Origin of the sequence: Nostoc sp. (assembly GCF_036919595.1) — a bacterium.
Lineage (GTDB): Bacteria > Cyanobacteriota > Cyanobacteriia > Cyanobacteriales > Nostocaceae > Nostoc.
In genome coordinates this window covers 1-57,671 of record NZ_JBALCO010000099.1, presented here as the reverse complement: position 1 = coordinate 57,671, position 57,671 = coordinate 1, and the positions used below count along the sequence as shown (strand labels likewise).

Below are 57,671 nucleotides of genomic sequence, written 5' to 3'. Positions count from 1 at the left end.
TCAACGCTATCAAAGTAAAAGTATTCTCCTGTGTAGCCAATTCCAATGGTGGATTGACAAATCCAATCGCCCATCTTTTGTATCTCCCTGGATATTCGTAGCTGCTCCTTAGCAAGCCTCCACGCTGAGAATTTAAGTGGAACAGAACATCTTCGAGGGCAGTGTCCATCTTTACTTCTGTCATGGAGCGATAAACACTTACACCACCAAAGGTTTTGTAGCAATAGGAATCAAAAATCATGAGTAATTTCTCTGGAGTAGTTATTAATTAGTCATTATTTGAGATAAATTATTATTTATTTATAGATAAATAACAAAGTTAGATGATTTTATTTGCATGTATTTCAATTTTTTTAATCCGCCGATTATTCGTAAAAAATATAAGTAAAGTTTTGTGTCTTATTTAAGATTACTAGATATCAAGCAGATAATACATTGAATAATTTTTCGATTGGGTGTCAATTTATTCGCTTTTTATACTGCTTTTCTAGTACTTTTTCTAAAAACGCTATTTAAAACTCTCCGCCTCTCTCAAAAGTAGTAGATGCTCTCGCAAATTTATAGCGAAAAAATTGCCTTGCATCAAACCTGTGTATTACTCAGCGTTCCTACCCTGCGGAAAGGCGAAGTGCCTATACGTTTAAAATTCACCCCTCAATTCACCACGAAAAAGAACCCTAAAACTTCCGCAACAGCAATATTGCTTGCCTGTACAAAAACAAATCCGCCTCGTGAACTTCAATTCCTTTCCCAATGCGTTGTAATAGCGTTAAAGTCAATTCTCCACCCAAGTGTTCGCGGAACTCGCTTAAACCCCGGAACAGACAATGAGGATGTTCCAGTTGTGATAACTCCTCATCCATTTCTGGCACATACAACGTGAAACCCAACGCCAACAAAGTATTTAATATCCGTTGCCATTCTGAACAATCCAGCAGTCCTAAAAGATGAGAATAGGTGCTATCCAAAGCAATACCGATCGCAACTGCTTCGCCATGACGCAAACTATAATTTGTCAAATGCTCCAGTTTATGAGCCGCCCAATGTCCAAAATCCAGGGGACGAGACGAACCCATTTCAAAAGGATCGCCGCTATTAGCAATATGTTCTAGATGTAACTGAGCGCAACGATAGATGATCTCTTGCATAGTGTCCATATCTCGCTGCACAAGGGCTGCGGTGTGGAAATGGATAAAATGAAAAAAGTTAGCATCCTTAATCAGCGCTACTTTGATTGCTTCTGCAATCCCAGAACGCCAATCGCGATCATCTAGAGTTGTCAAAAAGGCAGAATCATTTATAACTGCATAAGGTGGCGCAAATGTGCCCAGAAAGTTCTTTTTACCAAAGGCATTGATGCCGTTTTTTACTCCAACCCCGGAATCATTTTGCGCTAACACCGTTGTCGGAATGCGAATGACGCGAATTCCCCGGTGAGCAGTTGCAGCAGCATATCCTACTAAATCCAACACAGCCCCACCCCCGATCGCTAATATGTAGGAGTGGCGACACAATCCGGCTGCTTCTATCTGTTGGTGGATTTGCTCTAGCAAAGTGGGATCATTTTTGGCAGCTTCTCCTCCCGTAATTATCATCGGTTGGGCTGCGATCGCTAGCACCTCTGCATAAAACTTGGTATACGCTACTAATTGCTTAACCAATTCAGGTTGATACTGCAATATTCCTGCGTCTACCACTGCAACTACTTTCTTGGGCTTTGTCTCCCCATCCGCTGTAATCACTTGCGCTAGCGTCGGGTTTTTCAACTCAAATAAATTTTGGGTGAAGTAAACCTCATAGTTGAAAGTAACCGAAACACGTTGATGAATTGGTTGCAGATTAAATCTACCTTTTTGCTTGATCTCAACTACCATATTTTTGCTGATCTATCTATAAGTGCGGCACGATTCAAAGCTTGAAGGAACATTTCTACCGAGTGAGAACCATTTATCTTGACTTTGTTATTGATGATGAAGAACGGCACACTGTTGATGCCATTCGGCCGAGCAAATGTTGATTCAGCTACAAAGGCTTTAACCGCAGCATCATCATTTAATTGTAGCCATAATTCCCTATAACCCATTTTGTAAGCTGTACCTATGGTAATTAGAACGTCAATATCTCCGATATTCAAACCCTTTTCAAAGTAAGCTTTATAAATGGCTTCTACGACATCGTTTTTTACATTTACTGGTGCGAGTGCAATCAGTTTGTGAGAAAGCTTAGTATTGACAGCCAAACGGATTTTGTCAAAATGTAGCTTGACTCCAGCTGCTTCACCTGCGCGTCGTGTAGAATCAAACAGAAGTTGCAGTTCTTCCGCTTTGATACCTTTTCTATTTCGCATAAAGCTGTAAAATTCGTACCCGTCAGCAGGAACAGCATTGTCGAGAATAAAGGGATGCCAGCGGATATCTACTTCTTTTTCTTGCCATTGTGCCAGTGCATCAAACAGATTTTTTATTCCAATTCTGCACCAGGGACAAACAGGATCGTGAAAGATGTCTATCAGCATATTTTTTGTTCCTTAAATGCTAATATTTGTGTGCATCTGTGGTTTAAAATCTGGTTGTAGAGACGTTTTAGCCGTTGTTTTTAAAGGCTGTAGCAAAGGATTAATTTTATCTTCAAAAAAGCTTTGAGTATTTTCAAATTCTTTAATTAATGCGTCTCTATCTTTATTCAACACCAGTTTCGCTAATCGGCTGTAAGTATTAGCTAAAGACCTAATTGCATCACACCTCTCTTCTGTAGCTAACATAATATCAACACATAAGTGAGGATTTTGAGAAAACAAACGTTTAACAATGTCAATTTCTTGACGGTAGTTATGAGTTGACATTGTTATACTTTGCTCTATGTCAACTCTTGTTTGTGCTAAGAAAACACCAAGACTAAATCTACAGAAATGCTGCGTTGCTTGAATAATCACCATCATTTGATCATGTTCTTCAGGCGTGCAAACAATCAACTCCCCACCTTGACTTTTAAGAAAATCTAATAACCATTGAAATGAATCATCGTTTCGAGCTGGACACACTACCACTTTTTGTCCTAAAAACGATTTTATATTTGGCCCAAACATTGGATGTAAACCCATAACTGGGCCTGAATGGTGTTCGAGCATTGCCTGAGTTGGCTGAGTTTTTACACTCGTGATGTCACATAAAGCTGTATTTGGGGCAAGGTATTTAGCTGCACGCTTGATAACATCAACTGTAAATTCAATAGGAACGCTTACTAATACTAATTCTGCATGACTTAACAGTTGATCTGCATACTCCCAATCTTCATGTTCGAGAACACTAACATTGTGACCTACTTGTTGAAGCTGCTCTTTAAATAATCTTCCCATCCTGCCACATCCACCGATGATGGTAATTTGTCGGGCGCTGAGATGATTTATTGCAGATTTAGGAATTAGAGTGGCATGACAACTATTTACTACACTTGCCCAAACAGACTCAGGAATACCAGCTTCAGCAAGTAGGAGAGCCACACTAGCCAGTTGTTCATCTAAAGAAGGAAATTCTGATGCTGCTAATAATGATAGGCGATCGCTCAGTAAGGCGATCAAGCTTTGGTCAGTTTTTTTAAGCTGATCTGAATAAGAGGATTTCAAAGGCATTTTTGCTGTCCCCAATTTTCAAATATCAACAAGTGATTCTTTAGAACTCATTTCGGGCAAGATATCCAAAGTTGTTGCTCCTTTGGCAATCACATCAGAAAATAACTCTTCATACCGATCTAATGCTTGCTCAAAGGAATAGTTTTCTACCGCAAACTTTCTTCCTCTACGCCCTAATTGCGCTGCTAATTCCGGCTGATTATATAAATCCAATACCGCCGCAGCCAAATCATCTGCTGACTCTGGCTCAACAATAATGCCACCGTCACTTTCTCGGATAGCTTTGGCAGCAGTCCCAGTGGCGGGAACTGAAGCCACAATTGGGCGACCACTGGCTAACAGCAGTGGTATTTTAGAAGGCATATTGAAGGAAATCACATTGCGCTTTTGCACAATCAACCCGACATCTGTGGCTGCTAACATTTGTGGTAGTTTTTCTCGCGGTTGCAATGGTAAAAGCAAAACGTTATCTGCTCCACAAGCAAGACAATGTTTTTGCAACCTTTCGAGAGCTTGCGATTCGCCAGCTATGACAAAGACAATTTCTTTTAGATGACGCAAGTGAGCTGCTGCTTCTATTACTGTTTCCAAACCTTGCGTCAGAGCAATATTACCTGAGTAAAGTACTACAAATTTACCATTGAGTTGATGGGTAGCTCTCCAAGAATTTTTCTCCTTCGGTAAAGGGCGGATAAAATTTAGATTCACCCAATTGGGAATGCAGGCAATTTTATTAGCAGGTACACCTTTATTTCTTAAATTATCTACAAAGCCATCAGCAATCACGCTAACGGTATGTGCAGTTCGGTAGGCAAATTTTTCTAGCGCTTCCAGAGCTAGAATCATCAACTTATTTTTAATTAACCCAACACGCACGGCAGCTTCTGGGAGAATATCTTGCACATTCAACACTACTGGGCAGTTGTATAACCAACCTATTAAGGTTGCAGGTAAGCAAACTAATAGTGGCGGTACTGTTAAGAGAATTACATCAGGTCGTTCGCCCTTGAGCGCTTGTGGCAAACTCGTAAAGACAAAGCTCAACTCTAAGAGTAGCCGATCTATGAGGTTGGGTTTAGACTTAATCCGCAGGTAACTACGCTGAATATTGACACCATTTTTCTGTTCAGTAACGTATAACTTACCCTGATACCCATCGTAAATCTGGCGCTGAGGATAGTTAGGCATACCTGTGATTACCCGTACTTGGTGTCCTCGCTTCACCAGCCCTTCTGCTAGTTCAGTCATCAAAGGTGCAATACCAATTGGTTCTGGATGATAGTTATATGAATAAATCAGAATGTGCATGAGCTGTTAATGTCCTGGAAGCACCTTGATAATGTTGGCTTTGTTGTGTTACCCGGTTTTTATCTCCCTTGTTTTGAAAATTTATTAGGGGAGCCAATAGGGTGTGTTACCGCGAAGCGTAACGCACCAAAATTCTTGAGATGGTGCGTTATACCCTTGGCTAACCCACCCTACGAAACTGTTACTCAAGCATCAAAACTCAGCACTGTTTTTGCAGTTCCTTCTCTAAACTGAAGACTGGCTTTTGTTGCCCACGTTTCTTCAATGTAACGGTAGCAGCCCCAAATCCAAGCAATGCTAAACCCAATATTGAACTAGGTTCAGGTACTTGAGTTGTGCCTTCTACATTTAACACTTGGACGCGACCTTGGAAGAAATCGCCCACATAAAGCTTGCCATCTTTAAGGGCTGTCCCACCCGTCCAGTTAAATCTGCCTGGAGTAAGGTCGAGGGGATTGCCAAATGGGGGGTCAGTTAATCCTGGAGGCGGGACTGGTTTGCCTGATGCATCTAGGGCTGGTTGACCGTAAGAAGTCAAGAATTTACCGTTTTTATCGAATACCTGAACGCGGCTGTTGATAGCATCAGCTACATAGACATTCTCTTGGTCGTCCACTTCGATACCAATTGGGTTAAGAAGCTGTCCAGGTCCGCTACCTGCTGAACCAAATGTGTACAGAGGTTTACCATTTGGATCGAGTACTTGAACGCGGTTGTTATACTGGTCAGCTAGAAAGATATTTCCACTGACTGGGGAAATTCTTACACCTGCTACACCTTGAGTTTCTCCAAGTGCAGTGCCCACCTTGCCACCAATGACACCAATTTGCTTTCCGTCTGGTGTGAATTTAAGGATTCTTTCGCCGTTAAAATCACCAACGTACACGTTGCCAGCTTTGTCAAATGTCACACCAGATGGTCCAAAGAAAAGCCTACCTGGTATGAGACCGGTAAAATCTCCATTTGCAAAGGATCTAATAAAGTTACCCTGAGAATCGAATTGATTCACGCGGTTGTTGTGAACATCACCTGCATACAAATCCCCTGTTACGGGATTAAAGTCTACAGTTGTTGGCTCATCAAACTGTCCGGGTCCTGTGCCGCCGGAGCCAATTGCTCCAATATACTGACCGCTGGGACTAAATTTTTCAATTTTGTCACCGAGGTTGTAGTTAGGAGTACCATCCGGGTTAACACCGCGTCCATTAGCTACAAGGGTATTCCCTTGGCTATCCACCGTTATGCCTTGGGGAACAAACAGTTGCCCAGGGCCGAAGCCTGGTTCACCGATAGTTCTGTCGAAAGTTAATGATACAGCTTTGGATTGGGCTGCTGTTGCCAACACCAAGAATCCAGTACCGAGAATGCCGATTGACAAATTTTTGACTAATCCCATGAGTTTGAAGTCGTGGTTGTATGAGTTATACTCTTTCCTAGACTAATTTTGTTCCCAGTCCCAGTTTGGGAACCCGGAAATTTGGGCTGCTGCCTCTTGTTTGAAATGCAACTTCCTGTGTGAGGCAGCAGCCTATTTTGTAAGTATTCCCTGATAGAGCCAGGGAAAGAGGAATTAGACAGTCTCTGCTTTGGCTAGCAACTCTTCATCCAACTTGTCTTGGCGTTTGCGCTTGAGAGCAGCAGTTGCGCCTACACCAGCAAGTGCTAATAAGCCAACTATTGAACCAGGTTCGGGAACTACTTGTGTAACGATACCATCCACCCGAACAACCTCCCCTCGTCCTTTGCCGACACCCTGATTGGTAATATAAATCTTACCGTCAGGGCCAATTGCAATTCCATCAGCCGAATCTAGCCCTTGACCGGCTGCAACGAGTGTTGTGCGAGTGCCATCAGGAGCAACTTCGATCAGAGAACCGGGTAGATCTGTGATGTCACCCCCTAACTGGGACTTGTCGCTGAATTGTAAAACCAGCAAATTTCCTTTCTTATCAAAGGTTAGGTCTGTGATGTGCGTAAACCCATCCAGAAAAACTTCTGGCTTATCATCCTTACCGATGCGCCAAATCCGTGATTTACCTGCTGGATAAGGAAAACCCGTATATTCGCCAACGTATAAAGCTCCATCGGGACCAATTGTGCCACCAGTGGGTACTGCTTGTATTGCCGTTTTTCCTCCTGGAAGCTGCTCTAATAGCCCAGGAGGTAATTTTAATCCTGGTGGCAAGTCGGAGTTACTAATGGCGTTTTTAGGAATTGCGATCGCTTCAGACTTACTTCCATCAAGTTTAATTTTGTAAGCAGCGTTCCCACCCCCATCAACGACATAAGCATTATCGCCATTAATAGTCAGATCATAGGGATTGGTAACCACATCCCCTTTGTCTGGATTTTTGGTGATTTCATACTTGGCAAAGTCAAAAATACTGTTGAGCGCTCCCGTCTTCAAGTCAACTTTGTACAGTTGTGCTAAAAGCGGGCTATTCAGTACTTTATCGGCTGTTGATGGCGGAAAACTACCAAGTTGATTTTGTGGGATAGGGGATTGAGTACCTAGTTTAAATGTTTCTAGATCACGGTTTCCTGGATAACCAGCATACCCAGTCAGAAGATAAGCATTCCCTTTAGAGTCGAATTCCACGTCTTCAATACCGGCCCCTTGATTGCCTGTAGGTTGTTCTGCTAGAGACTCAAAGTTATTAAGTAGACGCTGTGTAGTGCCGTCCGGTGAAACTTTAACGAGTGAACTAGTGTTACCAGCACAGATAGGTTGAAACAGCGTACTTGGAGATGGTTGGCAATTTCCGTTTCCTCCGATACCTGGTTCTGCTACGTACATACTACCGTCAAGGCCAAAGCTAACACCCCGTGCATTACTGATTCCATCGACAATTGTCGTTAGGGTTGCAGCTTGTGCAGATAGTGTTCCACAAATAGCAGTAAAACAAAATGTAACAGATGTAAGAGCAAATGATTTGAGTTTCATACCTTTGGAGATTGAGAGCTAAGTAATTTGTTTGTGGAAACTTTTATGGTTTTAAAGACAACGAATTCCAGTTTTTGAAAAACGCAGAGTAGACAATGCCTTTTTTAAGAGGTACTGAATATTGGTTTGAAACTCTTTACTTGAGCGCCACAACTCTATCTATGGGTGGTTGGGTAGCTCTTTTCTTATGCAACAAACCAACGCCTAAAGCCCCGCTCGCTAATATGCCTAAAGCAGAATCAGGTTCAGGAATAGATTTGGTATTTTCAATTCTGAGAACTTGTCCCTGTCCTGGGCTATCGCCTCGGTTAGTGACGTATACTGCACCATCAGAACCAATAGTCAGGGCACTAGGTGACTCTAATCCATTGCCACTCAGAAGAGTTGTGCGTGTCCCATCGGTAGCAATTTTGATTACAGAGCCATCAAGATTACCCTTCCAGGCTGACTGATTGGCGTACTGCAAAGCATATAAATTGCCCGCAGGATCAAATTGCAAGTCTGTGAGTTGGGTAAAACCATCGGCATATACTGTTGGTTTCCCATCAGCACCAACTCGATAGATTTTTGCCCCACCTTCTGGGAAGGGAAAACCAGTAAATTGGCTGACATAATAAGCACCATCAGGGCCTTTGACCACACTTGAGGGTACTGCTTGGGTTGCAAACTGCGATCGCACCGCTTCACCTTGAGATGGCACCTGTGCAGGTTCATTGGATGGGGTACCAGAAGGTGGAAAGATGGGATCAGTCAATATGTCTTTGGGAAATGTGGTAATAGCTTGCAAATTACTGCCATCAGTGTTAACACTTAGTAAGTCGTTTGCACCTGCATCAGCTACAACCAATTTCTTGCCATCTATTGCAAAACTCAAAGGATTGCTATCGACATCACCACCATCGGGATTGTTGGCGAGTTCATAGTTAGCTAAATCAGCAATAGTCGTCCAGGAATTGGTATTAAAATCGGGAGCGATGATTTTACCAAGGTCAGTATTACCTAAATTGCGATCGCGAAAGGCTGGATTAGCTCCATACCCAATCAGAACATAAGGTTTACCTGTAGCATCAAATTTGATATCACGAGGGCCAGCGCTTGCACTACCATCTGGTAATGCTAAGGAAGGGAGTCCTGTAAGTATCCGCTCTGTCTTACCATTCTCAATTTTGGTAATTGCACCACTTCTGCCATAACATAAAGAACCGCCTTGACCACTTGGTGGTGGAACACAAGCTCCACTTCCCCCGATTCCCGCCTCTGTAACATAGAGATTACCATCAGGGCCAAAGCTCAGACCTCCGGCATTATATAGACCATTGGCGATTACCGAAAAGGATGCAGCTGAGGCAGCTTTCATTCCAGAAAAAGTGGCAACACAAAAAGTGAGAAAAGTAATAGTAAGTGGCTTCAGTTTCATGTGTTGCAATACAGCTTTGGATAAAATCGTGGGGAATTTAGGGGTAATTTTTAAACGCAGAGGAATGCTGAGGTTTTAATTAGTAATTAGTAATTAGTGATTCTTGAATTTTTGGCAGATAGCTCATTCCCCGATCAAATGATTGGAGATTGCCAGCTTTGGCTTCGAGCAAACGTTTGATGTTCATGCTCTCAGCACCAAAATCTTCAATTTGAAGTTTGCCGTGGCTAACAGTCCCATCTGTTTTCCAGAATGTGATCCGATGTAGGATAAAACCAGAAGCTTCGGGATCAGCGAAAGCATAAGCGGTTGGGATGAGTAACGCTACAGAACGCTGATAATATTCATAGTCTGGATAAAAGTGTTCTTGTTCAACCAAGTAGTATTTACTCAGACTATGAACTCGCACAGAAACTTTTACTTTCTGGTCATATTCATCCTTGAATTCACCTGATTCAAGACCAATTTCACCATTTGGTCGCAGGAGATGCGCCCACTCATCTATGTTTCGTAAGTCTTTTAAGTATTCAATGCCGATTTCAATTGGAGCATCAACATAGATGGTGTCAGTATTGATAAAGTGGCTTCCTTTGGCTGCTGCGGTTAGACCAGCCTTGCGTTCCAAATTACCTTTGAGAGAACGACACTCAGAAGTATGTACCGTGTGAATTCCCTGCATAATCATCTGAGTCTGTCGTTTTGGATCGACAAAGCTCAACCAATGGAAGTATACACCTTTTTCATCTGTCCCTGGCTCAATGTAGTCGGTTGGAAATAGCAAAACAGGGTAAACCTGATAATATTTCTGATACTCTAATCCGCAGTGCCACTCAATGCCGTAGAAAAGTGGATTCTCTAGTTTTTTAACATGATAATAGAGATTTTTGTGATAACCAGACGCAGTTCCCAGCCAGGTATCTTCGTCAACTTGCTCTTTCATCCGGCTATAAAGCGTCCATTCATCCAAGTTTTTTAAACTACAAAGGTAGTCAAAAGCGTTCTCTGGTGAAGTAGCAATGTAAGCTGATGTTGCAAAGGTATTTTTTTCCACTTCTCACTCCTGAAGATAATAATAATTAAGCTGCGATCGCCTTAATCTTGTTTCGCTTACTGCCCTGAATGCGGTCTTCTGCTAATCGTTTGGCAGCATCATTGGTAGTAACTCCCTGCTGTTTAGCAATATTAAAAATTGCTAATAGCGTGTCATAAATGTTATGCACTTGCTTGAAAGCTTTTTCTTCGTCATAACCAATCATTTCGTTGTAAACATTGATTAGCCCTCCGGCATTAATTACATAATCGGGGCTGTAAAGAATCCCTTTTCTGGCAAGCATTTGACTATGTAGTTGCTCATTTTCCAATTGATTATTAGCTGCACCAGCAATAATGGAAGCTTGTAGAAAAGGAATTGTATGACTATTCAAAATTCCTCCTAAAGCACAAGGAGCAAATATATCTACATTAAGAGCGTAAATTTCGGTTGGTTCTACAATAGTTGCGCCAAAAAGCCGTTTTACCTCTTCTGCTTTGGCTGGATCTACATCGCTAACAAAAAGCTTGACATCATGCTCATGTAAGTGTCGGCAGAGATTTTTACCTACATTTCCTAAGCCTTGAACTGCAACTTTCATGCCATCAAATCTTTTGCTCTGCCAACGAGACTCCACAGCAGCTTGAATTCCTAGAAAAACTCCTAGTGATGTTATGGGAGCAGGCCCACCAGACTTTTCTGATACCCCAACAACATATTTAGTTTCTTGATTGATTGTCCGGACATCATCAGGAGTGATATTGACATCTTGTCCGGTGATAAAACGTCCATTCAGGCTATTAACAAAACGTCCGTAAGCTCTCAACAGATCATCTGTTTTATTTTCAGGATTAGCGATAATGACCGCTTTTCCGCCACCAGCCGGAATGTTAGCACACGCAGCCTTATATGTCATACCACGACTTAGACGAAGCGCATCTTTTAAAGCAGTTTCTTCGTTGACATAAGGCATGAGTCTTGTAGCTCCCATCGCTGGGCCCAAAGTCGTGTCATGGATAGCAATAATTGCCTTAATTTCTGGATTTTTACCATGACAGAAGAGAACTTGTTCGTGACCCATTTCTCTAACAGTTTCAAATAGCAGCATTTTCACCTCTCGATATTGTTTGGGATTGGTTAGAGAAAGTAATGACCATTACAAAATATAAAGATATAGACATAAAAACACTCTCGAATATTAAGATAAGATGAAGTAAGGAAAGACTGATGTTCAAAAATCACAAATTCCAGTTTTTTGGGCACAGTTGTTGGCTGGAATAAAGTTTTTGCTGCTTCTAAATTCATCCTTTAGGTTTTGCTGAATGGACTAATCCAAACTGCGTTGTAAATTCCGCGTTCTGGGAGTGTCTTAGTGTCTATAAAAATTGACTGAAATTGCAAACTTTTAAAATCAAATCATTGGAAATGAAACTTGCTTGGCTAAATTTTTAGCCGAGCTTGATTTTATTCCTTGTGCAGCCAAACTTTTATTACGTCCACCAGATGGTGCTGGTCGATCAGCGTCAATCACTACATCAATGAGAAAGGGAACTGTTGAAGCGATCGCTTGTTCTAATGCGGCTTCGATATCTGACTCTCTAACGACTACAATCGCTTCTGCTCCCATACCACGAGCAATCATGGCGAAGTTTGTTGGTGGAATTGTTGCGTCTGCACCCTTTAATCCCAAGATTTTCATCCCTTGATGACACATGTTGTAACGCGCATCGTTGAGTACAATCCAGATTGCGGGAATTTTGTATTTCACGGCTGTGCTGATTTCGTTATTCATCAGCATTGCTCCATCGCCGACAATCCCTACAGCCTTACCATTGTTCGCCAGCGCTGCACCCAACACTCCTGTGACGGCGTGACCCATTGCTCCAACTCCAGTGCTGACTCGGTAACGATTGGCTTGGGCAAATTGCAGTAGATGAGTTGACCAAGTAAAGGAGTTACCGCACTCTGCCATTACTACCGCATCGCTACCCTCAACAATTATCTTTTGAATTCCTGCCATCAATACTTCTGGTCGCACTGGATAATCTACATCTAGAACAGGTTCAATTACTTTGTGTTCTGGATGAGGTAACGACATTGGGGAATGAGGAGCATCTGGCAAGTGCTGCAACAATTCTTGCACAAAGGATTTGATGTCAGACCGAACCCCGAAAGTTTCAACGTGTGGATACGCCACTCCTGGCACTTCTGGGTCAATATCTACATGGACAAAACCTCCTCTTGGAACCAGCGTCGAATTCCAGAAGGAAGTCGGTTCACCAAGGCAGGTTCCTAATACGAGTGTGCGTAGTGGAGGTTGATCTTCCATATAAGTCAAGACGGAAGCATGACCCCCTAAACCTGTGACACCCACAAATTGGGGATGATCTTCAGGAAAGATACCTTTACCACGGGGTGAACACATGACGGCTGCTCCAGTTTTTTCTGCGAGTTGGCGGATTTCGTCTGCTGCATGACGCGCACCGAAACCGACCCAGATAGCAAAGGGGCCTGATGATAATAACTCTACAGATTTAGCGATCGCTTCTTTTGAAGCAGTCATCGGAAACGGAGAAACATTTAGTTGGGGTAAAGCTATATCCTCAACTAAACTTGTCTGCACAGCGGTGGGAATGCTCAAATGGGCCACAAATCCGCCCGGTTGCGCCAAAGCTAAAGCTAGTTTACGAAAAATTTGGGGGAGTTGAGCCGCAGATTCAATAGTGATTGCATAGTTGAATAGTGCGCCTGGGGTAAAAATTCCCCCACTTGGCAATGTGTAAGTGCTAGTTTCTTGAATTGCCCAACGTCCACGCTGCGGTGCTGAAGTGCAAGCCGACAAAAAAATCACCTTTGCACCTTCACCACGAGCCGCAAACAATCCGGTGAGGGCGTTGGTGATCCCCGGCCCTGCTGTGGTAAAAATTACAGTGGGGCGATTATTCGCAAAGTATGCTTCGGTCGCTGCAAATGCTGCTCCTGCTTCATGGCGGAAGTTCAACACTTCTATGGTACTATTTGACAGCGCACCCCAAAGGCTTGCCATTGCACCGCCGGCAACACCAAAAGCGTAGCTTACTCCCAAATTTTCCAACATCTGAGCGATCGCATCGGCAACTGAGAGCGTTGGGGCTGTTTCGTTGGGTAAAAAAGGCTGAATTCCCCCGTTATTCTCTGATTCCTCAAGCTGATGCGAAATGTCAGACACAGACTCTACATAGATGTTTGATGGAATTTCTTTATATGGCTCAGTAGTGATTATCGGAGAGTTTGAACCAGTATAGTTTTTACTCATTGGTTTCACATAATTACAGGAAGTTACACAAATGCTTTTTAGTTTACAATCACAGCGATAGCAATATTTAATACAAACAACTCTGTTGCTTTTACAGCTATGATCTAGCTTGGTCGATTGTAGAAAACGTTAATTGCTGCTGATTGATGCTTGTGAGCGCACCACCAAAAATTTTTGAAAAGCATACAGCAATTAAGACTGTGCTTCTTGTAATCAGAATAAAGGAGATAAAGACTATTGTGCAATCAAAAATCTTTTGATAAAAAATGTCAAATTTTTCGCTGCTATTATGATGAGAACAGTGCTTAAGTAGGTTGGCAGGGAAAAATAAAACCAGATAAAGGTATGTAAACGAGCAACTAAGCTTAATTCAAGCACATCTCATAATCTTTAAAAAGCTTTACATTGTTAACTTTAATTGCACCAACCTATTTATTTAGGCGCCTTGGGAGGTTTTTAATTTGTGATAATTACTATGATTAAAAACCTATTTGCAATAAAAAATCTTTTGATAATGGTGTCAATTCTTTCGCTTTTATCGTGATTATGACATTTCCAACTTAGTCATTCTGAAAAAATGATATTATGCGATCGCAGAGGCGACATTTTACCAAATTTACAATAGAAAATCTTTTGATCTAGTTGTCAATTCTATTGCTTTAGGACTCACACAACTTTTCATCTGAATTAAAGCATGAGCCAATTTAGCGGTCTTTATATTGCTACCAAAAACTCTTTAGGTCAATTATTTGTAACGATAAAGACATAATTTCTTAACTTTTTACATTTTCTTCGAGAGATGACTAAGCATTCAGTACGTAATTATTTTATAAAATATGTTTTTTATGACATAAAATCCAGCAATATATGCTTAGTATAAGATAAAGTGTTTATTTTTTCATAAGTAAACACTATATTATACCTATAAATATACGTATTTTTACGGCAAAATTGTGACTTCTTACGACAGATGATTAAGCATATCCTGCTATAGTTAGATACATGAGAAAAAAAGTTAAGATAAATTAAGCAAGTAACTTGATGAGCCCAGCACTGCACATCGCGTTTATGTTGAAAATCAAACGACTCTACATTAATACCGCATGGTCTAAATCCAGCTACCATCTCAATTAACCAGACAAATAGGGGAAATTCATGAATTTCATTTCCTATACTCAAGTAATTAGTTAAAGGTAGGCAAACTTCTACCACAGTGTACTTGTAGTTCGCTAAAGTCCTTAGCGAGGGAAAAGTTAAAGCATAGAAATTTTTATTCTTTAACTTTTCCCAGTAGAAACCCAGTAATTTTAGACTGGGATTAGTTAGTTATGGTGCAGGGCTAGTACCGCAAGGCGGAAGTCAAAAGGAGCCAGTGCGTTGGGCGGCTCTGCCGAATTGAAGCAACTGGCGTTCAAAAGCCAAAAGTGACGCATAATTCTATTCCAAGCTCTTGCGCCATTTGAAATGGTATGTTTACTTGCGCCATGTTGTACTACTTTAAATTTAAAACATATTTTCTACTTATAGATTAAGAGTTTTGAACTCTTATCTAATAAGGTTTCTTGACTAATCTGGATTTGATTTGTCTAAATTTTGTGTTGCTATAAAAAGCTATTTAAATCAATAGTAAATTTTTTTAAACATTTGGTTTTTTTTTAAATTTGGTTTATTAATTTACACTTTAGTGATATGATAACTTTTGTTAAGGTGCTTAATATTTTTTCAAATAATAAGGTAGATAATTTTGCCTTCTAACAGCTGAAGAGTGTACCAAAGATTTTGGTAAGTTATGACTGTTAACTCATTAATGGGTATGGTGCTGATTGATTACTAGGAGGAAGTAAGAATATGAATTCTGGCGAATATACACTAGCTAGATCAAACAATCAACGGGCGCTACAACCAGAAGTAGAGATGAAGTTTGCTCACTTCCTAATAAATCAAACTGTAGATGCTGCCTTCTGTTTAGGAGCAAACGCGCAGTTTCTTTATGTCAACGATGCCACTTGCCTAATGACTGAGTATTCCCGTAAGGAATTACTATCCATGAGGCTGCATGATATAGATGTAGACTTTTCTCTACACAATTGGTCAGATATTATTTCACAGGGTTCCCTTACCTTTAAATCTCGATACAGGACAAAAAGAGGTCGGATCTTTCTGGTAGAAATATCCATTAGCTATGTAAAAGACCAAGATATGGAATTTGGCTGTGCCTTTGCTCGTGAGAAAACCGATGAAATAGTAGAACTGAGCGTGCAAAAGTGGACTGATGAATTAAGGTATGCCAAAGACAATTTGCAACAAGAATTTTCTCAGCTCAAGACAAAAGAAGTAGAACTAGAAACATCCCTATCTTTACTTCGTTCTACTCTGGAATCTACTGCCATTGGTATTGTTGCAGTTAACTTTGAGGGAGATATTCTGAGCTTGAATCAGAAATTTGTGGAGATGTGGCAGATCCCAGATTCCCTAATACTATCCAAGAAATGTCCTCAATCTAAAGCCTTTTTTGAGAACAAACTTAAAGACCCACAAGCCTTTAATCGGTTTATTTGGGAAGTGTCTAGCCAATCTGATTTTGAGAGCTACGACATTCTGGAGTTGAAAGATGGGAGAGTCTTTGCCCACTACTCTAAACCTCACTTGTTGGAGGACAAAATTATTGGTAGAGTGTGGAGTATTTGGGACATTACTAAATCGAAACAGACTGAAGAAGCATTACGGCTGAACGCAGCTAGATTTCAGACTTTAGCAGAAACCACAGATGCCAGCACTTTTCTGATTCAAGGTACGCAACTTTGCTACATAAATCCCGCAGTGGAGAAACTCACTGGTTATACAAAAGAGGAACTGCTAACAGGCTTTGAACTGCGCCGACTGATTAAAAGCAAAAAACGTAGGCAGGTACGCAACCAGAGTGAAGCATCTAACTTTGAATACCAGGAGATAAATATTTTGACCAGAAACGGCACGGAGCGCTGGCTAGCCTGTGCGGTTGCCATGCTGGATGGAGTGCTGGATTTTGGGGGAAACCCAGTTGAACTGATTGCAGGCATCGATATTACCGATTACAAATATGCAGAATTAGGTCTTAACCAAGCTTTAGAACAAGCAAAACAACTTAGCGAACTTAGAGCGCGTTTTCTTTCTATGGTCTGCCATCAATTCCGGACTCCACTGAATATTGTTTCATTTTCTAATAGCTTATTAAAGGAAGAAGTAGACAAACGCACACAAAAGAAAATACAACCATTACTCGATCACATTCAAAAAGCCACCGAACAACTCGGCCAGATGTTGGATGATATTTTGTTCTTCTCTAAGGCAGAATCAGCAAAAATAAACTTTCAGCCAAAACCGCTTGAGTTAGTTCAGTTTTGTAATGATTTAATTGCACAAATGCAGATGAGTCTTAGCAAAAATCCGATTTATTTTGTAAGTGCAGATAAGTCACTAACAGCCTGTATAGATAAAAAATTGTTAGAGCCTATCTTGAAAAATTTGCTCGACAATGCAATAAAATATTCCCCCTCCAACATGGCAATTGAGTTGAAACTCTGCTGCAAAAATGAAAAATTAATTTTCCAGGTAAAAGATACGGGAATCGGTATTTCAGTAGCAGACCAACAACGAATATTTGAGCCATTTTACCGTGGTAGTAATATTGATCATATACCTGGTACTGGACTAGGACTATCGATTCTTAAAACTCTTGTAGATTTACATCAGGGTCAAGTCTCTGTAGAAAGTCAAATATGTGTGGGCACTACCTTTACTGTCATCTTCCCATTAATCAACTCAGAGTTTACTATTTCAGAGTTATGAATGTTGAAATTAAGATAGTTATTAATTAATAACTTAACAATTATAACTCTGGAAACAAAGTAGTTGTTCTCATAGCTATTTACATATTTCCCAAAGAGTCTAGTAAGCAGCTTCTGCAAAAAGTTCTAGTAATAGAAAATCATGTCCGAATCGTCAAATAAAATTCTCGTCATTGAAGATGATAACGTTACCCGCAATCTTTATTTAAAGGGTCTTGAGGCTAAAGGTTTTAATACGATAGGTGCTGACAACGGTCTTGCTGGTATCCAGCAAGCACAAAAGCGCATACCCGACTTAGTGATTTGCGATATTACGATGCCCGATATGGATGGTTATAGCGTTTTAACTACGCTACGCCAAGATCCTGTTACAGCAATTATTCCTTTCATTTTTTTAACTGGCAGTAGTAGCAGAGCAGATGTTCGCAAAGCTATGGAATTGGGAGCAGACGACTATCTTAGCAAACCCTCTACACTAGACGAATTGCTCAGAGCGATCACTACTCGCTTACAAAAGCAAGCTACCCTCCAATACTGGTGGAATATTCAATTCCAGAAAGCTCCAAAATCGGTATTTGAAGATAATAGTACAGCGATCGCTGGAGGTGTTGGCGTTGGCGAAGCCTCTGGTAGAGAAGCCATGATCCCTCAGAAGTCAATCTTTCCCTGCATTCCTGAATTAAAAGAAGTTTTCGACTTTATTGAAGCCCATTATCATCAAGGAATTACTTTGTGTGATGTGGCTCTTGCTGTTGGTTACTCATCTGCTTACTTAACTAACCGAGTAGCAAAGCAGACAGGAGAGACTGTAAACTGCTGGATTGTCAAACGCCGGATGGCGGGAGCTCGTTTTTTACTCCAAAATAGTAATCAAACAGTCGAGAAGATAGCGAAAGCATTGGGCTATCAAGATGTGTCTCATTTCTCCCGCCAGTTTCGCCAACATCACGGTTTACCTCCCCAGGCTTGGCGCAAAGAATATCCTCACTAAACCAAAAAGTTTTTGACATCTGTTAATGATCGTGCAAGTTCCCAAGCAGAGTAGCAAATTACTTATATTCGATTTGCACCCAATGCACCCGAACAGAACCCAGCAGAAGATGTTTGGTTACAAGTTAAGAACTTTCCCTTGAAAGTTTTGGTCTATTTGCAAATCTTTTTCTGTTGTCAAGTGGCTGTTTAAGTTCTTTACCAATCACAAAGAATTTTAATTACAGATACCAAACTCCAGAAGAGGTAAACGCACAACAGCAACAACAGCTAGAACAAACTCAGCAGCAGCTTCAAGAACTTTTAGCCAGATTACAACAAGGAATTGAACCAAATTTACTATGAACTACCTCTGGCTCAAACTTTCGCACAGCCAGAGAAAGTTCATTATCTGACTTTTATACCCGTACACTTATCTACTCACTGAAGTTCTAGTTTTTCGGATTTTTTCCAGATTAAGGCTAACGCTACTCTAGAGGCAATAATGCGATCGCCCCTTTCAAATATTCGCACTTCAATTACAATGCGTAGGCGCAGCCCGCCGCAGGCATCGCCAAAAATCATTAAAAATAGAAAAGTAATACCATTTCTTTGTGAGGCTGCGCCAAATTTTCTTGGCTTCTTATTTCTTTCTTTGGATTATCGCTGCTTTAGAACAAGATGGATGGATAGTTGTACGCCAGCAAGGTAGTCACATTAGATTGCAAAAAAGCATACTCGATGAAGTCTTGAAATTGACTGTCCCAGCTTATCGGCCAGTTAAGCGTTCCACCCTAGCTAAGATTTTAAAACAAACTCGTATAGACTTGGAAAGATTTTTAGATTTGTTGTAGCCAAAGATGGCATAAATAATTACTTCCCATCCTCCAATATCAATGTAGACTCAGCTGTACGCCCAAATTCTTCTGGTGCATATTGCAAGTGAACTTCTGCACCAGGCCAAGAAAACGTACCAGGAGTAACAGAACGGACTAAGTAATGCAGACTATAAACTCCTGGTTCCAGGTGGTCGGCATAGGCGATAATGCGATCGCGGTAGATATTTCTAAAGCCAAGTTCCCAGTTATCGGCTTTTGCTTGTAATGCAGCTGTGGTAGTTTGAAAACTTGCATCCACCGCCTCAAAACCTGATGGTAGCGGATCTTTAATCACCACATGATCCACAGGATGATCAGCGATGATTTCTAAACCAATATCAAACACCTGTCCAGAGGCTAAAGTCAAGGGTTTATCAAAAGCGTAAAGACCTGTTTTTTGCAAAACTTTATTTTCATTTAATTTGCTTATTTCTCGTATTACCCGTAAACCGTTAAACCTACCTGGCTGATTTCCTTGCAAGCGATAATTATAAGCAACTAGATAGTGCAAAGTCCCATTACCTGATTTTTGCAGTGTTAAATCATGACGCCCACGAGGTAATTGATTCATTGGCACATTTAGTTTTAAGCTAGGATTTTGATAGCCATCAAAGCGATTTTCTCCTAACTTATTACCAGCTAATTGCACAGTGGCAACAAAATTAGGTGGCGTCGGTTGCAATTGGCTATATTCTACCAGGGCTGTTAATGCTTGGGCATTATTATAGTTAGTTTGCCATGTGCCATTCCGTCGTAATGCGAGAAGACTTTGAAATAACTTATCTATAACTTCGGGTTTACTCTGCTTGGCAATAAATAAGCGTAAAGCTTGTGCTTGCATCGTGGTAGATGAACTCATCCATCCCCAACTAGCTGGTAAACTTACAACTGCTGTGCTAGCAGTTTCATATATATTCTGTTGTAACTTGTTCACCAGCTGTTGAGATTCGTCTTGCCATTCTGGAAATTGAGATAAGTATCGTGCTAGTTTAATTTGAGTTACTACATCAAAATTATTGCGCTGTTCATAAATATCTGCGAAGAAAGTATTGCGTTTTTCTCCTAGTTCTGCTAGAGCAATTAAAGCATTAAGTTGCAGTTGCCTTTTACATAGTAGCTGTTTACAAAATTCGTATTCACCAGGATTCGCTAGTACTTTTTGCAGATAAGTTTTGAGGCGAGATAGTATTCCAGAATCGAATAAATTAGGGAACACCTGACTGGTAGCTAAAGATTCACCCACATATGAAGAAACCCAAGGATCGGATTTTTCTTGTCCAGGGAAAGCAGCAAAACCACCATCTGCTATTTGGAGTTTTTGTAATTTTTCAATTGCTTGATTTGCCTGTTGGCTAGGATTAAATTCTACAAAGGTCTGACCATATTTTTGTGCAATAGTTTGCAGATTAGCAGCAATGATTAACTGACTTGCAGCAGGTTCTGTAAACGGCAAATCATCATCTTCTAAAACCTGCTTTGCTGATGCTTTAATTTCCGGTATCAAAGTACTCGCCAACTGAATATTTAAACCTCCCGCATCAGGGAAGGTATTTTTATCAACATTCAGAGGAATCTTCACCTGTTTTTCAGTTACACCAGTTTCAACTACTTGTTCTGTAATTTCAATTGGCTTAATTTCCAAAGGTACTTCAAAAGCATCTGCGGCTGTACCATTTAGTTGAGTGGTAAAGCGGACTTTACCAACTCCCACACTATCCGCCACCATCGGAAAGCGATAAGCATGAGTTGCGGATTCAGCTTTGGTTTGCAAAGCAGTAGTTGTGGGGTTTTTGTCAGCAAACTTCACATTAGTGCTAAGTTTGCCATTTATTAAGAGATTTCCTAGATTCCCAGTGTTGTTAGTTACAGATAAACCAGCAAGGATGCGATCGCCTGGACGGGCAAATTGTGGCAAGATGGCATTAGTTAGCAGTGGCTTTGTGGTGATAAACGTCGCATCCCCATTCCCGAAACGGAGATTTCCATCGGTGGCGACAGCCATCACTCGCCATGTAGTTAAATCATCCGGCAATTTAAAGGTTATTTGTGCATTACCATTAGCATCGGTAAGGACAGAACCATTGTAGTAAGCTAAAGCTTGAAAATCTGTGCGAGTGCGAGTATTCGCTGCACCAGTCGAGAAACCACCGCCATAACCCCAACCTTTGGGTTTAGCTACATCTTGTGGTTGTAAAATTACATCCGGTCGATTATCGCTAAAGCGGGTAGATATTGGCTGTTCTGCATAAACTATATCCACCAAATCTGGTGTACGATAACCAGAAAGTTGTAGCACCGCCTCATTCACCACCATGACTGTAAACTGTCCTTTAGTGGGATTGCCTTGATTATCCTTCAGTTCTAGCTGTACTGTTTCCTCTGCACCAGGTTCTAATGATGCTTGCACTGGCTTAACTTGCAGTTTTAAATACTTATCTTCTAAATTAACTTTAAAAGGTGTAAAACCAATCTTCACCAAGTTATTTAAACTTCCTGGTTCCACTTGGTTGAGAGGTTTACCTTGCCTTACTAATACAGCTTCGATGGCTGCATTTGGCAGCATTTCTGGGGTAACTTGAAACTGTATTTGTGGTGCGCCTCCCTGAACTTTTGTAATTTGCTGATAAAGAGGTTTGTCTTTAATCACAGCAAAGTACAATTCTGCATCTGGATAGGGAGATTGAATTAGTGCAGTAGCAGTTTCACCTGGTTTTAACTGTTTTTTATCTAATTTAACTTCTAAGGCGTCTTGTTCTCTAGAACCCCAAAATACTGGATTTCCTCCAGTTGCCCAAATTTGTAAATCTGTGGTACTTAATTCGCTTTTAGCATCATTAAAATTGGTTCTAATCCGATATGAACCAGATTCTGGTGCTGTTAAATTTACCGATTGTGGACTGCTACTAGATGTAATTTCTGTTTGTGCGACTGTCTTATATTCGACTTGATTTTTTGGTGTTTGGCTACCTTCCACTAACTGCGTGACACTACTATATTTAATCTGTTGTAATTCCAGACGCACCGATTGACCTGTTATCGGTTTTCCTGTAGGGTCAGTAACAACCACTTCAACGGGAAAAACCTTACCAGCATCAGTGATAAAATTGCTTTTTAACCCGATAAGGCGATTACTTGGTAAGGCTGTAAAAGTTTTGGAATTCGCTACAGACAGATTAGAAACATCTGCAACTTGCACATCCACCTGGTAAGTCATCGGATATGGTAAATCCTTAGCCACTGTTACCGTTTGGCTGGTTGTACCATTAGCATCTAATTGGGCATTAGTTTGTAACACATCACTAGATATCGTAGGAGTTTCCTCAGGCCATAACCATTGCCTACCAAAAGTAAATTCGCCCCACCCTTTAGGAATAAAATTAGCCTGCTGGCGAGTAATAAAGTATTTTGCTTCTCCACCTTCTACAGGCGCACCAAATAAATAATTACTTTTAGCATTAATATCAACTTTCTCGTCAATGAGAGCAAATTCTTTATCTAAATTGAGTTCGACTTTAAAGTTGGGTGGCTTAAACTCAGCTACCCGAAATTCTCCAGAAATTTCTTGCCCGTTTTTCCCTTTCGCCTGGATTGTATGGTAGCCTAAGCGCTGAGTAGTCTTAATTGGCAACTCTAGAGAAAACGTGCCAAATTCATTTGTAGTTTGCGTACCTAAATTGGTCTTTTGTCCATCAGGATTTACCAAAGTTAATTGGTAAACAGCATTTTTATCTTGCTGGATTGTGCCATTTTGTAAGTAGTCTGCAAACCCAGTTAACCAAGCTTTTTCACCTGGTTGATACAACTGTCTATCTGAGAAGATTACTCCGCGTGATTCTGGCTTACTAACTTGCCAACCTGCATCAATACCATATCCATAAACGCCGCTATATTCCTCTGTTCTTGCGAATGCCCAATCTTGATTTTCATGGGCAATTACTAATAATTGTGGTGATTTACTAGAGGTTTCATTTCCAGAATAACATTGCTGTAATCTTTCACCGACAATTCTAAAAGTTCCATTTTCATCAGTTTTACCCGTTGCACAAGGTACAGATTCGGGGCGAGATTTTGCCTGTAATTTTGATTGATAAATTTCAATAAGGCTATCTTTAACTGGTGAACCATCTGTAAGATGATTGACGCGAATTAAGCCTGACTCAGGAAACCACTGAGTAAATACGCCCAAATTCGTTAATTCAACTAAGCCATAAGTTGTCGGTTCTCGCCATAGTTCCTTACCATTCTCCTGATATTTATTAGTCCGGGCTTGCACTCCGTAAGCTAGCATTCCCGTAGTAGCACTTATTTTTTTCCGGAGAGGAACAGCAATATCAACTGATTGATTTTTCTTACCTGATACCTTAAAGCTTTGCCAATCAGAGGGTTGTGGTAATAAATCATTACTATTATTAAAATAAACTAAATCTGTTGGTTTAACTACTCGATAAGCTGCTTGATACTTAGATTCTGGCAGATTTCCTGTACTAATATTTAGCTGTAAATCTTTACCTGTAGGGAAAATATTCAAATCTGATGGTACCCAAATATCCCCAGCTAAATCTCCAGTATCATATTTTAATGTGACAGGTTTACCCAAAGTTTGCCCAAACTTATCTTTGAGATTAGCACCTATAGTAATTGTATAAGTCTTGGCAGGTTCTAGCGCATAAGGATTGATACCGACAATTTTATCTTCATCGTTTACTTGCAGAATTCTCGAAATTGCTTTTGGGGCTGGATTAATGGTAATATTTTCTTTAACTGAATCTGCTAATAAGACATTATTAAATTCTAGCTGTGGACTGCCTTTAAGAAATCGTCCATAGGTTCCCCCTGCATCTGGCTGTCCATAAAAGTTAATTTTCTGAAATGCCAAAGGCGAATAAGTTGCTAACTTAGTGGCAAATTCTTTCTCTGTAGGGAGATTGCCATAAGCAGGACGTATTCCTGGAGTAAATACCAGGCGATAACGGGTTGCTTTTTCGAGATTTTGCTGTGGAATGAGATTATAAATCCAATTACGTGCTGAAGGGTCAAATTTTTCTAAAGGGTCTTCATTTTCTTCTTTTAATGGTTTTTCTTCTTTGTTTAATTCAACTTTAAAACCTGTACCTTGATTTTTTCCTTCAGGAATTAACTGTAAATGTTCTTGTACAGAAGCTAAATTTAATTCTACATTTGAAGTAAACTGTAACTTTTGTTGTAAATCAATTGGTTCAACATCAGCCTTCTCAATGGGATTGACACCGGGTAAATTAGTCAGATTAATAGATTCGGTATTGAAAGTCCAAGGTAAATCTTTGTCTAGGCGATGATTTTTTAAATCAACTAAACCTGCTTTGAGAGTGACTTGAAATCTTGTCGCTATTGGCAATGCTTTTTCAGCTTGAAAACCTACCATTCGCGGTGTTAAAAAGCGAAATTGACCGGGTAAAGGCGGCGAAAACGCAAATTTTTGTAACAACTTTTGCTGTTCTGGGCTATCAAGACTTTCAACTGGTATTAAAGCTTCTTTAAAACGGATGCGGATTTGGTTAAGAGATTTTGCATCCCCAATGGGACTAATTTGTTCAATCCAGTCTGGTAATTTCGGCGGTATGAGTGGGGAAACTGTTGGTAGTTGTTCTTTACTTGAGTTGATACCAAAAAAATTACACCCTGCGATCGCTAGTATAAATGTAAAGATAAAAAGAAACTGTATTGTTCTCTTCCGGCTCGAAGAACGGCTAATTTTTTTTAACAAACTGCCAAAGACGCCAAGGACGCGATAGATAATCTTATGGTGGAAACGCAGCAGAACTCTGATAATCATCTTTTTAGTAATTCAAAATTAAAAATTCACAAATTATGGCTAACAAAAGTTTACACTCCCTCATTAAGTGAGCAATGCCAACACTAATAAAATCCGCCCATTGACTAGCTATTTATACTCAAAATTTAAATTTGATTATGTTTATTTACATAGATAGCTAATTCAGTGTGATTGTTCCAAAAAATAACTACAATTCTTAACTATAAAGAAGTATTTAAATTTCGCAAATATTAATTTAGATTTGCTAAGTTAGTAAAAATGAATTATTAAGGATTTAAGATATTTACTGATGTAGATGTAAGTAAGTCGGCGGGAAAATTAAGGTAAGTTTTCTTAAACAGGGGATTCCCTGATGAAACTAATTTCACGATCGCTAACCAAAATTAAGCACAAACTGCGTAAAACTAGTAAAGTTATTTTAGCTGGGCTGCTCATATGTCTAGCGGTACGCTTACTACCTTATTTTGCGCCCCTTCGTGCCGCAGATATTGCCCAAAATCAGTTGGCAATGCAATTTAGCGATCGCAATGGTTTACCATTAGGAACACTGCTCACCCGTGACCAAGAGCATACATCAGTAATACCACTAAATCAGGTTTCTCCCCAGTTTATCCATGCTATTTTAGCTGCCGAAGATGGCAGCTTTTACGATCACGGGGCGTTGGATATGAAAGCAGTTGTCCGCGCCAGTAAAGAAGCCATCCATGCGAAAAGAATTGTTTCCGGTGCTTCCACAATTACCATGCAATTGGCGCGGATGTTAGATCCTGTCCCTCGCAGCTTCTCTGGTAAAGTGAGTGAGGTTTGGCTATCTTGGCGGTTAACAGCAGGGATGAACAAAGATGAAATCCTCTCTGCATATATCAATCGCCTACCAATGGGAGGCAATATATATGGTGTGGAAGCAGCCGCGCGGACTTATTTTTCTATCCCAGCTAGTGAATTGAATCTTGCCCAAGCTAGTTTGTTGGCTGCTATTCCCAATAATCCCACATACTTTAACCCTTATGAGCATTGGGAACGGCTGAAGCAACGGCAAAAATACGTGCTTAATCGGATGGTACAGGAAAAGTATATTAGTGGAGCGATCGCAGCCCGAACACACACTGAAAATGTTGTGTTTCAGTCTCGCCAACAGGGAATTATCGCCGCACCACACTTTTTATTTTGGTTAGCCAATCAGATTCCCCCAACCCTCCTTGAAAAGCAGGGCTATGTTCCCCCCTTATTAACGGGTGCTAGGGGGGATCAATCCGTTATTCGCACGACTATAAATCGTCCTTTACAGCAGTTTGTCGAAGCACAGGTGCAGCAGGTAATTTCTTCCTTAGCTGCGAACAATGTCCATGATGCAGCTGCATTGGTGATTGACAACCGCACTGGTGAAGTTTTAGCTTATGTCGGTTCACCTGATTACTTTAATGAAGCAAAACTGGGACGCAATGATGGAGTGCAGGCGCTACGTCAACCAGGATCTACTCTCAAGCCTTTTGTGTATGAATTAGCTTTAGAAAAAGATTTAATTCACCCAAATACCATTTTGGCAGATGTACCCGCCCATTATGCAATTCCCGGCGCAAAACTTTATAGTCCAACAGATTATACCGAACGCTTTCTTGGCCCAGTGCGGGTGCGAATCGCTTTAGCAAATTCCCTAAATGTACCAGCAGTGCGGGTATTAGAAAAGGTAGGCGTGGAAACTTTCTTAGAACGACTACATCAACTGGGATTTGAACACCTCAATCAAACACCAGAACATTATGGTTTAGGTTTGACTTTGGGTAGTGGCGAAGTCAGTCTCTGGGAATTAGTTAGAGCTTACGTTACTATGGCACGACTTGGAGATGCCATTCCTTTAGTAAGCACATTTTCCAATTCCCCAATCCAAAATCCCAAATCTAAAATCCGTCTTGAAAAGTTTGCTACGGAGGGAGACCCTCCTTACAACTTTTCCCAAAATTCGACGACGATATGGCAATTAATTACCAACATGTTAAGTGACAGCCATGCTCGTGCCACAGCGTTTGGTGTAAACTCTGTGTTAAATTTACCCTTTCCTTCTGCTGTTAAAACTGGCACTTCTTCCAATTTTCGTGATACTTGGACAGTTGGCTTTACCACAGATTACACCGTCGCTACTTGGGTAGGCAATTTCAACGGTGAACCGATGCGACAAGTTTCAGGCGTTACAGGGGCAGCACCTTTGTGGAATCGGATTATGTTACACCTGCACGAACATCAAGAACCAGCAGGTTTTCCACCCCCAGAAGGTTTAGTGCAATTACCTGTTTGTGCAATTTCTGGGTTACGACCAACACCAGATTGTACCTCAGTAGTGCAGGAATATTTCTATCCAGAAGATAAAATTGCTTATGAACGAGAAAACAAGTTCAATTTACCACCAGAGTATGATGAGTGGTTGGCAAAACAACAGCAATCAAATTTTACTTCTACCAATTTGAGAATTTTATCTCCGCATAATGGCGATTTATTCTTACTGTATCCAGGTGAAGAAGCGAAGCAAAAACTCGAATTTAAGTTAGCGGGAAATAAATTTGCGCCTGTAGAGTGGTGGCTGAATGGTGAAAAGTTAGATACAAACTCAGCTAATTCTTTATTTTGGTATCTGCGTCCTGGTAAGTGGACTTTGGAAGCGAAAAGTAGGGAAATGAGCGACAAGGTAAGTTTTCAGGTAGAGTTAGCTAGTCTTAAACCTACGCGTCGGGGATTTTCTATTAGTAATTCTTAGGGAGATATGGTAGATGCCCAGAGTTTCAGCATCATTTAGACCTGCTATCTGGTGTTAATATAGTTACTTACCGTGTCTGCTTGATAGGAATCTCAATCACAAACTCTGTACCCTTACCAGGTGCAGAAATACAGTTGATTTTTCCCTTATGCTTATCTACTATAATCTGGTAACTAATAGATAATCCTAAGCCAGTACCTTTACCTATAAGTTTAGTAGTAAAGAAAGGGTCAAACAATCTAGTCTTAACTTCCTCGGTTATTCCTGGTCCATTATCTTTAATACTAATCACGCACTCTTCATTTGTAATTTGAGTATGGATAATAATAGAATTATGGTGTTTTTTAACCTCTCCTTTTAAACACTCTGCTTCCCGTTCATATAAAGCATCAATAGCATTACTGAAGATATTCATAAATACCTGATTTAATCCTCCTGCATAACATTCAACAAGAGGCAAATTACCATAATTTTTGATTATTGCAATTTCTTGCTGTTTATGCTTTTCTTTGAAACGATGCTGTAAAATTAATAGTGTGCTATTAATTCCTTCATGAATATCAACAGGTTTCATTTCTGCTTCATCAAGACGCGAGAAGTTACGTAAAGTTAGCACAATCTCGCAAATGCGCTCAGTACCAACTGCCATTGAGGATAAGATTTTCGGCATATCATCAATAATAAACTCTAAATCCATCTTTTTAATCAGACTAGTTATTTCTGGATTAGAATTACAATATTCTTGCTGATAGAGTTTAATTAAGGTTAGTAATTGTAGACTATATTCTTTAACATGGAGCAGGTTACCAGAAATAAAATTAACTGGATTATTAATTTCATGAGCAACACCAGCAACTAACTGACCTAATGAGGACATTTTTTCAGTTTGAATAAGTTGTACTTGAGTGGATTGCAATTGTTGCAGTGTCTGTTTTAGTTGAAAATTTTTGTATTTTAATTTTGCCGTTCTCTCTGCTACTTGCATTTCTAACTTACAATTTGCTTCTTCTAAAGCGGCTTGGGCAATTTTTTTAGCCTTTAAGTATTGCTGCAATAAATGCAATACTAAAAGCCATGCCGGAATCAGCATTGTTAAACTTATAATAGATTCTAAAACTGCCCAAAACATTCTTTTGTAATATTCATCAACTTTCTGCTGTAACTCAAGTGAGATATTACGGTTTCTTTTGGCAACACCGTCAGCATAAATGTGCTTTTGAGTTTCATATTCGCGGTTGGAAAGTAGTAGTTGTGCTGTATCTTTGTGATTTTTCTTAACTAATTAAAAAGATTCATATTCCATTGTAACCAAGCGCTGATTAGCTACATCAATTTTTTTAGCATCCTCATTTTTATATGCTTGAGGAGCCAGTTTAATAGATTCTTTAATAGCAATGTCAAGTTTAGGTTCAAATTGGCGATATCGTTCCTCCCAACTATAGTTCCCTGTAGCAGCATTCATGCGGGCTGACATCGTTAATACTTCATCAAGATAAGTAATTTCATCACTCAGCGTTTGTAGTTTAAATTCATGTTTAGTAATACTATTGAAGTTATAATATGCTTGCCAGTTGAGCCAAATTTGAGGAAGAAATAAGAGTAATGTCAGCAGTACTGTTACAGTTACTAGTTGAGAGGCAACGAATCTTACTTTATCAGGTAGGTGCATTTTAATAGTATTCTTTAGATATTATATTAAAAGTAGATAGTAACCAAATTTAATCCGATTACATAAATTTTATATGCTTAGTATTAATCCCAAAAAAGTTTCTCAAATATTCTACAGTTTCATTTTTATAAATTACAAAGTCAATTTCATTTATTTGTTTTACTTTAATGCTTTTGCCATATATCAAACCTAAATTAAAAATTATTAAATCTGAGGTAGAAAAATTATAAGGATATGGATATATAAATTTAGCAAAAAATTTATAGATTAATAAATGTAGTTTATTAGTTTTTAAGTCATTACCCATTGTAAATCCAATTACAAAAGCTTCATCTTGAGGAGAAATACCTCTACCTAAAAGTATGTGAATATAATCATGATGGCGCAGACTAAATTTTCCAGGTAACGCCAATAGACTATTAGGGTTCTCTAGTAACCAAATTACAAAAGGAATTTTAGGTTTATGTAAACTAAATACTACTGAATGTACTTCATTTAAATTCATTTGAGCTATATTTAGTTGAACAATTTCATCTAAATCAAAAGCCATATGTCTATTTGTAACAAAAGAACTAACTTATTAATATTTCTTTTTCTTCTAATTTGTCTATATTTACCAAAAAAATTATTTTTATTTTCACAATATATATAATAACACATAGCTTTTATAAGTTTTAAGTGTTATTATTTAGGTATTTAATAAGGGCAAAGACATCTAAATGAGGAATCATCGACTGATACACATTGCAGTAATTCTGCTGTGAGAAACTGCCTAAAATAATAATGATGAAGAACTAAAGCAATCTACTTACACTTGAGAAGATAAGGAAGTGCAAGTAAACAATAATTGTAAAAGAATAAACTATATGCTACCCACCTTTTGAAAGGGGAAAATCTTAGTTTAGTTTTTTCAAGCAGCGATCGCCTTCCAATCCCCATGACCCTGTGTGTGAACTCGAAACTTGGACTTCAGAAGCTCAAACATCCCCTTCAGAACTGGAACATTTGACTTCAAAACCCAGTTGACGTTGAAATCATTAAAATATCACTAGTACAACACGGCAAAAATAACGCCACCATCTCAATTAACAAAATTTGGGGCTAACAAGTTGCTCTGAGCAACTTGTTAAAGGTAGGCAAACTTTCGCCACAGTTTACTAGTCCGGTCACAGACTCTCGTAGGTGAGTTCCGCATTTGCCCAGTTGGTTTCTGCTAGAAATTCCCTAAATGTGGTTAAAAGTCCAGGAAACTCCTCTTCTCGTAAACGCTGGACATCGGCTTGATAACCTTGTTTGCGATACCACTGAATCAAATCGAACAGTTCCCTTTGTAGCAAGAGTAAGAAAATCCAGGCGGGTGTCTCTTTGTGGACAACTTTCATCCCCTGCGCTTGGGAGAATGCCTCTGCCATCTGAAGAGGAGTCAGCACATCGCCAGCTAGCTCAATTTCTTGACCAATATACTTGGTGGGATGTTTAATTACGTAGGCAGCAACGCGGCCCATGTCCTTCGTTGTAATTAGATGAAGGGGCTTATCTGGCTGAATAGAAAATGGGAAACTACCTTTGAGGATAGAAGGTCGTGTATACTTCTTCCAGAACTCCTCCATAAACAAACAAGCTCGCAACATAGTAGTCGGTAAGCCAGCTTCTTTGAGAATTTGCTCCACTTGGTACTTTTGCTCAATGCGGGGGATTCCGGAATTCCTGTCCGCCCCACCTGCGGAATTGTAGACAAAGTGTTTGATGTCAGCAAGCTTTGCAACTTGTGCAACTCGCTTTGCCCTCTCCACTTCTAGGGGGTCAATTTTAGTGGAGTCCGCAGAAGTAGCGTGGCAGTAAATAGCCGAAATCCCTGTAAAGGCTGCTATGAGTGAGGTTTCATCGTCGAGGTTGGCTTTTACCAGTTCAACTTTGGCATCGTTGAGCTTTGCAAGAGTTGGACGATTAAGGTCAATTTCTCTAGTGATGACTCGCAGGTTGGTAACTCCCTGTTCCAGAAATCCCTTGACGACATTTCCACCTGTGCCGCCAGTAACTCCGATGAGTAAGACTTTATCGGTGTTTGACTCTGTGCGATCAGGGAAATTTGACATTCTCTCTTCTACCTGGAGTTCTTTATTTAAATTAAGTTTATACAAAGACAGGAGAAGCAAACAACAATTAAGTAGCAACCTGATTTAAACAATCTAATTATCCTTGCTGGTACAGTTATCACAAGACCAAAGACTATAACTTACGCACAGATGTTTTGATCTGAATTGACAGATAAACTTGTACGATCGCGCTTCGTGGCGATCACATTATATAGAATTGGTGAGGAATTTTGGATAATAACACCGATAATCTCAACTCATTCCGGGCCTTGGCACTCCAAGTTACCTGCCATGCAGTCAACCAAGCAAGCGATCGCCACGAAGCGCGATCGCTTATGCAAAACTCCATCAATCGCCTAGCTCAACAAATTGCTGCCAGTATCGCTTTCATTGGCTTTGATTGTCGTTTAATTGTACTGCCAGAATATTTCCTCACTGGTTTCCCGATGGGAGATTCTCTCTTCGGTTGGGCAGAAAAAGCTGGTGTGGAGATGGCTGGTGCTGAGTATGAGGCACTTGGTAAAATTGCCCAAAAGCATAAAATCTTTTTGGCTGGTAACGCTTACGAAGTTGATCCCAACTTTCCCGGATTGTACTTCCAAACCTGCTTTATTCTTGACTCCTCTGGCTCAATCGTCTTGCGGTATCGGCGGCTGAATTCCTTGTTTGCTCCCACACCCCATGATGTTTGGGATAAGTATCTTGACTGCTATGGTTTAGAGGGAGTTTTCCCCGTAGCCAAAACGGAGATCGGTAATTTGGCAGCTTTAGCATCAGAAGAAATTTTATATCCAGAAGTGGCGCGGTGTCTGGCGATGCGAGGAGCGGAGATTTTTGTGCATCCCACCTCGGAAGTGTATAACAAAAACCTCGCCCCCAAAGACGCGGCAAAAATCACTCGCGCCGTCGAAAATATGGTATACGTAGTTTCAGCCAATACCGCAGGCATCGCTAATATTGCCATCCCCATTGCTTCGGCTGATGGTGGTTCTAAAATAATTGACTATCGCGGAATCGTTTTAGCAGAAACAGGCGCAGGCGAGAGCATGGCAGCATTTGCAGAGATTGATTTAGGAGCATTACGCCGCGATCGCCGCCGACCGGGGTTAAATAATTTACTTGCACGCCAGCGGTTTGAGCTATACGCCGAAAGTTACAGCCAGTCACACTTTTACCCCGCTAATACTATGCTGGAGGGAGAAGTAGACCGCAAACACTTCCTCCAAACGCAGCAAGCCACCATTGAGCGGTTAGCCAAACTGGGGATCATTTGAATTGGGCATTAGGCATTAGGCATGGTGACTAATGACTAATGACTAATAACTAATGACTAATAACTAATGACAAAACCAATAGAAGTCCGCAATCCCCGAACTGGCAAATTTGACTACGTAATTATCCCGCCGCCCCCAAGGCTGCTGGCACAGCAATGTAAGCGCACCCGTAGGGCGCAGGTTCGCTGGCAGCAGTTGGGTTTAGAGGGGAGAATTGAAGCCTTACAGCAGTGGAAAGAAGCGATATTATCTGGACGCGATCGCCTCACGGAAGCTTTAGTAAATGATACTGGAAGATTATCAACCTCAGTACTAGAAATAGATTCTTTCCTCTCTAGCATCGATCGCTGGTGTAAGTTAGCACCGGAGTTGCTGCAAGAATCTGCAAAAAATACAGCAATTCCGTTTATCGCCTTGCAACAAGCATCTGTTCCTTATCCCCTAGTTGGGGTAATTAGCCCGTGGAATTTTCCGCTGTTGCTGTCTACCATTGATACCATTCCGGCATTGCTGGCTGGTTGTGCCGTCATTGTCAAACCCAGTGAAATCGCTCCCCGCTTCGTAGCACCACTGACAACAGCACTCAACGCCGTTCCCAAATTGCGTGAGGTCTTAACTTTTGTTGAAGGAGCAGGCGCAACCGGATCTGTTTTGATTGAAAATGTAGATTTGGTATGTTTTACAGGCAGTGTGGCCACAGGGAGAAAAGTGGCAGAAGCGGCTGCTAAACAGTTTATTCCAGCTTTTTTGGAATTAGGAGGAAAAGATCCTGCGATCATTTTAGAATCAGCCAATTTAGAATTAGCAACCTCAGCAATATTGTGGGGTTCCGTCGTCAACACCGGACAGTCATGCCTATCAATTGAGCGAATTTATGTTGCTGAATCGATATTTGAAAAGTTTTACCATCAACTAGTAGCCAAAGCTTATCGCCTTCAGCTAGCCTACCCTACAGTCGAAAGTGGAGAAATTGGCCCGATTATCGCCGAAAGACAAGCAGCAATTATTAGCGACCATCTCCTAGATGCAGTTGAAAAGGGAGCAGTAATTCACTGCGGCGGTGTAATTGAAGACTTAGGTGGAGGTTGGTGGTGTCGTCCGACAGTTCTCACCCAAGTTAATCATTCCATGAAACTAATGACAGAAGAGACTTTTGGCCCAATTATGCCAGTGATGCCTTTTTCCACAGTAGAGGAAGCGGTGTCTTTGGCGAATGACTCAATTTATGGATTAAGTGCTGCTGTGTTTGCCTCAGAAGCAGAAGCCTTAGAAGTTGCCCACCAAATAGATGCGGGTGCTATTAGTATCAACGATGCTGCACTCACCGCACTCATGCACGAGGGAGAGAAAAACGCCTTTAAATTCTCTGGTTTGGGAGGGTCACGCATGGGTGCGGCAGCGTTGAAACGGTTCATGCGAAAAAAAGCTATTTTGATCAAAACTAACGCTACTAATGACCCTTGGTGGTTTGATAATGAAGCATAAATACTGTCAAAAAACAGGAAGTAAGTTTTTAGAAGTGGTGTAATGCATCGTCTGACAATGCGATTGTATCAACTGACAATGCGATTGCATCGACTGACAATGTTAATGCATCAACTTACAATGTTAATGCATCAACTTACAATGCGATTGCATCGGCTCACAATGGCATTGCATCGACTTACAATGTTAATGCATTGACTTACAATGCCAATGCTAACATTCAGCAGTTTTTGTAGGGTGAGCAGTGCTTAAAGGATGTTTAGAAAGTCTACAGTTGTATCGAGATCCTCCCTACCTTCCTTTTAAAGGGGGAATAACCTTCTCAAAGTCCTCTTTTTTAAAGACAGCCAGTCGCTCAGAGGGGTTTTTTCCATGAACAAGTGGCGTGGATTTAAAAGGATCTAAAGTTTTTGATACATCAGCCACCACTTTTAAAACATCCTCTAACCCGCTCAAACTGTTGTTTTTACCTTGTCTTGTGTGCCTTACCTACGATTGTTGAGAGGTGAATTGCAATGTCTAATATTCGAGAAGGAATGCCCGTACTTGCCCGTCATCAAGGAGATTGGGTAGGAACTTATACATTAATTGATACAACAGGAAAAATCCTCGATAAGAATGAGTCTCACTTAACTTGTCAATTTCCAGAAAATGGCCCTCATCCCTACTACCAAATCAATCGCTACAATTGGTCTGATGGTAAACGAGAAGAGTATGAATTTCCAGGAAGCTATAAAGATAATAAGCTCTGGTTTGACACCGATCGCATTCAAGGAAAAGCTTGGGAAGTAGATGATTCAGTTGTTATTTTGTGGTTTTCTTATAAGACAAACCCAGAAATGACCATATATGAAATGATCTACATTAGTCCTGACAATAACAATCGTGCCCGCACTTGGCATTGGTTTAAGAACAATCAAATCTTTCAACGCACCCTAATTCAAGAAGAACGGCTAAAATAGTAATTCATCCCCTCAGAGATAAGCACTCATTTCTTTATTCTCCAGTAGTTTTGTCGGGTGTGTTATGCCGCTCTTTTACGCACCATCTTAGATTTTCGGTGCATTAGGACTAATGTCCTAATGCACCCCACTAGATTAGTAAGGTACACGCATGGCAAAAGGTGACAAAATAAACTTTTCTACTCCTAGCGGTTTTCCAGAATTTCTGCCTAATGAAAAGCGTCTAGAATTATATTTACTAGATATTATCCGTAGAGTTTTTGAAAGCTATGGATTTACGCCCATCGAAACACCTGCTGTAGAACGTTTAGAAGTGCTGCAAGCTAAAGGGAATCAAGGCGACAATATCATTTATGGCATTGATCCCATTCTGCCACCAAATCGACAAGCTGAGAGAGATAAATCGGGTGAAACTGGTTCGGAAGCAAGAGCTTTAAAGTTTGATCAAACAGTTCCTTTAGCGGCTTATATTGCCCGTCATCTGAATGAGTTAACCTTTCCCTTTGCTCGCTATCAAATGGATGTAGTTTTTCGGGGAGAACGCGCGAAAGATGGGCGTTTTCGTCAGTTTCGTCAGTGTGATATTGATGTAGTCGCTCGGCGTGAACTCAGCTTGCTCTATGATGCTCAGATGCCTGCAATTATCACTGAGATATTTGAAGCAATTAATATTGGTGATTTTCTGATTCGCATCAATAATCGCAAAGTTCTTACAGGTTTCTTTAAGTCCGTGGGAATTGCTGAAAATCAAATTAAATCCTGTATTGGCATCATCGATACTCTAGAAAAAATTGGTGAACGTAAAGTAAAACAAGATTTAGAGAACCAGGGAGTTTCAGAAGAACAAACTCAAAAGATTATTGATTTTATTAAAATTGATGGTTCTATTGATGAAGTATTAGATAAGCTTAATCACCTCGCACAAAACCTGCAAGAAACCGAGCTATTAAGTCTGGGAATTAGCGAATTAGAAACAGTAATTGCAGGCGTGCGTCATCTCGGAGTTGCCGAAAATCGTTTCTGTATTGATTTATCCATTGCCCGTGGTCTTGATTACTATACTGGCACAGTTTACGAAACAACTTTATTAGGACATGAAGCATTAGGTAGTATTTGTTCTGGCGGGAGATATGAAGAATTAGTCGGGGTATTTTTGGGTGAAAAAATGCCTGGTGTAGGCATTTCTATCGGCTTAACTCGCTTAATTAGTCGTTTACTCAAAGCTGGTATTCTTGGTACTTTAGCTGCTACACCAGCCCAGGTAATGGTAGTGAATATGCAAGAAGATTTAATGCCAACTTATTTAAAAGTTTCGCAAAATCTGCGTCAGGCTGGAATTAATGTTATCACTAACTTTGATAAGCGTCCCTTGGGTAAACAATTTCAGCTAGCCGATAAACAAGGAATTCAATTTTGCGTAATTATTGGTTCTGAAGAAGCAGCAGCACAAAAGTCCTCGCTGAAAGATTTGAAAACAGGTCAGCAAGTAGAAGTGCTACTGGTAGATTTGGCTGAAGAAGTTAAAAGAAGGCTTAGCTAATAAACTTTTAACATCTCTTTTTCTCTCTGTGCCGCGCCAGTTGCTTCAAATCGGGGAACCGCAAGGGCGCATTGGCTTCTCTGCGTCTGTGCGGTTCAAAAGTTTTTTATTTAACCACAGAGGCACAGAGAACACAGAGTCACGAAGTTAAAAAGGAGTTTCTTGAGGATTAATATACGTAGCTTGCTTTTCACCTTTGGTGAGTATTATGAATTAGTCCGATCGCAATACACTTTACCAAAACTATGATCAGCATGAATCTCAATTACTAAATCAACTGCTGTTGCATTTTTTACCAACGGCTTGATGAATAATTCCGGGTGAAGCGATCGCCAAAAATAATTGACAAATTTCTCTATCTCTGCACTATTCATACCCGATTTAACCGCAGCAATCATCTGCTGTTCCGCCTGTTTGCGCCACTCCAAAGAATAGCGATAATCGGTGGGATATAGCACAATTAAGCTATCTAATCGCTCCCACAGTGGTAAATAATCGTGGAGGCGAAGATTAATATCACGGGCAAATGCTCTATCCTCATCTGTGATAATTGGCGGTGGTGCAGTATCAAATACATCTGGCTCAATTGGGCACACACCCACAAACCAACCTTCAAATAGTACAATATCTATATCTGTTACGATTTCTGGAGTCGTGCGATCGCCAGCGCCTCCATAGGCAGATTTATCAAAGCGGGGAACCATAACTGGACTTTGCAACTGACGGATTTGATCTAGTACATTTAAGCCTAAATCTACATCGTGGGTTCCTGGTGGGCCGCGCAAAATCAAGCGGGGATCTTGCTGTGTTAAAACCAAGCGATCGCTGTAAGTTTTATACAAGTCATCTAATGACAAACTCAGAGTCCGGTATCCCAACTGATTGAGAATCAACTTGAGAACATTGGATATTGTGGTTTTTCCAGTCCCTTGTCCTCCCAATATTCCCTGAATCAGGGGGCGTCCCAACTGTTGGCGCTGCGATGCGAGTTTGATCCCCAAAGGAAGCCACAAGTCCCATAATACCTGTAACATTTTATGGGGTTCTATCTGGAGGTTAGTTAGGCAGAATTGACTAAAGGCTGGGAAGACAGATTTTAGTAAATGCGATCGCTTTTCGATCACTTCATCGACATTTTCCGGCGTGATCCCAAAAGCTTTAGCCCTTAACGTATCTGCCAGCGCTGCTTCTGTTGCTTTGCGCTGCCAAGTTTCCCCTACTGCATCCGTTGCCAAAATTTCATCCACCCACAAATTCATAAATTCCGTATCTCACTACGATCCCAGCTTAAAGGCTTCGAGAAACAAGCTGTAGATGAAACCAATTTTGAGGAGATTCAGTGAGTCCACCAAGAGTGATCGCTTTTCCAAAAAGCTGCGACTATAAAATATCCTACTAGTAATTTCTGTCAGCAGTACTAAAAAAGCAGCTACCACAATGTCTAATACACCTTGTTGACCAGCTGTAGTGGAAACTGCGTTTCCCAGAAAAAAACCGAATAAAAAACTAATTATCAGCAACGATAGTCGCCGCCAAGGATTTAAAAACCATTGCCCCAAGCGTCTAGCAATGGCATCCAACAAGTTATTCAGACGAGTGTTTTGCATCAGATAGACTTCTGGGGAAAAGTCAAGATATCTTGAAATATCTTTATATTCAAAGAGGATATTGGTTTTAACCAAAGCTTGTTTGTTAATATTATAGATATGTGCTGGGCTTCCAGTATTGATTTAAATTTGCACATCCGATCATTTTTAGGGAAGTACATGTCCTTAAAAGGGTGGTTCTTATAACGCAACATGAAATATACATCTTAGATTTATCTAAGGTTTGGCAAAGGACGCTTTGTTGAGGCGGCTAGAGGTTTTAGGAAGCTTTGATTTTTTTATCCAAATGAATTGACTGGCTCGGTTTCTAATTTTCTTGTTTTTATCTAAGCCTACGTCAAGATACAAAATAGTAAGTGTTTATACTCATTATTTTTCATCAATGAAATAATTTACTCCGAATATTTTCTACTCAAAATGATACTTATAATACATTGGTATCCTTAATTTTAGGAAAGTCTATATTAGGCCACTTTTTATGATTGCCTTTCGTGATAATAGGCTACTATTTGGTCAAGCTTAGACAAAATATTTATTTCTAAAAATTATCAATATGAAATCTTCAGTGTATCGCAACGTCGGTGTTACAGCTTGTTGCTTGGGACTGCTTGTTACTCTAATGGGATGCTTTGGAGTGAGCGTATCCTTAGAGTCTACAAACCCAGATACATCTTCACAACTGCCAACTGAAACTACCCAGTTGGAAACAACTTCGTCTACACCCGTTTCACCTGAAAAAGGTATTTCCGCTAGCCTATCTACTCCAGGAGCAACCCTAACCAATCAAGTAGAACATAGCAGTAAAGAGAATACTCATCCTGTCTTGGCAGATCGTGAGAAATCAGCCAGCAAAGTCAAGGATCAAGGGACTTTGCGAATGAGCAATCAAACAAATCAGCCTGTGCGGCTAGCTCTACTGGCGCGACAGTCGGTAGCAAAAGGCTCTAGTACTAAACAGATTAACTATGATGTACCGGCACATTGGGATTTTGCTCCCCAAGAAGGTAGTGATAAGGGACTGATTCTATCCCTACCTCAGAATAATTTAAAGCTGGAGAAGGGAGATATTTTAGTTGCTTTTGCACAAGATGGCTCCCGTCGTTATTGGGGCCCCTATGTTGTTGGGGAAACTCAATTACCCAAGTGGAATTCCCAAAACAGAGAATGGCAACTAGTGCTGAGTCCATAATTGATATTCAGTAGTACTGAAGAAATAGTCCGGCAAGCGCGTAAATTCAGCTATCATCACCCAGACAAAGGATTTAGACAAGGGGCAAAATCCCCTTGTCTAAGCTAGGTAAACGCCATAGTGTACTAGTGTGTTGGAGAACTTTTTTTAGTGACTTGGAGCAACTGTCGTTACTGAACGGGAAAAAGTGTAGAGTACTGAGTAGAAGAAAATTGTTGAATTTAAAACTCCGAAGAACAAAAGATAGATAATCAACGACTATTGATTAGTGATTGTTGACTATTGACTAATGAGAATGAAATTGAGTGTTAAGCACACTGTTGATCAGTGGTTCAACAAAATAGCAAAGAATCCAGCCCTTGGTGTAACTGTGTCGATTTTGTGGTTGATATTGATTGGCTGGATAGCTTTTGGGTGGAATTTGGGCAACACTGGCTTGGTTGATGAGACAGAGCCGCTATTTGCCGAAGCTTCCCGCCAGATGTTCGTCACAGGTGATTGGATTACCCCATTTTTTAATGGTGACACTCGTTTCGATAAACCTGCTTTAGTTTACTGGTGTCAGGCGATCGCCTATGCAATTTTTGGGGTGAATGAGTGGGCAGTACGCCTTCCTTCAGCGATCGCAGCCTTAGGCTTAATTTGTTTAGCTTTTTATACCATCCAGTGGTATACGGCTAAACAAGACGAATTAGAGCAAGTTTCACGTCCTACTCGCCGCTATTTAACATCTTTTATGGTAGTAGCGCTCATGGCACTCAATCCCGAAACTATTATTTGGGCGAGGACGGGTGTCTCTGATATGCTGCTCACTGGATGTATGGCATCAGCTTTGTTATGTTTCTTTCTAGGGTACGCAGGAAAGCAAGGGAGCAGGGGAGCAGAATTAATAACCAATACAACTCTTGCAGAGGCTGCACCAACGGCTTCGGCTCCATCGAGCGTACCCCTACGGGGAAGCAAGCTACGCGTAGCGTCTCGTAGAGAAGACGAGATGCTCAGTACAAGTGCCCCATTGCCTAATAAGTGGTACTTAGCTTTTTATGTGCTGATTGCAGGTGCAATTTTGACTAAAGGCCCAGTGGGAATTGTTTTACCAGGGCTAATTGTTGCAGCCTTTTTGCTTTATGTGGGAAAGTTTCGAGAGGTGTTGCGAGAAATGCGCTTTCTCATGGGTATACTGATAATTTTAGGTTTATCAGTACCCTGGTATGCTTTAGTAATTTCGCGCAATGGCTGGAATTACATTAACTCCTTTTTTGGTTATCACAACCTGGATCGCTTTACAGAAGTAGTTAACGGTCACTCAGCACCTTGGTATTTTTACTTTTTAGTCGTGCTGCTGGGTTTTGCGCCCTACTCAGTGTATTTACCAGTCTCTATAGTAAGACTAAAGTTTTGGCAGCGATCGCACTGGCGATCCCTTGAACGTTTTCAGCAGTTTGGTTTATTTGCCTGGTTCTGGTTTGCTAGCGTCTTTGGCTTTTTCACCATTGCTGTTACCAAACTCCCTAGTTACGTCTTGCCTTTAATGCCAGCAGCGGCAATCCTGGTAACCCTGTTGTGGAGCGACCTTTTACCAAAAACGGATGATCTAAATGACACTGCTATACAAGGACACGGAGACACGGAGAGAGGATTTAATCATCTCCCAGCGTCTTCTTCTGTCCCCCCCTTACTCCTCTGGAGTGGTTGGGTGAATGTAGTGTTTTTATCATTTTTGGCAACAGCACTGTTTAACATCAGTCACATATTAGGTACTGATCCAGCTATAAGTAACTTCCACGAATTAATTCAACGATCTGGTTTACCACTAATAGCCGCCGTAATTTGGCTGGTTTGTGCTATTTTGGTTGCAGGTTTATTACTGAGTCGCCGTTGGAACTACATTAACAGTATTAATTTATTAGGGTTTGTGGCGTTTCTAATTTTTGTCTTAACGCCTACTTCGTTCTTTATTGATCGAGAACGTCAATTACCCTTAAGGGAGTTGTCTGCGGTCATTCTACAAGCAAAACAACCAGATGAAGAATTGATCATGCTTGGCTTCAAAAAGCCTAGTGTAGTCTTTTACAGCCACATTCATGTAAATTATTTAGGATTTCCCCAACAGGCTGTAGAGCATATTAAAAACCAGGCTGCCAAAGGACTAAAACCTCCCTCAGTGCTGCTGTTGGCTGAACAGAAAAAGTTTTTACAAATGGACTTACAGCCAGATGATTACAAGAGTTTATCAACCAAGGGTGCTTATAACTTGGTGAGAATTCCTTTTAAGAAAAAGAAAAATGAAAAAATGGATATATCATAATTGGGCATTGGGCATTGGTTATTAATTCTGCCCCTCTGCCTCTTCCCCATTCCCCATTAACACTTGTGATTGTAACCGTTGACAGCTAAAGCTCGATTGATTTGGTTTAAGAGGTCTTCCATTGATATTGATCGCGGTAATATTTGGGTAGCGATCGCACCTACAACAGTTTCTATAGATTCCAAACCACTCTTCTTCTGCTTGTCAATTTTCTCGTAAGCTACCCCAGGCTGGGAAATAGTTTCCGGGCGATTTAATCGCTGATTGAGTACCAAAATTGGTGGTAACTTGTCAGGCGAATCTCCCAATGTTTTTAGTGCTTTTAGCACGTCTTTGTGGATAGCAGATTCTCCTAAACAAATTAGCAGCAAGTCAACGCTTTGGTGGCGAATTTGTTGTAACACTTCTGCCCAACAGGGACTGATCGCTGCTTTAAAGCCTGCTGTTTGTAGATACTGAATTAAAGCTTGGAACCATTCAGACCCCCGTTTAGCAGTTTCACTACTAATTGAGCAATTTTTTTCAGTCTGATAACCCTTAACTTGCTTACGTCTTCCCTGTGGAAAATCACGCAGCATTGTCAAATCTACTACCAATATGTTGGCAGGGCAGCAAATACCAGAAGCAATTTGCAGTACTGATAGTAAGGCATCTGTTTTCTCGGTGCGACTGCTCTTGTCTTTAGGAAATGGTGTTAAGTAAGGAAATACAGATAACCCTGGTATTTTAGAAGCTATTAGTGTGGTTGCAACATCGCAAGTAACCAGTGGTATAGCCGCCAAACGTGGATGCCCAATTAGTTGTTGCAGATAAATTTGGGCAGTGGTACTTTCGACATCTAACAAAATTACATCAAACTGCCATACTCGCGCCAAGAGTTCTGCCTGATCTAGGTCATCTACTTCAATCACCCGGTGTTCTTGAAGTGAGGGGTGGGGATTGACCGATTCCAAATGGGGATTCACCAACCTGAGAATTCGCAGTGGAGTCTTAGTTGGGATAATTGCGCTATTGTCTAACCCTAGCTGCAAAACTGCTTGTGCAGCACATAATTTTTCTAGAACTGGTGCTAATACCTGATGCTCTACTGGCAAACTTAAGAAACCATCGGCTCGGTTAGCAAATGCTTGCTCCTTTTCGGCTGCCGTCGCTGTCACAATTACAGATATATGACGGGTTGCGCTGTCAGATTTCAGTAAAGTTAGCACATCCCAGCCTGATAGCAGGGGTAGTAACGGATTCAAAAATATCGCTATTGGTTGCAAGCGCCGAGCTTTTTCGACTGCTTCTGTCCCTGATCGCGCAATCACTACCCGATATCCTAAACCTTTGAGTTTTTCGGTCAAGTCTTCAATATATCGGGCTACTGCCTCGACTACCAACACCAACCGTTGCGAACTAGGAAGATGATGCTGTGTGGGCGTACTGATACGCTGACGATCTGCCACAGGGTTTTCCCGTGTCTTTTGGTGTTGCATCTGTTCGTCTTCCCTGATTCCCACATCTGGGTCAGAAAAGCCTGTTTTCGGGGGACTAGGCGGCAGAAGTAGTGTAAACTGGCTACCTTTACCTTCACGAGATAAGAAGCTGACATCTCCTCCGTGGAGGCGAGCCAGGGCCCGAGTTAATACCAGCCCCAAACCAGTGCCTTCAAATTGGCGGGTGAGGGGATTTTCTAGTTGTTGAAATTTTTGAAAGATTAAGTGTTGCTGGTGTTCAGGAATGCCAATGCCTGTGTCCCAAATTGTAAAAGCAATCCATCCTTCCCAACGACTCACCCGCAGCCCAATTTCACCAGATATTTCGGTGAACTTAAAGGCGTTGGAAAGTAGGTGTACTAGCATCTGGCGCAAGCGCAATTCATCTGCCACTATCTGATCTAAGCCTAGTTCAATGGATAGGCTGAATTGGGAAGCAGATGAACGGACATTTTGTTGAGTTTGGGACGTAGCTTTGCTAGGTTGGGTGTGGATGGCTTTGGCTTCTGATAGGGCGCGATCGCACACAGCCTGAATTTTTACTGGGGTCAGTGTCAGATCCATTTGTCCCGTTTCCATGCGGGTCAAATCTAAAATGTCATTAACCACACTCATTAAGTGGCGTCCGCTTTGATGAATCAGTCCCGCATAACGGGCTTGACGCTCGTTAAGTTCTCCCAACTGCTGATCTACAAGCAACCGTGATAATCCCAGAACGGCAGTTAGGGGAGTTTTGAGTTCATGACTAATACAAGCTAAAAACTCATCTTTTAACCGATTTAGTTGAATTAAATCAGCATTCTTTGCTGCCAGTTCTTTGCAAAGCTGTTGTTGCTCAGTGACATCAGTAGCTAAAACCAACCACAAATCATTGCTGGATGCAACCTCTGAATCTGGACTCATGACTTTAAACTCAGGACTATCTAATGGAATTTTGGCAAACTGCCAGATTCGCTCCTGACCATTTTGCACTTCGACAACGCAGGTGCAAGTACCCACCTGACTATCCAAATAGCAGCGACTGTATACAGCATCTGGTGATGCTTCTTGCTGGGTCGGTTCCTCTGCAACACCATGCTCATTCTCCCTACCATTGGGATGAACCGTGATTGCTCGTTGAGTGACATATTCGGGTTTTTCGGAGGGCTTCGAGACAAGTATTGCCTCCACCTGTTGCCTAACTCCTTCTGGATCTTTCAAGACTCCTAATTGCTGCCACCAAGCCGGATTTCGTGCTACCACATCGCCAGTACCCTTTTGCAACATTAAAGGCCAGGGCAGTCTTTCCAGTAACTGTACCAGTGGCTGGTGTCCCAATGATTTGGGTTCATTTGGTGTCTGCACACTAGCATCATACTCATGGCGATGCTCACCAGACGACCTGTGGATGCCTGAGCCTAGTGACCCAGCTATGCGTTCCTTAGCCAACAATCGCAACAGACGTGAACTATCCAGCAGCCCCAAATATTGACCATCAGAGTCAATCAATGCCCAATCTAAGTTCTGGTGTTTTTCGGTTTGTTGATAACCCAAGCGCAAGCTCAATTGCTCTACAGGCTCAGAACCTAATATTGTCTGTATTGGCTCAATTAGAGCTTGACCCCAGGTAGAGAGTGATTGGTGTAAATTTAGATTTTTATCGTCACTATGCGCTAATAATATTTGGATTAAACGGGCAGAATACAGCAATCCTATGGGGCTTTGCTGTTGATTCACTACTACCAAGCGATCGCACTGTTCTTGCTCAAAAATCTCCAGCACCACTGCCAAAGAACTTGTTTGGGGGCAGCTAGGTACGGTTGCCTGAAAGTCATAAAGCGGGTAATCTAGCATTAACATAGGGCTTTGGGGGTTCTTCTTCCTGTTGAAACCTCCGGCATCTCCATCTGCAAACTGTTGATGGTCTTTTCGCCTGAAGCCATATCCTCTAAGAAGACTCATATAAGCAACTCTGGTTATTTCAACGCCATTAAAACAACGGGATTTCCCCTCACGGACACTTACATGCAAACGAGTGCATTTTTCTCAGAGGCGACTTTTCCTTTTGCCGCTTCTTATTTCTAGCAACTAGCCTCCCCAGTGTCTTACTGGTATTTAAACTCCTCATCGATAGCGACGGCTACAACAATTATGGCCCCAAAGGTTCGCTTTAGAACCTTGAGGAATTATAATGATTTAGAATGCGACAATTCTTTAAGTTCGTTTAAGTATCTTATCAAGGAGCAAAATAAAAAAAATTATCTATTTATTTATATACATAGATGAGATACAAATAATAAATTAGCTACTCTGTCTTGTTATGCCGACAGATACCTGATCATCAGACAACTACTAAGTCCTACTACTCAGCTGCTGCACTATGTTATTTAATGGCTAGCACTATTTTTTAACATAGAGCGTTATTTTTTTTGGATCGAATCACCAGTTTACTCTACGCCCAGTATTACCATAGAAGCGTTAGCCAAACTTATCAGCCCACGTTTCTTGGTCAGGGCGATTAAGGAGATGTATTCAAGAATATAATGTTATTACCGATATTGATTCTGCAACCTGATGTTAATAAATGTTTAAATAATCCAGTTGACTTAGACAACCAAAAAAGTTTGAGCAGGTGGGTGTGGAAATTTATTGACGAGATTATTGCCAAATTTTATTACCTACCTATTGTTGCAACTACCTCTGGAAAAATCAACTATTTACCAAATTGGCTGCAACCAAATCCAAATAAGGCATACGTTGACAAGTACGTCTATGTATTTGCCAGCCACACCCAAAAAAGCCAACAGCATTTTCAGGAGATGACTCCAACAGAACGGCAAGGATTATTAAGACAGCTTAAGTTAGATTACAGCCTAATTATTATAAATTATTTTACCACAGACAAAACACTTAAGGAAAAAATTGATAAATTTATCAATACTATATTTTATGCTAATATTCCTGTGCCCCAAATGATCGAAATTCACATGGAGGTAATTGAAGAATTTTCTCACCAGCTAAAATTAGAAGGAAGGAGTAATGAAACGTTACTTGATTACCGCCTGACGTTGATAGAGATCCTGGCTCACCTGTGCGAAGTCTATAGGAGTTCGATTTCTAAATAAATTAAATTTATTGATGTTTAACTTGGAACAAGCCACTACTGTTAGTTAGTCCCAATGCGCGAACGCATCTTATCTTTCTATTATAATTACTAGGCATTTAGTATATGAATAAAGCCAACAAAAACTACGTTCTCAAGCTTTATGTAGCAGGTAACACCCCTAATTCAGCTCGGGCATTAAAAACACTCAAAGATATTTTAGAACAGGAGTTTGAAGGCGTTTATGCTTTAAAAGTGATCGATGTACTGAAAAGCCCACAACTGGCGGAAGAAGATAAAATATTGGCGACGCCGACATTATCTAAAATTTTGCCTTCACCCGTTCGCAAAATTATCGGGGATCTTTCAGATAGAGAAAGAGTGTTGATTGGATTAGATTTGCTCTATGAAGAACTGAGTGAAGAAGATTTTGAAGAGTAAAATAATTAATGATGCAATAGAGCATTTATAAAGTAAATTTTAACTGTGTAAGGTAGGGTATGTTAGAGCGTAGCGCAACGCACCATTTATCTCATTGCCTTCCGGTAAAATAATTTACTTTCGCTATCTTGAGTCAGATTCTGCCGTAACACACCCTACTTAATATGAAAGTTTATAAATAGTGTAAAAAAAAATTGAATCTTAAATTTAGTAATAAAAAACCAGTTTTTAATCCCCTTTTGTTATCAAGCAATGAGTGAAAACGAGCAACTAAAACCAAAGCAACCACCGAGAATTAGGGGTATAGAAAAAATTCGCACGATGATCGAAGGGTTTGACGATATTACTCATGGTGGTTTACCAATTGGTAGAACTACCTTAATTAGCGGCACATCCGGCACAGGCAAAACTTTATTCTCTCTTCAGTTTCTCTATAACGGTATCACCTACTTTGATGAAGCAGGAGTATTTGTTACCTTTGAAGAATCACCCAGTGATATTATTAAAAATGCCCATATTTTTGGTTGGAACTTGCCACGCTTAATCGAAGAAGGCAAGTTGTTTATTCTTGATGCATCTCCTGATCCAGAAGGTCAAGATATCGTTGGTAATTTTGACCTTTCTGCACTAATTGAGCGCTTGCAATATGCCATCCGCAAATACAAAGCTAAACGAGTTTCAATCGATTCAATAACAGCGGTATTTCAGCAGTATGAAGCGATGGGAGTAGTGCGACGCGAGATTTTTCGCCTGGTAGCACGTCTCAAACTACTAAGTGTCACCACTGTAATTACCACTGAACGTAGTGAAGAATATGGTCTTGTTGCCTCTTTTGGTGTGGAAGAATTTGTTTCCGATAATGTAGCAATTGTTCGCAACGCTTTAGAAGGAGAACGCCGCCGTCGCACAATTGAAATTCTCAAGTTGCGCGGCACAACTCATATGAAAGGCGAATATCCTTTCACGATTACTAATGAAGGAGTTAACATCTTCCCACTGGGAGCAATGCGTTTAACTCAACGGTCTTCTAATGTCAGGGTATCTTCTGGTGTCAAAACCTTAGATGAAATGTGCGGTGGTGGTTTCTTTAAAGATTCAATTATTTTGGCAACAGGAGCCACAGGTACTGGCAAAACCCTCTTAGTCAGTAAGTTTATTCAAGATGGCTGCCTCAATGGAGAACAGGTAATATTATTTGCTTATGAAGAATCACGCGCCCAACTATCTCGCAATGCTTCCTCTTGGGGGATTGATTTTGAAGAATTAGAGGATCAAGGTTTACTCAAAATAATCTGTACTTATCCTGAATCAACTGGTTTAGAAGACCACTTACAAATTATTAAATCCGAAATTGCTGTCTTCAAACCAGCTCGCATCGCCATTGATTCTTTATCAGCACTAGCTAGAGGAGTGAGCAATAATGCATTTCGGCAGTTTGTGATTGGTGTGACGGGTTATGCTAAACAAGAAGAAATTACTGGTTTCTTTACCAACACAACTGACCAATTTATGGGAGCGCATTCGATTACTGACTCTCATATCTCCACGATTACCGACACAATTATCATGTTACAGTACGTAGAAATTCGCGGAGAAATGTCGCGGGCAATTAACGTGTTCAAGATGAGAGGGTCTTGGCATGATAAGGGCATTCGTGAGTATAATATCACTGCTGATGGTCCCGATATTAAAGATTCTTTCCGGAACTACGAACGGATTATCAGCGGTGCTCCTACTCGCGTTAGTATCGATGAAAAGGCGGAACTTTCTCGCATTGTTAGACGTTTTGAAGACAAACAGAGTTCCGAACCCTGAATTTAGTATCGTAGTATATTCTTTCCTAAATTTAGTATCGTGCTATATTCTGTGGTGAAGAAAGGTTTTCTGCCGCTAGATTGATTTTCGTGTGAGGGATGCGGTGAAAGGACAGCAATTATTTTATAGCTTCTTGCCTGGTGTGACGGCAGCGGTCTTAACAACTCAGCCTGTTTGGGCTGGTACTGCGAAACTAACTGAGGTACATCTGGTGTCTTCTTTTGGTGTTTTGACTTCTACTTATGGTCAAGACTCGGTTGTGGACACCATTAATACCCAACTGCCTAACGGTGCAGATGTTAGTACTCCAACCCAAGTACCTGCTTTTGGTTTCACTCAACTTAGCATGAAGCCTTTAAGTAATAACAGTATTCCAGTGTTCACGGTTGGAAATACTGTTATACCAATAAAACAACTACTAAAGAAAGATGAAGGTAGATTTTTCAGTTTGACACCTACCTCTAATCCTTCTCAACAGCCTGATGTCAGTCGTTCTGCTCCAAATAATCAAAAACAGAGTAATTTAAGCGCTTATGGGCAGGAATCAAAGAGAATAGTAGTTCCCAACTACACTTCAAAATCCCCTTCTGTCCAAAAAGAAATTTTGTCCCTGTCTTCTGTCCAGCAGCCAGTGGTTCAAAAGATAAATACTGTTACTCAGTTGCAGACATTTTTGCAAGCTTCAGCCACAGGTGTAGGAGCAGCAAAACTGCTGTCAGCGCAGAGGTGTCCACAGGAGTTGGGAAAAAGTAAGACTGATTCGTTGGCTAATTTGTTCCTGGACTCAAGCACCTGCTTACAAAAAAGTGCTATTGGCCGCGTGGCTCAGAGTAATACTCCGGTTCCGACAGATTCGACGCTAACTCCTACTGTGCCAGAAACCGTAACTCCTGTACCAGGGGGTTCAGTGCTACCTCCCATTGTGCCGACAACTGTAATTCCTGCACCAGGGGGTTCAGTGCTACCTCCAACTGTGCCGAGAAGCGTAACTCCTGTGCCATCAGGACCGGTGCAAATTCCCGATAACCTGATTCCTAGCTCAAATCCTCTGCAATTTCCCACCAAACCAGAGGAAGTGACATTTCAGGGAAATCAGCCGATTACTTTGGCACAGGCTCTGGAGCTAGCACGGCGGAATAATCGGGATCTACAGGTATCCCAATTGGAGCTAGAACGAAATAAAGCGGCTCTACGCGAGGCGCAAGCTGCTTTATTGCCCACTCTGGGAATTAGCACTGATATTACTCGTAGTCAGTCTGCTAGTAATCAGCTCGCGTCGAAACTCCAAGAACAACAGACGGGTATATCATCCCCAGATAAACCCAGTACAGGTTTCAACGGTCAAGCACAACTGTCATATAACCTTTATAGTTCTGGGAGAGTGCAAGCACAAATCAGAGCGGCTGAAGAACAGGTACGTTTCTATGAGTTGGCTGTAGAAACTCAGTTTGAGACAATCCGTTTGAATGTTGCCACTGACTACTACAATCTGCAACAAGCGGATGAACAAGTACGGATTGCCCAGTCGGCTGTGCAGAACTCCCAAGCTAGTTTGCGTGATGCGGAAGCTTTAGAGCGAGCTGGGGTTGGTACACGCTTTGATGTGCTACGCTCTCAGGTGAATTTAGCAAATGCCCAACAAGATTTGACTAATGCTAGATCCCAGCAGGCAATTGCCCGTCGTCAATTAGCAACTCGGATAAGTTTGCCGCAGGCGATAAATATCAGTGCAGCCGATCCTGTACAGTTAGCTGGTCTTTGGAACCCAACGTTAGAACAAAGTATTGTGCTGGCTTATCAAAATCGTCCGGAACTGCAACAGCAGCTAGCACAACGCAATACTAGTGAACAACAGCGCAGGCAGGCCCTTGCAGAACTGGGTCCTCAAGTTAGTTTGGTCGCCAGCTACAACGTGTTAGATCAGTTCAATGATAATGTCAGTGTTACTGATGGTTATTCATTGGGAGTTCAGGCAACCCTAAATTTGTATGATGGAGGAGCAGCAAGAGCAAGGGCAGATCAGCAAAAAGCTAATATTGCGATCGCAGAAACTCAATTTGCTGAACAACGTAACCAAATTCGCTTTCAGGTAGAACAAGCCTATTCTACCCAGCAATCTAGTTTGGAAAATGTTCAAACCGCTAATACCGCTTTAGAACAAGCTAGAGAAGCTCTACGTTTAGCGCGTTTGCGATTCCAAGCTGGTGTAGGTACTCAAACTGATGTGATTAACTCTGAAAACGACCTCACACAAGCTGAAGGTAATCGAGTCAGAGCAATTTTGGATTACAACCGCGCTTTAGCTCAGTTACAACGGTCTGTTACCCTCAGAGCACTACGCTAATTAGCCGAAACTCAACCGTCAATACTTTTGACTGCTATTGTGTTTTGTAATGCACTTTGCACCTGCCCTCAAGGCATCACAAAGTCCAGTAGTGTTTCTGATAAAAAGCTCCACAAGCTTCATTTTATCAGTAAACACATTGATAAAATGAGGCTTTTTAGTAATAAAAGCAGTAGGGTAAATTTTTATTTTTTAGAACTCCTTTAACGATCGCTTGTGGATGATAATTCAATACAGTTTAGTTAAGAATTTCCTCCTTCTCTTTGCGACAGCAGGGCGGTTGGGGGGATCTAAGACTTTGAAAACACGCCCTACACCTACGCTGAAACCTTTAGCAATAAGCATGAGTTAATGAGATTTTTTCTAATCTATTGAGAATAGACTATTATTGATATGATGCGGTCGCCCTGCGATGGTTTTGGGTTGACAAAAGGATTAGTTTGCGATCGCCTACCCACCCAAACTAGGCAATCGCAGGAGAGTTTAGTTGCAAGAAAGTTACTCGAAAAGCAAATTTTATTCTGGTTCTCAACACGTTGTCAAAAACGCCACTATTTATAAAAAGTCTCAAATCAAGACTTTTATCAACAGGGCTATTGGATTAGTCAAAATTGGACTAACATAACTGAGTGTTCGTAGTTTACCGCCGTAGGCATCGCTCGCCTTGTCAAAGACTCATGACTAAAGTAACATCTCAAGAAATTGCACAGTTTCGCTCTCAATTGGCAGATGATCCCAGCGATATGGAAGCGCTGGATTTGATTGAAGACTGTGATGGAGATTTAGAAGATGCGGCAATGACGCTAGCTATCCGAGCCGGACAACAACCAGAAAGAGCAAATTCCGAGTGGTTAGATGCCTTGGCTAGAAAATGGCGTGTGGTCATTTGCGAACAAGAATATCGAGAAGATTTGCTTAATACTTCACTTCAAAAAATGATGGAATATCTAAAAGCAACGCCAACATTTCCTAAGATTTTGGCAACGCCAGTTTTGATTTATGTCCTCAAGCAAGGCGTGAACAATTTTTGTGAGCCACTAGATTCGCTAAAGTGATCAACCCATGTATATTTAAGTTGTATTATAACGGTTTGCAGTTGAGTTCAATACACACCTAACCCCCAAACCTAACCCTTGTAGCGTTGGGGAGTAAGAATTAAAGCCTCTCCAAACTCCTGTAGAGACGCGATTAATCGCGTCTCTACTCCTACCTAATACAAGATTGATTCCACTAGGACTGATACGCTGTTAATTAAGGCAAAACTTCTATTAGACAAATTGTAAAATCAATGAATTACCTAGTTGCCGTATTACCAGACCGCATTCAAGCCGAAGCTGCTTACTTAGCTTTAGAAGAAGAAGGCATAAACAGTACTATCCTGGGAAAGGGATATAAAACGGCTGACGAATTTGGCTTAATTGACCCCAAAGACCAAGCCAAAAAGCAAGCACAACTGATGGCAACCTGGCTGATACCATTTGGTTTTTTTGCAGGTTTTACATTCAGCCTGATCACTGGTTTAGATACTTTTGCCTGGGCGGGTGAAGTTGGCAATCACATTATTGGTGGATTGCTGGGTGCTGCTAGTGGTGCTATGGGTGGTGTTTTAGTGGGTGGCGGAGTCGGTTTACTGGTGGGTAGTGGTGATGCATTACCTTATCGCAACCGCTTAGATGCAGGTAAATACTTAGTTGCCGTTCAAGGTTCTGAAACTCTCACTCGGCAAGCAACCCGAATATTACGTCAGTTTGATCCAGAAAATATCCAAGGTTATGCTGACACAAGTAGCGTGTAATAAATCATAGTTTACACATTACGACACAGCGACTTGAGTTGCTTCCCTGTTATTGGTAGATGATCTTTCCCAGTTGGGTTGGGGTGTCTGGCTAATGATTCATATGCCGATTCTACTTTAATTGGCGATTTGGGTTTTATTGACAAACCCGATCAAACAGGAACTGGAGAAATGGGTTATGAAGGGCTATCAGCTTATCGCCAGCAGGGATTTGCTTTTGAAGCAGCAGAAGCACTGGTCGATTTTGCCTTTACTCGGCGAGAACTTAAGAGAATTATCGCTCATTCTCCAGACAATCATCTGCCTTGATTCGCATTCTGAAAAAATTAGGAATGTAACAAATTGGTAGAGATGAAAACCTGCCCAAATGGGAATTAAAGTTAGAATCAAGACAGTTATAGCAGATTAATTCTCAATTCATAACTCATAAATTTTAAGAATGTTGCCACGAGAAGAACTTTTAAAAGGTGTTGAAAATCGAGATAGTGTAGCTCGTGTAATTGATCAAGCCCAGCAAGCCATCAAAACTTGGGAAGTGGTTTTGACAGATTTTCTATCTCCCCCAGAATTGGTGGAAATTCAACGGGTGTTTAACCGATTAACAGAAGTGCAATTAGTTGTGTGGGGTGGATATCCGCAAGCTGAACGCCAAAGAATTGCGATCGCTCGTTCGGAACTTCCCTTAGATCAATCTCAAGTCAGCCTTGTCGTCGTGGAAATTGCTGGTAATTTCCTGTTTGATACCGCCTCTCACCGCGACTTTTTAGGCGCAATGTTGGGAACGGGAATTGTTCGGGAAAAAACGGGAGACATTATAGTTTTGGGAGAACGGGGAGCGCAGGCGATTGTCGCACCAGAGTTGGTAGAATTTTTGTCAATGAGTCTTAAACAGGTGCGATCGGTTCCTGTGAAAACTCAACAGATTGAGGTAACTGAATTAAAGGTTCGGGAACCAAAGAAAAAAGAATTAACTACTGTGGAGGCTTCTTTGCGATTAGATGCGATCGCATCTGCTGGTTTTGGCATGTCCCGCAGCAAAATGGTTGATTTCATTGATGCTGGTGATGTCCGCGTCAATTGGAAGGAAGTTACCCAAGCTAGTTCTCAACTTAAATCTGGCGACTTAATCGCTATTCGCTCTAAAGGGCGTTTAGAAGTTGGAGAAATTACCGTTACAAAAAAAGACCGCTACCGAGTTCAATTAACAAGATATATCTAATAAGTGAGGAATAAGGAGTAAGTAGTTAAAAGTGAGGAGTTTTAAATTGACCACTTTATTTAACTCTTAGCCCCTAACTATATACTTAGGCTTTAAAGTGTTTTGCTAACATATTCAGCAGAAGTTTGCGCGGTACGAGCCGAGATAATTTGCTTCTAAGTTGAGTGTTAGTGTCAGAACTAATAACGGTTGGATACCCTTTTTCCAAAGCCTCTAAAGATTCCCGAACCACTTTTTCGGAAGAATACACTTTATCTGTGCTACTTGCCAGCGCTGGAGGAAAATTAGCTTCTGCAAAAAAGTTTGTTTCTATTGGCCCTGGACAAGTGACTAAAATACGAACACCATATTGACGATTTTCTGCCCATAGTGCTTCACTAAAGCTGAGAATAAAAGCTTTACTGGCAGCATAAACAGAAAGGTATGGTATTGGTTGAAAAGCAGTAATAGAGGATACGTTAATAATACTTCCAGAACGACGTTGCCGCATCAAGGGGAGAAATTTATGTGTTAAATCTACCAATGCCAAAATGTTTAATTGTACGATTTTGACTTGTCTTTCTCCATCCCCTTCAGCAAAGTCGCCATAGTAACCAAAACCAGCATTGTTGATTAATAAGTCAATAGTTAATCCTTTTAGTTTAGTGGCATCAAATACAGCAGATGCTGCATTAGGTTCTGTAAGGTCTTTGACTATAACATCTACTTGAATTTTGTATTGTTCTTGTAATTGTTTCGCTAATTGGCTTAGTTTCTCTTCGGAACGAGCAACGAGTACAAGATTTGTCTTGCGTGCAGCTAGTTCCTGGGCAAAAGCTTTACCAATACCACTAGAGGCACCAGTAATCAAAGCAGTTGGCATTATACATATTAAGATAGTTTTCAGGCACCTTATAAATCTTAGCTATGCTGGCTATAAGTTTTAACTACCCAAAGTGATATATCCAAAAGGGTAAAAGCAGCAGCTAATACTGAAATCTGAGTGGAGGAAGTCTCCACTCAAAACTTTTCCTTCTCTAAGACTTGACTTTTGGAAGCTATATGAATTCTCTAACTACACCAATATGGGAGATTATTAAGTTTTTTTCATCTATATATTGAATAGAGGAATCGATTTTTTATGGTAGTTCTTTGTCCATACACGACCATTCAAATACAAATTTAAAGTCCAAGTGCTTGAGATTAGCAAACATGTTCTTCCATTGGCTTCGTCGGATTCGATTTACCCACCTTGATTGTAATTCTATCGAGTAGGCTTTCTGTTGATAAGCAAAGAAATCAAATGGTTTTTTATCTGAATTTTTGTGATCCACTAAATGAATGAAATGAAACATAGATTTTCAATCTTACCAATCTCAAAAAATGGTTTATATAAATTTTTAGTAAATCAGCCTGGACATAGAATCATTCTTGTTGTAAAGGTTTTTTTAAGCATAATTGTCACTAATTCGCTTCTTTTTTCTCAATTATGATGTCCCAAATAATTATTTTTATAATGACAATTAAAAATGAATTTAAATTGTTAATTACCATTTTTCATACCAATAGATAATTTCTGAAGCTGAACTATTAATAGCAACGCCGTAGCTATCTCCATGATTCCACTTGAAGCCAGGTCTACCTTTGTTATCTGCATTTAATACCAGTATTTCATAAGTAGCTGGAAAAGATTCCGTATGAGAGTCACTGGTGTAGAAGAAAGTTGTCGGCACACCGTTAAGCTGGTTTATGTGATCATTTGTGTTACCACCCCTATATTTGTGCTTTGCACTATTTCTGTATTGTGAAAGTAATTTTTCTATCTTGTTTGGTGGCTGTTTCAGCCTAATTTGAAAAAAACTACTTCCTTGCAAAAATTCGGGAGAGTAAGCAATGTGAACGCCTTTGGCATCAGTGGGAATCTCATTAGGAAAATGTTTTACTTGGTCATTATTAGACCATAGTTGATTACGAATTTCTTTGTAGCGTGATGTATCAGTTATTATTTTAGGTTCGCTAGTACTGCTAAAGTTTCTTCTCATAAAAAAGCTTCCCCCGACAATACTAAGACTAGCAAGGGCCAAGAGAAATTGCGATCGCTTCATCGAGTTGGGTGCGTCTAACTTTCATAGTCATATACCCAAGTAATAAACTAAATTCGTACTATTGCGGATATAGCATCAGAGATATTAACAGAAACTTTGTGTATCCAGCAGGAATTCAGGGTAATTGTAAAATTACTGTGAAGTTGGTCAATGATTACTTAGTCAAAAACCGTAGGTTATTTTCATTGAGGCTAGTACTACCCTTATGGCTAACAAAATCAATTCCACAGCCATCCATTTTTTTTCAATTCTTCCTGATGTAGGAATAACCAAGGCGGATATATAAATAGTAGATGCACCTTAATTAAATCATAGCCCCTAGCTTTTAGCTGAGGGCTTTTTTTATTGTTGATATTTTTTATTTTGTGAAAACAATAAATTTTTATACAATTTAAATATTCCCGGATATAGCAATTAATAAAGCGGATTAATAAATGGTAGATGCACCTTAATAAATTACAGCCCTCAGCTTTTTAGTTGAAGGCTTTTTTATTGCTGATATTTTTCATTGCGTGAAAAAAATAAATTTGTACATAATTTAAATATTCCCGGATATATCAATCATTAAAGCGAATTAATAAATGGTAGATGCACCCTAATAAATTACAGCCCTCAGCTTTTAGTTGAAGGCTTTTTTTATTTAAATATAGATGGCAGTAAACTGGGAGCTAACCATACTGCATAACCAAGAAATCCAAACAGCAAGGTAATTAAGACAGTAATGCCGTAGCTGATGCAAATTAATAAACCGTCAGATTCGATGGTGGCAACAGTCAAAAGTAAAATACCCACAGTGGGGATGGGATTTGTAAACGGAATTGGTAATATTAATAATACTGTTAACAAAGAGATACAAAACCCATTAATTTGCCAAATAAAAGGATTATAGGCTATTTTTGCCAATCGGGGACGGGCGATTTTCTGCAAGACTTTGGTAAGACGTCCCAAATTTTGCAAAAGTAACTGGGCAAAGGGACGAGGAAATTTGTAGTTAGCGATTCTTTTCGGTAGCCAAGGCGATCGCCTCCCTAAAATCATTTGCACTGACAACAGTAAACAAGCACCACCAAAAGGGCCAGTTAATCCCGGTGGCATAGGAAATAAAAAGGGCAAAACTAATAATGTAATTACCAGGCTGAACCCTCGTTCTGAGGTTTCTGCCAGAACATCACCTAGAGTCAGCGGTTGTTCAGCTAGGCGTTATAACAGGGACTTTATATCTTGAGAAAATCTCAAATGCATTTGGCGTGAGTTGATGCGAGTTACCACATTTTTAGCAGAGGTAGATAGGGCAGAATAACTCCTAACTTATGATTTCTGGAGGTACTAAAACGTATCCGCTCAGAAAACCGGGGCAGGGAGAAAAAAGTAAGTAAGTGCGTCGTAGAATATGAAACATGACGCAACAATCATCACCAGATCAAGA

At 40.6% G+C, this 57,671-nt stretch carries 42 protein-coding genes and 1 pseudogene (1 of these 43 running past the window's edge); 20 read left to right on the top strand and 23 right to left on the bottom strand.

The window, feature by feature from the left end; genetic code table 11:
- The 11 genes from V7K21_RS14970 to scyA all read right to left on the bottom strand — a co-directional run.
- A protein-coding gene (locus V7K21_RS14970) for an anthranilate synthase (protein WP_335175482.1) crosses the window boundary here: on the bottom strand, positions 1–241 show its beginning. The gene continues 1,964 nt to the left of window position 1, outside the view; only the first 241 of its 2,205 coding nucleotides appear in the window; its start codon is at positions 239–241; the stop codon falls past the left edge of the window.
- Between the two features lie 436 nt (positions 242–677).
- Positions 678–1,874, bottom strand: a complete 1,197-nt coding sequence (locus V7K21_RS14965) for a 3-dehydroquinate synthase (protein ID WP_335175480.1) — start codon at positions 1,872–1,874, stop codon at positions 678–680.
- The gene (locus V7K21_RS14960; protein ID WP_335175478.1) at positions 1,868–2,515 is read right to left on the bottom strand and encodes a DsbA family oxidoreductase; all 648 of its coding nucleotides are present in this window, start codon (positions 2,513–2,515) and stop codon (positions 1,868–1,870) included. The genes V7K21_RS14965 and V7K21_RS14960 overlap by 7 nt, the downstream gene beginning before the upstream one ends.
- A 12-nt stretch (positions 2,516–2,527) precedes the next feature.
- Positions 2,528–3,628 (bottom strand): bifunctional chorismate mutase/prephenate dehydrogenase, encoded by a 1,101-nt coding sequence (tyrA, locus tag V7K21_RS14955; RefSeq protein ID WP_335175476.1) that lies wholly within the window; start codon positions 3,626–3,628, stop codon positions 2,528–2,530.
- Positions 3,629–3,646: 18 nt separating this feature from the next.
- On the bottom strand, positions 3,647–4,936 hold the full coding sequence (locus tag V7K21_RS14950; RefSeq protein ID WP_335175474.1) for a glycosyltransferase family 4 protein: 1,290 nt from the start codon (positions 4,934–4,936) through the stop codon (positions 3,647–3,649).
- A 199-nt stretch (positions 4,937–5,135) separates the two neighbouring features.
- Entirely contained in the window at positions 5,136–6,332 is a 1,197-nt protein-coding gene (scyF, locus tag V7K21_RS14945; protein ID WP_335175472.1) for a scytonemin biosynthesis PEP-CTERM protein ScyF, read from the bottom strand.
- Between the two features lie 174 nt (positions 6,333–6,506).
- On the bottom strand, positions 6,507–7,880 hold the full coding sequence (locus V7K21_RS14940) for a ScyD/ScyE family protein (protein ID WP_335175470.1): 1,374 nt from the start codon (positions 7,878–7,880) through the stop codon (positions 6,507–6,509).
- Positions 7,881–8,016: 136 nt separating this feature from the next.
- A complete protein-coding gene (locus V7K21_RS14935; protein WP_335175468.1) occupies positions 8,017–9,297 on the bottom strand; it encodes a ScyD/ScyE family protein in 1,281 nt (426 codons plus the stop codon).
- A gap of 79 nt (positions 9,298–9,376) precedes the next feature.
- Positions 9,377–10,348, bottom strand: a complete 972-nt coding sequence (scyC, locus tag V7K21_RS14930; protein ID WP_335175466.1) for a scytonemin biosynthesis cyclase/decarboxylase ScyC — start codon at positions 10,346–10,348, stop codon at positions 9,377–9,379.
- 25 nt (positions 10,349–10,373) lie between these two features.
- The gene (gene scyB, locus V7K21_RS14925) at positions 10,374–11,435 is read right to left on the bottom strand and encodes a tryptophan dehydrogenase ScyB (RefSeq protein WP_335175464.1); all 1,062 of its coding nucleotides are present in this window, start codon (positions 11,433–11,435) and stop codon (positions 10,374–10,376) included.
- Between the two features lie 303 nt (positions 11,436–11,738).
- A complete protein-coding gene (gene scyA, locus V7K21_RS14920; protein ID WP_335175462.1) occupies positions 11,739–13,622 on the bottom strand; it encodes a scytonemin biosynthesis protein ScyA in 1,884 nt (627 codons plus the stop codon).
- Between the two features lie 1,848 nt (positions 13,623–15,470).
- Between scyA and V7K21_RS14915 the strand changes: the two genes are divergently transcribed.
- From V7K21_RS14915 to V7K21_RS14905, 3 genes are all read left to right on the top strand, one after another.
- Positions 15,471–17,450 (top strand): scytonemin biosynthesis sensor histidine kinase, encoded by a 1,980-nt coding sequence (locus V7K21_RS14915; protein ID WP_335175460.1) that lies wholly within the window; start codon positions 15,471–15,473, stop codon positions 17,448–17,450.
- Between the two features lie 141 nt (positions 17,451–17,591).
- A complete protein-coding gene (locus V7K21_RS14910; protein WP_442948886.1) occupies positions 17,592–18,440 on the top strand; it encodes a response regulator transcription factor in 849 nt (282 codons plus the stop codon).
- Positions 18,441–18,613: 173 nt separating this feature from the next.
- Positions 18,614–18,784: a hypothetical protein gene (locus tag V7K21_RS14905; protein ID WP_335175458.1), complete on the top strand. Its 171-nt coding sequence runs from the start codon at positions 18,614–18,616 to the stop codon at positions 18,782–18,784.
- Positions 18,785–18,859: 75 nt separating this feature from the next.
- Here V7K21_RS14905 and V7K21_RS14900 read toward each other — a convergent pair whose 3' ends face one another.
- Positions 18,860–19,003 (bottom strand): hypothetical protein, encoded by a 144-nt coding sequence (locus V7K21_RS14900; protein ID WP_335175456.1) that lies wholly within the window; start codon positions 19,001–19,003, stop codon positions 18,860–18,862.
- Between the two features lie 29 nt (positions 19,004–19,032).
- Between V7K21_RS14900 and V7K21_RS14895 the strand changes: the two genes are divergently transcribed.
- The gene (locus tag V7K21_RS14895) at positions 19,033–19,272 is read left to right on the top strand and encodes a type II toxin-antitoxin system HicA family toxin (RefSeq protein ID WP_335175454.1); all 240 of its coding nucleotides are present in this window, start codon (positions 19,033–19,035) and stop codon (positions 19,270–19,272) included.
- A 19-nt stretch (positions 19,273–19,291) separates the two neighbouring features.
- Here the strand turns inward: V7K21_RS14895 and V7K21_RS14890 are convergent, their stop codons facing one another.
- Positions 19,292–25,108, bottom strand: coding sequence for an alpha-2-macroglobulin family protein (locus tag V7K21_RS14890; protein ID WP_335175452.1), 5,817 nt, complete (start codon positions 25,106–25,108; stop codon positions 19,292–19,294).
- Positions 25,109–25,460: 352 nt separating this feature from the next.
- Between V7K21_RS14890 and pbpC the strand changes: the two genes are divergently transcribed.
- Positions 25,461–27,857 carry a penicillin-binding protein 1C gene (gene pbpC / locus V7K21_RS14885; protein WP_335175450.1) on the top strand — a complete coding sequence of 799 codons (2,397 nt, stop codon included), beginning with the start codon at positions 25,461–25,463 and terminating at the stop codon, positions 27,855–27,857.
- A 67-nt stretch (positions 27,858–27,924) separates the two neighbouring features.
- Here pbpC and V7K21_RS14880 read toward each other — a convergent pair.
- The 3 genes and pseudogenes from V7K21_RS14880 to V7K21_RS14870 form a co-directional block, all read right to left on the bottom strand.
- Positions 27,925–29,526, bottom strand: a pseudogene (locus V7K21_RS14880) (sensor histidine kinase).
- Between the two features lie 58 nt (positions 29,527–29,584).
- Entirely contained in the window at positions 29,585–30,076 is a 492-nt protein-coding gene (locus tag V7K21_RS14875; protein WP_335175448.1) for a hypothetical protein, read from the bottom strand.
- Positions 30,077–30,692: 616 nt separating this feature from the next.
- Positions 30,693–31,622 carry an NmrA family NAD(P)-binding protein gene (locus V7K21_RS14870; protein WP_335175446.1) on the bottom strand — a complete coding sequence of 310 codons (930 nt, stop codon included), beginning with the start codon at positions 31,620–31,622 and terminating at the stop codon, positions 30,693–30,695.
- Positions 31,623–31,852: 230 nt separating this feature from the next.
- On the opposite strand from V7K21_RS14870, the gene V7K21_RS14865 reads away from it, so the two are divergent.
- Positions 31,853–32,896 (top strand): nitrilase-related carbon-nitrogen hydrolase, encoded by a 1,044-nt coding sequence (locus tag V7K21_RS14865; RefSeq protein WP_335175444.1) that lies wholly within the window; start codon positions 31,853–31,855, stop codon positions 32,894–32,896.
- A 66-nt stretch (positions 32,897–32,962) separates the two neighbouring features.
- Entirely contained in the window at positions 32,963–34,381 is a 1,419-nt protein-coding gene (locus V7K21_RS14860; RefSeq protein WP_335175442.1) for an aldehyde dehydrogenase family protein, read from the top strand.
- 291 nt (positions 34,382–34,672) lie between these two features.
- Here V7K21_RS14860 and V7K21_RS14855 read toward each other — a convergent pair whose 3' ends face one another.
- Positions 34,673–34,837: a hypothetical protein gene (locus V7K21_RS14855; RefSeq protein ID WP_335175440.1), complete on the bottom strand. Its 165-nt coding sequence runs from the start codon at positions 34,835–34,837 to the stop codon at positions 34,673–34,675.
- A gap of 59 nt (positions 34,838–34,896) precedes the next feature.
- On the opposite strand from V7K21_RS14855, the gene V7K21_RS14850 reads away from it, so the two are divergent.
- Together V7K21_RS14850 and hisS are read left to right on the top strand one after the other, a co-directional pair.
- Complete coding sequence (locus V7K21_RS14850; protein WP_334962795.1) at positions 34,897–35,343, top strand: DUF3598 family protein; 447 nt, start codon at positions 34,897–34,899, stop codon at positions 35,341–35,343.
- Between the two features lie 151 nt (positions 35,344–35,494).
- On the top strand, positions 35,495–36,883 hold the full coding sequence (gene hisS / locus V7K21_RS14845) for a histidine--tRNA ligase (protein ID WP_335175438.1): 1,389 nt from the start codon (positions 35,495–35,497) through the stop codon (positions 36,881–36,883).
- Between the two features lie 206 nt (positions 36,884–37,089).
- On the opposite strand, the gene V7K21_RS14840 is transcribed toward hisS, so the two are convergent.
- Both V7K21_RS14840 and V7K21_RS14835 read right to left on the bottom strand, forming a co-directional pair.
- On the bottom strand, positions 37,090–38,142 hold the full coding sequence (locus V7K21_RS14840; protein WP_335175436.1) for a glycerate kinase: 1,053 nt from the start codon (positions 38,140–38,142) through the stop codon (positions 37,090–37,092).
- Between the two features lie 15 nt (positions 38,143–38,157).
- The gene (locus V7K21_RS14835) at positions 38,158–38,490 is read right to left on the bottom strand and encodes a DUF565 domain-containing protein (RefSeq protein ID WP_335175434.1); all 333 of its coding nucleotides are present in this window, start codon (positions 38,488–38,490) and stop codon (positions 38,158–38,160) included.
- A 553-nt stretch (positions 38,491–39,043) separates the two neighbouring features.
- Here V7K21_RS14835 and V7K21_RS14830 point away from each other — a divergent pair.
- Positions 39,044–39,679, top strand: a complete 636-nt coding sequence (locus V7K21_RS14830) for a hypothetical protein (RefSeq protein ID WP_335175432.1) — start codon at positions 39,044–39,046, stop codon at positions 39,677–39,679.
- 289 nt (positions 39,680–39,968) lie between these two features.
- Positions 39,969–41,987, top strand: coding sequence for an ArnT family glycosyltransferase (locus tag V7K21_RS14825; protein WP_335175430.1), 2,019 nt, complete (start codon positions 39,969–39,971; stop codon positions 41,985–41,987).
- A 56-nt stretch (positions 41,988–42,043) separates the two neighbouring features.
- Here the strand turns inward: V7K21_RS14825 and V7K21_RS14820 are convergent, their stop codons facing one another.
- On the bottom strand, positions 42,044–45,304 hold the full coding sequence (locus V7K21_RS14820; RefSeq protein WP_335175503.1) for an ATP-binding protein: 3,261 nt from the start codon (positions 45,302–45,304) through the stop codon (positions 42,044–42,046).
- 683 nt (positions 45,305–45,987) lie between these two features.
- Between V7K21_RS14820 and V7K21_RS14815 the strand changes: the two genes are divergently transcribed.
- From V7K21_RS14815 to V7K21_RS14775, 9 genes are all read left to right on the top strand, one after another.
- Positions 45,988–46,569 carry a KaiA family protein gene (locus V7K21_RS14815; protein ID WP_335175428.1) on the top strand — a complete coding sequence of 194 codons (582 nt, stop codon included), beginning with the start codon at positions 45,988–45,990 and terminating at the stop codon, positions 46,567–46,569.
- Between the two features lie 104 nt (positions 46,570–46,673).
- Positions 46,674–46,988 carry a circadian clock protein KaiB gene (gene kaiB / locus V7K21_RS14810; protein ID WP_335175426.1) on the top strand — a complete coding sequence of 105 codons (315 nt, stop codon included), beginning with the start codon at positions 46,674–46,676 and terminating at the stop codon, positions 46,986–46,988.
- 252 nt (positions 46,989–47,240) lie between these two features.
- On the top strand, positions 47,241–48,803 hold the full coding sequence (gene kaiC, locus V7K21_RS14805) for a circadian clock protein KaiC (RefSeq protein ID WP_335175424.1): 1,563 nt from the start codon (positions 47,241–47,243) through the stop codon (positions 48,801–48,803).
- Between the two features lie 103 nt (positions 48,804–48,906).
- Positions 48,907–51,147, top strand: coding sequence for a TolC family protein (locus V7K21_RS14800; protein WP_335175422.1), 2,241 nt, complete (start codon positions 48,907–48,909; stop codon positions 51,145–51,147).
- A gap of 393 nt (positions 51,148–51,540) precedes the next feature.
- Positions 51,541–51,708, top strand: coding sequence for a hypothetical protein (locus V7K21_RS14795; protein WP_335175420.1), 168 nt, complete (start codon positions 51,541–51,543; stop codon positions 51,706–51,708).
- A gap of 116 nt (positions 51,709–51,824) precedes the next feature.
- Complete coding sequence (locus tag V7K21_RS14790) at positions 51,825–52,202, top strand: hypothetical protein (RefSeq protein WP_335175418.1); 378 nt, start codon at positions 51,825–51,827, stop codon at positions 52,200–52,202.
- A 233-nt stretch (positions 52,203–52,435) separates the two neighbouring features.
- The gene (locus V7K21_RS14785) at positions 52,436–52,942 is read left to right on the top strand and encodes a hypothetical protein (protein ID WP_273763224.1); all 507 of its coding nucleotides are present in this window, start codon (positions 52,436–52,438) and stop codon (positions 52,940–52,942) included.
- 78 nt (positions 52,943–53,020) lie between these two features.
- Positions 53,021–53,251, top strand: a complete 231-nt coding sequence (locus V7K21_RS14780) for a GNAT family N-acetyltransferase (RefSeq protein WP_335175416.1) — start codon at positions 53,021–53,023, stop codon at positions 53,249–53,251.
- Positions 53,252–53,381: 130 nt separating this feature from the next.
- Positions 53,382–54,161, top strand: coding sequence for a photosystem II S4 domain protein (locus V7K21_RS14775; RefSeq protein ID WP_335175414.1), 780 nt, complete (start codon positions 53,382–53,384; stop codon positions 54,159–54,161).
- A gap of 85 nt (positions 54,162–54,246) precedes the next feature.
- Here the strand turns inward: V7K21_RS14775 and V7K21_RS14770 are convergent, their stop codons facing one another.
- The 3 genes from V7K21_RS14770 to V7K21_RS14760 all read right to left on the bottom strand — a co-directional run bounded on the left by V7K21_RS14770 (position 54,247) and on the right by V7K21_RS14760 (position 57,427).
- Positions 54,247–55,023, bottom strand: coding sequence for an SDR family NAD(P)-dependent oxidoreductase (locus V7K21_RS14770; RefSeq protein ID WP_335175412.1), 777 nt, complete (start codon positions 55,021–55,023; stop codon positions 54,247–54,249).
- 664 nt (positions 55,024–55,687) lie between these two features.
- Positions 55,688–56,245, bottom strand: coding sequence for a hypothetical protein (locus V7K21_RS14765; RefSeq protein ID WP_335175410.1), 558 nt, complete (start codon positions 56,243–56,245; stop codon positions 55,688–55,690).
- A 636-nt stretch (positions 56,246–56,881) separates the two neighbouring features.
- Positions 56,882–57,427, bottom strand: a complete 546-nt coding sequence (locus tag V7K21_RS14760) for an exopolysaccharide biosynthesis protein (protein WP_335175501.1) — start codon at positions 57,425–57,427, stop codon at positions 56,882–56,884.
- Positions 57,428–57,671 lie beyond the last annotated feature (244 nt).

Coding starts and splice junctions, on each gene's coding strand:
- V7K21_RS14965 (WP_335175480.1), bottom strand. CDS start 1,874: ATGGTAGTTGAGATCAAGCAAAAAGGTAGATTTAATCTGCAACCAATT.
- V7K21_RS14960 (WP_335175478.1), bottom strand. CDS start 2,515: ATGCTGATAGACATCTTTCACGATCCTGTTTGTCCCTGGTGCAGAATT.
- tyrA (WP_335175476.1), bottom strand. CDS start 3,628: ATGCCTTTGAAATCCTCTTATTCAGATCAGCTTAAAAAAACTGACCAA.
- V7K21_RS14950 (WP_335175474.1), bottom strand. CDS start 4,936: ATGCACATTCTGATTTATTCATATAACTATCATCCAGAACCAATTGGT.
- scyF (WP_335175472.1), bottom strand. CDS start 6,332: ATGGGATTAGTCAAAAATTTGTCAATCGGCATTCTCGGTACTGGATTC.
- V7K21_RS14940 (WP_335175470.1), bottom strand. CDS start 7,880: ATGAAACTCAAATCATTTGCTCTTACATCTGTTACATTTTGTTTTACT.
- V7K21_RS14935 (WP_335175468.1), bottom strand. CDS start 9,297: ATGAAACTGAAGCCACTTACTATTACTTTTCTCACTTTTTGTGTTGCC.
- scyB (WP_335175464.1), bottom strand. CDS start 11,435: ATGCTGCTATTTGAAACTGTTAGAGAAATGGGTCACGAACAAGTTCTC.
- scyA (WP_335175462.1), bottom strand. CDS start 13,622: ATGAGTAAAAACTATACTGGTTCAAACTCTCCGATAATCACTACTGAG.
- V7K21_RS14915 (WP_335175460.1), top strand. CDS start 15,471: ATGAATTCTGGCGAATATACACTAGCTAGATCAAACAATCAACGGGCG.
- V7K21_RS14910 (WP_442948886.1), top strand. CDS start 17,592: ATGTCCGAATCGTCAAATAAAATTCTCGTCATTGAAGATGATAACGTT.
- V7K21_RS14900 (WP_335175456.1), bottom strand. CDS start 19,003: ATGATTTTTGGCGATGCCTGCGGCGGGCTGCGCCTACGCATTGTAATT.
- V7K21_RS14890 (WP_335175452.1), bottom strand. CDS start 25,108: ATGATTATCAGAGTTCTGCTGCGTTTCCACCATAAGATTATCTATCGC.
- pbpC (WP_335175450.1), top strand. CDS start 25,461: ATGAAACTAATTTCACGATCGCTAACCAAAATTAAGCACAAACTGCGT.
- V7K21_RS14875 (WP_335175448.1), bottom strand. CDS start 30,076: ATGGCTTTTGATTTAGATGAAATTGTTCAACTAAATATAGCTCAAATG.
- V7K21_RS14870 (WP_335175446.1), bottom strand. CDS start 31,622: ATGTCAAATTTCCCTGATCGCACAGAGTCAAACACCGATAAAGTCTTA.
- V7K21_RS14860 (WP_335175442.1), top strand. CDS start 32,963: ATGACAAAACCAATAGAAGTCCGCAATCCCCGAACTGGCAAATTTGAC.
- V7K21_RS14850 (WP_334962795.1), top strand. CDS start 34,897: ATGTCTAATATTCGAGAAGGAATGCCCGTACTTGCCCGTCATCAAGGA.
- hisS (WP_335175438.1), top strand. CDS start 35,495: ATGGCAAAAGGTGACAAAATAAACTTTTCTACTCCTAGCGGTTTTCCA.
- V7K21_RS14840 (WP_335175436.1), bottom strand. CDS start 38,142: ATGAATTTGTGGGTGGATGAAATTTTGGCAACGGATGCAGTAGGGGAA.
- V7K21_RS14835 (WP_335175434.1), bottom strand. CDS start 38,490: ATGCAAAACACTCGTCTGAATAACTTGTTGGATGCCATTGCTAGACGC.
- V7K21_RS14830 (WP_335175432.1), top strand. CDS start 39,044: ATGAAATCTTCAGTGTATCGCAACGTCGGTGTTACAGCTTGTTGCTTG.
- V7K21_RS14825 (WP_335175430.1), top strand. CDS start 39,969: ATGAGAATGAAATTGAGTGTTAAGCACACTGTTGATCAGTGGTTCAAC.
- V7K21_RS14820 (WP_335175503.1), bottom strand. CDS start 45,304: ATGTTAATGCTAGATTACCCGCTTTATGACTTTCAGGCAACCGTACCT.
- V7K21_RS14815 (WP_335175428.1), top strand. CDS start 45,988: ATGTTATTACCGATATTGATTCTGCAACCTGATGTTAATAAATGTTTA.
- kaiB (WP_335175426.1), top strand. CDS start 46,674: ATGAATAAAGCCAACAAAAACTACGTTCTCAAGCTTTATGTAGCAGGT.
- kaiC (WP_335175424.1), top strand. CDS start 47,241: ATGAGTGAAAACGAGCAACTAAAACCAAAGCAACCACCGAGAATTAGG.
- V7K21_RS14795 (WP_335175420.1), top strand. CDS start 51,541: ATGATGCGGTCGCCCTGCGATGGTTTTGGGTTGACAAAAGGATTAGTT.
- V7K21_RS14790 (WP_335175418.1), top strand. CDS start 51,825: ATGACTAAAGTAACATCTCAAGAAATTGCACAGTTTCGCTCTCAATTG.
- V7K21_RS14785 (WP_273763224.1), top strand. CDS start 52,436: ATGAATTACCTAGTTGCCGTATTACCAGACCGCATTCAAGCCGAAGCT.
- V7K21_RS14775 (WP_335175414.1), top strand. CDS start 53,382: ATGTTGCCACGAGAAGAACTTTTAAAAGGTGTTGAAAATCGAGATAGT.
- V7K21_RS14770 (WP_335175412.1), bottom strand. CDS start 55,023: ATGCCAACTGCTTTGATTACTGGTGCCTCTAGTGGTATTGGTAAAGCT.
- V7K21_RS14765 (WP_335175410.1), bottom strand. CDS start 56,245: ATGAAGCGATCGCAATTTCTCTTGGCCCTTGCTAGTCTTAGTATTGTC.